The 57,138-nt window shown below is 66.3% G+C and carries 51 protein-coding genes and 1 tRNA gene (1 of these 52 only partly in view); 40 read left to right on the top strand and 12 right to left on the bottom strand.

The window, feature by feature from the left end:
* The 4 genes in view from ileS to ndk are tightly spaced (at most 40 nt apart) and all read left to right on the top strand, a layout consistent with a single transcriptional unit that may run on beyond the window.
* On the top strand, positions 1-3,080 hold the 3' portion of the coding sequence (ileS, locus tag ACT3S6_RS02875; RefSeq protein ID WP_444553660.1) for an isoleucine--tRNA ligase. The gene continues 178 nt to the left of window position 1, outside the view; the window shows 3,080 of its 3,258 coding nt (coding positions 179-3,258); its start codon lies beyond the left edge, outside the window; it ends in the stop codon at positions 3,078-3,080.
* On the top strand, positions 3,081-4,442 hold the full coding sequence (locus ACT3S6_RS02870) for a bifunctional folylpolyglutamate synthase/dihydrofolate synthase (protein WP_444553659.1): 1,362 nt from the start codon (positions 3,081-3,083) through the stop codon (positions 4,440-4,442).
* A gap of 7 nt (positions 4,443-4,449) precedes the next feature.
* A complete protein-coding gene (locus ACT3S6_RS02865) occupies positions 4,450-4,896 on the top strand; it encodes a DUF4233 domain-containing protein (RefSeq protein WP_444553658.1) in 447 nt (148 codons plus the stop codon).
* A 40-nt stretch (positions 4,897-4,936) separates the two neighbouring features.
* Positions 4,937-5,353, top strand: a complete 417-nt coding sequence (gene ndk / locus ACT3S6_RS02860) for a nucleoside-diphosphate kinase (protein ID WP_444553657.1) — start codon at positions 4,937-4,939, stop codon at positions 5,351-5,353.
* Between the two features lie 85 nt (positions 5,354-5,438).
* Here the strand turns inward: ndk and ACT3S6_RS02855 are convergent, their stop codons facing one another.
* Positions 5,439-6,086 carry a vitamin K epoxide reductase family protein gene (locus ACT3S6_RS02855; RefSeq protein ID WP_444553656.1) on the bottom strand — a complete coding sequence of 216 codons (648 nt, stop codon included), beginning with the start codon at positions 6,084-6,086 and terminating at the stop codon, positions 5,439-5,441.
* Between the two features lie 119 nt (positions 6,087-6,205).
* Here ACT3S6_RS02855 and ACT3S6_RS02850 point away from each other — a divergent pair, with 119 nt between their 5' ends.
* From ACT3S6_RS02850 to ACT3S6_RS02795, 12 genes are all read left to right on the top strand, one after another.
* Positions 6,206-7,816, top strand: a complete 1,611-nt coding sequence (locus tag ACT3S6_RS02850; protein ID WP_444553655.1) for a peptide chain release factor 3 — start codon at positions 6,206-6,208, stop codon at positions 7,814-7,816.
* A gap of 376 nt (positions 7,817-8,192) precedes the next feature.
* Positions 8,193-11,591, top strand: a complete 3,399-nt coding sequence (locus tag ACT3S6_RS02845; RefSeq protein WP_444553654.1) for an Rne/Rng family ribonuclease — start codon at positions 8,193-8,195, stop codon at positions 11,589-11,591.
* Between the two features lie 385 nt (positions 11,592-11,976).
* Positions 11,977-12,285, top strand: coding sequence for a 50S ribosomal protein L21 (gene rplU, locus ACT3S6_RS02840; RefSeq protein ID WP_444553653.1), 309 nt, complete (start codon positions 11,977-11,979; stop codon positions 12,283-12,285).
* Positions 12,286-12,331: 46 nt separating this feature from the next.
* Positions 12,332-12,586, top strand: a complete 255-nt coding sequence (rpmA, locus tag ACT3S6_RS02835) for a 50S ribosomal protein L27 (RefSeq protein ID WP_086996933.1) — start codon at positions 12,332-12,334, stop codon at positions 12,584-12,586.
* Positions 12,587-12,714: 128 nt separating this feature from the next.
* Positions 12,715-14,283 carry a GTPase ObgE gene (gene obgE, locus ACT3S6_RS02830; protein WP_444553652.1) on the top strand — a complete coding sequence of 523 codons (1,569 nt, stop codon included), beginning with the start codon at positions 12,715-12,717 and terminating at the stop codon, positions 14,281-14,283.
* On the top strand, positions 14,280-15,479 hold the full coding sequence (gene proB / locus ACT3S6_RS02825; RefSeq protein ID WP_444553651.1) for a glutamate 5-kinase: 1,200 nt from the start codon (positions 14,280-14,282) through the stop codon (positions 15,477-15,479). The genes obgE and proB overlap by 4 nt, the downstream gene beginning before the upstream one ends.
* 53 nt (positions 15,480-15,532) lie before the next feature.
* Positions 15,533-16,825, top strand: a complete 1,293-nt coding sequence (locus tag ACT3S6_RS02820; protein ID WP_444553650.1) for a glutamate-5-semialdehyde dehydrogenase — start codon at positions 15,533-15,535, stop codon at positions 16,823-16,825.
* Between the two features lie 101 nt (positions 16,826-16,926).
* A complete protein-coding gene (locus ACT3S6_RS02815; RefSeq protein WP_444553649.1) occupies positions 16,927-17,157 on the top strand; it encodes a hypothetical protein in 231 nt (76 codons plus the stop codon).
* The gene (gene nadD / locus ACT3S6_RS02810) at positions 17,096-17,773 is read left to right on the top strand and encodes a nicotinate-nucleotide adenylyltransferase (RefSeq protein WP_444553648.1); all 678 of its coding nucleotides are present in this window, start codon (positions 17,096-17,098) and stop codon (positions 17,771-17,773) included. The genes ACT3S6_RS02815 and nadD overlap by 62 nt, the downstream gene beginning before the upstream one ends.
* 24 nt (positions 17,774-17,797) lie before the next feature.
* Positions 17,798-18,934: a hypothetical protein gene (locus ACT3S6_RS02805; protein ID WP_444553647.1), complete on the top strand. Its 1,137-nt coding sequence runs from the start codon at positions 17,798-17,800 to the stop codon at positions 18,932-18,934.
* A gap of 39 nt (positions 18,935-18,973) precedes the next feature.
* Entirely contained in the window at positions 18,974-19,378 is a 405-nt protein-coding gene (gene rsfS, locus ACT3S6_RS02800) for a ribosome silencing factor (protein ID WP_301443556.1), read from the top strand.
* Between the two features lie 87 nt (positions 19,379-19,465).
* A tRNA-Ala gene (locus ACT3S6_RS02795) sits at positions 19,466-19,538 on the top strand.
* A gap of 89 nt (positions 19,539-19,627) precedes the next feature.
* Here the strand turns inward: ACT3S6_RS02795 and betT are convergent.
* Complete coding sequence (gene betT / locus ACT3S6_RS02790) at positions 19,628-21,781, bottom strand: choline BCCT transporter BetT (RefSeq protein ID WP_444553646.1); 2,154 nt, start codon at positions 21,779-21,781, stop codon at positions 19,628-19,630.
* A 704-nt stretch (positions 21,782-22,485) separates the two neighbouring features.
* On the bottom strand, positions 22,486-24,210 hold the full coding sequence (gene poxB / locus ACT3S6_RS02785; RefSeq protein ID WP_444553645.1) for a ubiquinone-dependent pyruvate dehydrogenase: 1,725 nt from the start codon (positions 24,208-24,210) through the stop codon (positions 22,486-22,488).
* A gap of 425 nt (positions 24,211-24,635) precedes the next feature.
* Between poxB and nrdH the strand changes: the two genes are divergently transcribed.
* The 4 genes from nrdH (at position 24,636) to nrdF (ending at position 28,657) form a co-directional block, all read left to right on the top strand.
* Positions 24,636-24,878, top strand: coding sequence for a glutaredoxin-like protein NrdH (gene nrdH / locus ACT3S6_RS02780; protein ID WP_444553644.1), 243 nt, complete (start codon positions 24,636-24,638; stop codon positions 24,876-24,878).
* 39 nt (positions 24,879-24,917) lie between these two features.
* Entirely contained in the window at positions 24,918-25,394 is a 477-nt protein-coding gene (nrdI, locus tag ACT3S6_RS02775; RefSeq protein WP_444553643.1) for a class Ib ribonucleoside-diphosphate reductase assembly flavoprotein NrdI, read from the top strand.
* Positions 25,391-27,532 carry a class 1b ribonucleoside-diphosphate reductase subunit alpha gene (nrdE, locus tag ACT3S6_RS02770; RefSeq protein ID WP_444553642.1) on the top strand — a complete coding sequence of 714 codons (2,142 nt, stop codon included), beginning with the start codon at positions 25,391-25,393 and terminating at the stop codon, positions 27,530-27,532. The genes nrdI and nrdE overlap by 4 nt, the downstream gene beginning before the upstream one ends.
* Before the next feature lie 150 nt (positions 27,533-27,682).
* Positions 27,683-28,657, top strand: a complete 975-nt coding sequence (gene nrdF, locus ACT3S6_RS02765; RefSeq protein ID WP_444553641.1) for a class 1b ribonucleoside-diphosphate reductase subunit beta — start codon at positions 27,683-27,685, stop codon at positions 28,655-28,657.
* Positions 28,658-28,749: 92 nt separating this feature from the next.
* Here the strand turns inward: nrdF and ACT3S6_RS02760 are convergent, their stop codons facing one another.
* Complete coding sequence (locus ACT3S6_RS02760; RefSeq protein ID WP_444553640.1) at positions 28,750-29,193, bottom strand: ribosomal maturation YjgA family protein; 444 nt, start codon at positions 29,191-29,193, stop codon at positions 28,750-28,752.
* A 42-nt stretch (positions 29,194-29,235) separates the two neighbouring features.
* On the opposite strand from ACT3S6_RS02760, the gene ACT3S6_RS02755 reads away from it, so the two are divergent.
* Both ACT3S6_RS02755 and ACT3S6_RS02750 read left to right on the top strand, forming a co-directional pair.
* On the top strand, positions 29,236-30,711 hold the full coding sequence (locus tag ACT3S6_RS02755) for a protein adenylyltransferase SelO (RefSeq protein WP_444553639.1): 1,476 nt from the start codon (positions 29,236-29,238) through the stop codon (positions 30,709-30,711).
* 167 nt (positions 30,712-30,878) lie between these two features.
* The gene (locus ACT3S6_RS02750) at positions 30,879-31,679 is read left to right on the top strand and encodes a thioesterase family protein (RefSeq protein WP_444553763.1); all 801 of its coding nucleotides are present in this window, start codon (positions 30,879-30,881) and stop codon (positions 31,677-31,679) included.
* Positions 31,680-31,692: 13 nt separating this feature from the next.
* On the opposite strand, the gene ACT3S6_RS02745 is transcribed toward ACT3S6_RS02750, so the two are convergent.
* Complete coding sequence (locus ACT3S6_RS02745; protein WP_444553638.1) at positions 31,693-32,298, bottom strand: uridine kinase; 606 nt, start codon at positions 32,296-32,298, stop codon at positions 31,693-31,695.
* A 36-nt stretch (positions 32,299-32,334) separates the two neighbouring features.
* Here ACT3S6_RS02745 and ACT3S6_RS02740 point away from each other — a divergent pair, with 36 nt between their 5' ends.
* Positions 32,335-33,090, top strand: a complete 756-nt coding sequence (locus ACT3S6_RS02740) for a lipoate--protein ligase family protein (RefSeq protein ID WP_444553637.1) — start codon at positions 32,335-32,337, stop codon at positions 33,088-33,090.
* A gap of 151 nt (positions 33,091-33,241) precedes the next feature.
* Complete coding sequence (locus tag ACT3S6_RS02735) at positions 33,242-33,733, top strand: hypothetical protein (RefSeq protein WP_444553636.1); 492 nt, start codon at positions 33,242-33,244, stop codon at positions 33,731-33,733.
* Positions 33,734-33,831: 98 nt separating this feature from the next.
* Here the strand turns inward: ACT3S6_RS02735 and ACT3S6_RS02730 are convergent, their stop codons facing one another.
* From ACT3S6_RS02730 to ACT3S6_RS02720, 3 genes are all read right to left on the bottom strand, one after another.
* Positions 33,832-34,464: an MBL fold metallo-hydrolase gene (locus ACT3S6_RS02730; protein WP_444553635.1), complete on the bottom strand. Its 633-nt coding sequence runs from the start codon at positions 34,462-34,464 to the stop codon at positions 33,832-33,834.
* Positions 34,464-35,549: an S-(hydroxymethyl)mycothiol dehydrogenase gene (locus tag ACT3S6_RS02725; protein ID WP_444553634.1), complete on the bottom strand. Its 1,086-nt coding sequence runs from the start codon at positions 35,547-35,549 to the stop codon at positions 34,464-34,466. The genes ACT3S6_RS02730 and ACT3S6_RS02725 overlap by 1 nt, the downstream gene beginning before the upstream one ends.
* 102 nt (positions 35,550-35,651) lie before the next feature.
* Positions 35,652-35,921, bottom strand: coding sequence for a glutaredoxin domain-containing protein (locus ACT3S6_RS02720; RefSeq protein WP_444553633.1), 270 nt, complete (start codon positions 35,919-35,921; stop codon positions 35,652-35,654).
* Positions 35,922-35,956: 35 nt separating this feature from the next.
* Between ACT3S6_RS02720 and ACT3S6_RS02715 the strand changes: the two genes are divergently transcribed.
* The 4 genes from ACT3S6_RS02715 to ACT3S6_RS02700 all read left to right on the top strand — a co-directional run bounded on the left by ACT3S6_RS02715 (position 35,957) and on the right by ACT3S6_RS02700 (position 41,673).
* On the top strand, positions 35,957-36,721 hold the full coding sequence (locus ACT3S6_RS02715) for an SOS response-associated peptidase (RefSeq protein WP_444553632.1): 765 nt from the start codon (positions 35,957-35,959) through the stop codon (positions 36,719-36,721).
* A 57-nt stretch (positions 36,722-36,778) separates the two neighbouring features.
* A complete protein-coding gene (locus tag ACT3S6_RS02710; RefSeq protein ID WP_444553631.1) occupies positions 36,779-37,366 on the top strand; it encodes a GNAT family N-acetyltransferase in 588 nt (195 codons plus the stop codon).
* A 369-nt stretch (positions 37,367-37,735) separates the two neighbouring features.
* Positions 37,736-38,047, top strand: a complete 312-nt coding sequence (locus tag ACT3S6_RS02705; RefSeq protein ID WP_444553630.1) for a DUF6504 family protein — start codon at positions 37,736-37,738, stop codon at positions 38,045-38,047.
* Complete coding sequence (locus tag ACT3S6_RS02700; protein ID WP_444553629.1) at positions 38,044-41,673, top strand: DNA polymerase III subunit alpha; 3,630 nt, start codon at positions 38,044-38,046, stop codon at positions 41,671-41,673. The genes ACT3S6_RS02705 and ACT3S6_RS02700 overlap by 4 nt, the downstream gene beginning before the upstream one ends.
* Before the next feature lie 58 nt (positions 41,674-41,731).
* Here the strand turns inward: ACT3S6_RS02700 and ACT3S6_RS02695 are convergent, their stop codons facing one another.
* On the bottom strand, positions 41,732-42,136 hold the full coding sequence (locus tag ACT3S6_RS02695) for a LuxR family transcriptional regulator (protein ID WP_444553628.1): 405 nt from the start codon (positions 42,134-42,136) through the stop codon (positions 41,732-41,734).
* Between ACT3S6_RS02695 and ACT3S6_RS02690 the strand changes: the two genes are divergently transcribed.
* Positions 42,121-42,669, top strand: coding sequence for a GNAT family N-acetyltransferase (locus ACT3S6_RS02690; RefSeq protein ID WP_444553627.1), 549 nt, complete (start codon positions 42,121-42,123; stop codon positions 42,667-42,669). The genes ACT3S6_RS02695 and ACT3S6_RS02690 overlap by 16 nt on opposite strands.
* A 72-nt stretch (positions 42,670-42,741) precedes the next feature.
* On the opposite strand, the gene ACT3S6_RS02685 is transcribed toward ACT3S6_RS02690, so the two are convergent.
* On the bottom strand, positions 42,742-43,611 hold the full coding sequence (locus tag ACT3S6_RS02685) for an EamA family transporter (RefSeq protein ID WP_444553626.1): 870 nt from the start codon (positions 43,609-43,611) through the stop codon (positions 42,742-42,744).
* A 294-nt stretch (positions 43,612-43,905) separates the two neighbouring features.
* Between ACT3S6_RS02685 and ACT3S6_RS02680 the strand changes: the two genes are divergently transcribed.
* The 4 genes from ACT3S6_RS02680 (at position 43,906) to pdxS (ending at position 48,483) form a co-directional block, all read left to right on the top strand.
* Entirely contained in the window at positions 43,906-44,667 is a 762-nt protein-coding gene (locus ACT3S6_RS02680) for an SDR family NAD(P)-dependent oxidoreductase (RefSeq protein ID WP_444553625.1), read from the top strand.
* Between the two features lie 197 nt (positions 44,668-44,864).
* A complete protein-coding gene (gene thrS, locus ACT3S6_RS02675; RefSeq protein ID WP_444553624.1) occupies positions 44,865-46,868 on the top strand; it encodes a threonine--tRNA ligase in 2,004 nt (667 codons plus the stop codon).
* 3 nt (positions 46,869-46,871) lie between these two features.
* A complete protein-coding gene (locus ACT3S6_RS02670) occupies positions 46,872-47,432 on the top strand; it encodes an HIT family protein (protein ID WP_444553623.1) in 561 nt (186 codons plus the stop codon).
* Positions 47,433-47,586: 154 nt separating this feature from the next.
* Complete coding sequence (gene pdxS / locus ACT3S6_RS02665) at positions 47,587-48,483, top strand: pyridoxal 5'-phosphate synthase lyase subunit PdxS (RefSeq protein WP_444553622.1); 897 nt, start codon at positions 47,587-47,589, stop codon at positions 48,481-48,483.
* 63 nt (positions 48,484-48,546) lie between these two features.
* Here the strand turns inward: pdxS and ACT3S6_RS02660 are convergent, their stop codons facing one another.
* Both ACT3S6_RS02660 and ACT3S6_RS02655 read right to left on the bottom strand, forming a co-directional pair.
* Positions 48,547-49,257: a GNAT family N-acetyltransferase gene (locus tag ACT3S6_RS02660; protein WP_444553621.1), complete on the bottom strand. Its 711-nt coding sequence runs from the start codon at positions 49,255-49,257 to the stop codon at positions 48,547-48,549.
* Positions 49,254-51,275 (bottom strand): M3 family metallopeptidase, encoded by a 2,022-nt coding sequence (locus ACT3S6_RS02655; protein WP_444553620.1) that lies wholly within the window; start codon positions 51,273-51,275, stop codon positions 49,254-49,256. The genes ACT3S6_RS02660 and ACT3S6_RS02655 overlap by 4 nt, the downstream gene beginning before the upstream one ends.
* 51 nt (positions 51,276-51,326) lie before the next feature.
* Here ACT3S6_RS02655 and ACT3S6_RS02650 point away from each other — a divergent pair, with 51 nt between their 5' ends.
* From ACT3S6_RS02650 to yajC, 7 genes are all read left to right on the top strand, one after another.
* A complete protein-coding gene (locus ACT3S6_RS02650; RefSeq protein ID WP_444553619.1) occupies positions 51,327-52,559 on the top strand; it encodes a CapA family protein in 1,233 nt (410 codons plus the stop codon).
* Between the two features lie 153 nt (positions 52,560-52,712).
* Entirely contained in the window at positions 52,713-53,390 is a 678-nt protein-coding gene (gene pdxT, locus ACT3S6_RS02645) for a pyridoxal 5'-phosphate synthase glutaminase subunit PdxT (RefSeq protein ID WP_444553618.1), read from the top strand.
* Between the two features lie 2 nt (positions 53,391-53,392).
* Positions 53,393-54,151 (top strand): YebC/PmpR family DNA-binding transcriptional regulator, encoded by a 759-nt coding sequence (locus ACT3S6_RS02640; RefSeq protein ID WP_444553617.1) that lies wholly within the window; start codon positions 53,393-53,395, stop codon positions 54,149-54,151.
* Positions 54,152-54,157: 6 nt separating this feature from the next.
* Positions 54,158-54,742 carry a crossover junction endodeoxyribonuclease RuvC gene (gene ruvC, locus ACT3S6_RS02635; RefSeq protein ID WP_444553616.1) on the top strand — a complete coding sequence of 195 codons (585 nt, stop codon included), beginning with the start codon at positions 54,158-54,160 and terminating at the stop codon, positions 54,740-54,742.
* Between the two features lie 110 nt (positions 54,743-54,852).
* Entirely contained in the window at positions 54,853-55,476 is a 624-nt protein-coding gene (gene ruvA / locus ACT3S6_RS02630) for a Holliday junction branch migration protein RuvA (protein WP_444553615.1), read from the top strand.
* Positions 55,477-55,485: 9 nt separating this feature from the next.
* Positions 55,486-56,562, top strand: a complete 1,077-nt coding sequence (gene ruvB / locus ACT3S6_RS02625) for a Holliday junction branch migration DNA helicase RuvB (RefSeq protein ID WP_444553614.1) — start codon at positions 55,486-55,488, stop codon at positions 56,560-56,562.
* Positions 56,563-56,693: 131 nt separating this feature from the next.
* Positions 56,694-57,110: a preprotein translocase subunit YajC gene (yajC, locus tag ACT3S6_RS02620; protein ID WP_444553613.1), complete on the top strand. Its 417-nt coding sequence runs from the start codon at positions 56,694-56,696 to the stop codon at positions 57,108-57,110.
* The last annotated feature ends 28 nt before the right edge of the window (positions 57,111-57,138 follow it).

The following is a 57,138-nucleotide window of genomic DNA, read 5'->3' as shown; positions in this document are numbered from 1 at the left end:
GTCCCCCCTTTGCCAACGGACTTCCGCACTACGGCCACCTGCTCACCGGCTATGTGAAGGACCTCGTTGCGCGCTACCAGACCCAGCGTGGCAAACGCGTGGAGCGCCGCTTCGGCTGGGATACCCACGGACTGCCCGCCGAACTGGAGGCGATGAAGCAGCTGGGCATGACCGATAAGCAGCAGATCGAGGCCATGGGCATCGACAAGTTCAACGACGCCTGCCGTTCCTCGGTCATGAAGTATGCCGGCGAATGGCAGGAATACGTCACCCGCCAGGCCCGCTGGGTGGACTTCGACAACGACTACAAGACGCTGAACGTCGACTACATGGAATCGGTCCTCTGGGCCTTCAAGCAGCTGCACACCCAGGGCCTGACCTATAACGGCTACCGGGTGCTGCCGTATTGCTGGAAGGACGAAACCCCGCTGTCCAACCACGAGCTGCGCATGGACGAGGACGTCTACAAGGACCGCCAGGACCAGACCGTCACGGTCACCTTCGGCATCTTGGCCGGAGAGAGCGAGATCTCCCGGCAGCTGGCGGGAACCCAGGCAATCGCCTGGACCACCACCCCCTGGACCCTGCCCACCAACCAGGCCCTCGCCGTGGGACCCGAGGTCTACTACGTCGTGGTGCCCGCAGGACCTGCCGGAACCAGTGCGGCGGGGGAGTCCTTCATGCTGGCCTCGGATCTGCTCGGGGCCTACGCCAAGGACCTGGGGTACGAGGACGCGGCGTCCGCCGCCGAAGCAGTCACCGCCACCTACCGCGGCTCCGAATTGGAGGGGCTGGAATACGAGCGGCTCTGGGATTACTTCGCCGACGACGAGACCTACGGCACCGCGAAGTCCTGGCGGATCCTGGTCGCCGACTACGTCACCACCACCGACGGCACCGGCATCGTCCACCAGGCTCCCGCCTACGGCGAGGAGGACCAGAAGATCTGCGAGGCCAACGGGATCCCCGTGGTCCTCTCGGTCGATGAGGGCGCCAAGTTCCTGCCGCTCTTCGCCGGAGGCCCGTTGGCCGATATCGCCGGCGTCCAGGTCTTCGACGCGAATAAGGCCATCATCGCTGACCTGAAGTCCTCGGCCCGGCTGGTCCGCCAGGCCAGCTACGTGCACTCCTACCCGCATTGCTGGCGCTGCCGCACCCCGCTGATCTACCGGGCCATCTCCTCCTGGTACGTCGAGGTGACCCAGTTCAAGGAGCGGATGAGCGAACTGAACCAGCAGATCAACTGGATCCCCTCCAACGTGAAGGACGGACAGTTCGGCAAGTGGCTGGAAAACGCCCGTGACTGGTCCATCTCCCGCAACCGCTACTGGGGCAGCCCGATCCCCGTCTGGGTCTCGGACAACCCCGATTACCCGCGCACCGACGTCTACGGTTCGCTGGCCGAAATGGAAGAGGCCTTCGGCCGGCTGCCGGTGAACCACGAGGGCGAGGTCGATCTGCACCGTCCGTTCATCGACGAACTGACCCGGCCCAACCCGGACGACCCCACCGGCGGATCCACCATGCGCCGGGTCGAGGACGTGCTGGACGTCTGGTTCGACTCCGGATCCATGCCCTACGGGCAGGTGCACTACCCGTTCGAGAACAAGGACTGGTTCTCCACCCACAGCCCGGCGGATTTCATCGTCGAATACATCGGACAGACGCGCGGCTGGTTCTACATGCTCCACGTGTTGTCCACGGCGTTGTTCGACCGCCCGGCCTTCCGCAACGTGATCAGCCACGGGATCGTGCTGGGCTCGGACGGACAGAAGATGTCCAAGTCACTGCATAACTTCCCCGACGTCAACGAGGTCCTGGACCGTGACGGCTCCGATGCGATGCGCTGGTTCCTGATGTCCAGCCCGATCCTGCGCGGCGGGAACCTGGTGGTCACCGAACAAGGGATCCGCGACGGGGTCCGCCAGGTCATCCTGCCGTTGTGGAACGTCTACAGCTTCTTCACCCTCTACACCAACTCCGCGAACTCCGGGGCCGGCTACGAGGCGAAGCTGCGGTATGACGGGTACACCGACACGCTGGACCAGTACCTGCTGGCCAACACGGGTCAGCTGGTGGCGGAGATCGGCGCCCATATGGACGCCTACGACGTCTCCGGGGCCTGCGACGGGCTGCGGCACTACCTGGACATGCTCACCAACTGGTACGTCAGGCGCAGCCGCGACCGCTTCTTCGCCGAGGACACCGATGCCTTCGACGCCCTGTACACGGCGCTGGAAGCCCTCTGCCGGGTCGCCGCACCGCTGCTGCCGCTGATCACCGAAGAGATCTGGCGTGGTCTGACCGGCGGGCGTTCGGTCCACCTGACCGACTGGCCCGAAACCGGCACCTTCGCCGCGGATCCGGAGCTGGTGGCCCGCATGGACAGGATCCGGCAGGTCTGCTCGACGGGCTCCAGCCTGCGCAAGGCCGCCAAGCTACGGGTGCGGTTGCCGCTGCAGGAGCTCACCGTCGTCGTTCCCGCCTCCTCCGAATTGGAATCCGGAACCGAGGTCATCGCCGATGAACTGAACCTGCGCCACGTCCGGCTGGTCGACGCCGCCGACGCCTCCCCGGAGGAATTCGGGATCGAGCAGAAGCTGGTCGTCAACGCCCGGGCCGCGGGACCCCGGCTGGGCAAGAACGTCCAGGTCGCCATCAAGGGCTCCAAAACGGGCCACTGGTCACTGACCGACGGGGTCGTCACCTCGGGCGGACTGGAGCTGCAAGACGGCGAATACACCCTGGAGACGGTGGTCGCCGACGGGGACGACAACGGGTCCACCGCCGTCTCGATGCTCCCCGGGGGAGGCTTCGTGGTCCTGAACACCGAGGTCACCGCCGAACTCGAGGCCGAAGGCACCGCCCGGGACATGGTCCGGTCGATCCAGCAGGCCCGCAAGGACGCCGATCTGCACGTCAGTGATCGGATCCTCACCACCATCAATGCCCCGCAGGACATCATCGACGCCCTGCACGCCAACGCCGAGCTGGTCAAGCACGAAACCCTGACCCTCGATCTGGAACTGATCCCCGGCGATGTCGACACCACCATCTCGGTAGAACGGACGGTTGCCTGAATGAGCCCCGACCACGACGAGTTCTCGGTCCAAAGCGTCTACGCCGAACTATTGGGCCGCGCGCCCGAGAACAAGATGGAGCCGCGCATGGCCCCGATGTTCCGGGCCATGGAGGTCCTCGGCGAGCCCAACAGGGCGATGCCGATCATCCATGTGACCGGAACCAACGGCAAGACCTCCACCGCACGGATCATCGAACAACTGGTCCTGGCCCACGACCTGCGGGTCGGCCGGTACACCAGCCCGCATCTGTCCAGCGTGACCGAACGCATCAGCATCGACGGGGAACCGGTCTCCGACGAGGACTTCGTGCGCAACTGGGATGAGATCCGGCCGTTCCTGGGAATCGTCGACGCCGAACTGGAGGAGGCCGGTCAGAACCCGCTGACCTACTTCGAGGCCCTGACGATCCTGTGCTTCGCGGTCTTCGCCGACGCCCCCGTGGACGTCGCCGTCATCGAGGTCGGCCTGGGCGGGATCACCGATGCCACCAACGTGGCCGACGGGCAGGTCTCGGTCATCACCCCGATCTCCCTGGACCACACCGACCTGCTCGGGGACACCGTGCACGAGATCGCCCTGGAAAAGGCGGGCATCATCAAGGCCGGAGGATTCCTGATCTCCTCGGCCCAGGAGCCCGAAGCGGCCCAGGTCCTCCTGGAGGCCGCCCGCGACACCGGGGTCCCCTTCCGCTTCGAAGGCGTGGAGTTCGGCGTGGAGTCCCGCCAGCTGGCCGTCGGCGGGCAGTCGCTGACGATCCAGGGCATTGCCGGACGCTATGAGGATCTGGCGCTGCCGTTGCACGGGGCCCACCAGGGGCAGAACGCCGCCGTCGCCGTGGCTGCGATGGAGGCCTTCCTCGGGGGCGGGGAGAAGGCACTGGAAGAGGATCTGGTCCAGCTGGCCTTCGGGAACGTCTCCAGCCCGGGACGGCTGGAACTGGTGCGTTCGGCCCCGACCGTCCTGGTCGACGCCGGACACAACCCCGCGGGCCTGGCCGTCTCGGCGCAGGCGGTGAAGGAGGCCTTCGACTTCAGCGCCCTGGTGCTGGTGGTGGGGATCCTGGCCGAAAAGGATGCCCCGGCGATGCTCGACGAGCTGTATCTGCAATACGGGGAACTCGTCCAGGACATCTGCCTGACCCAGTCCACCTCCCCCCGGTCCATCCCGGCCGAAGAACTGGGGGAGCTGGCCCTGAAGGCCGGGTTCAGCGATGCCGGCATCCACGTCACCGATCGTCTCGACGACGCCCTGGAATGGGCGATCGGGCGCTCCGAATCCAGCGAGGAACTCACCGGTGGCGTCCTGATCACCGGATCGATTACCGTCGTTGGCGAAGCACGCACCCTGTTAGGAAAGTAAGCACCCCATGGCACGCATGACCAAAGCCCAGCGCGAGTGGCGCCCCGGGATGAAGAAGAAGCGCCGCTCCACCCGGGTGCTCTTCGCCTCCACGGTCCTGGTGCTCGAAGCCGGTGTCGCGTTGTTCGCCACCTTGGCGGTCTTCGGGCTCTACCGGGACACGATCGACCCGCTGCTGATCTTCTTGACCGGCGGATGGATCATGGCCGTGTGCATCATCGCCTGCGCCTTCCTGACCAAACCCCTGGGCTACTGGATCGGCTGGATCGTCCAGATCCTGCTGATCCTGCTCGGATTCGTGGACACCTCGATGTTCGTCATCGGGGTCCTGTTCGCCTTGTGCTGGTGGTACGCCGTCACCAAGGGCCGGACCATCGATCTGGAGAACGCCGAACGGGACCGGCGCCAGGCCGAATGGGAAGCCGCGAACCCCGAGCCCGAAACCGACCACTAGACTGGTCACCGACCCCACGCAGCATAGAAGGAGCACCACCGTGTCCACAGAACGCACCCTTGTCCTGGTCAAGCCCGATGGCGTGAAGCGCCAGCTCACCGGCACCATCCTGTCCCGCGTCGAGGCCAAGGGCTACCGCCTGGTCGAACTCAAGCAGGTCCAGGCCACCCGCGGGATACTCGAGGCGCACTACGAGGAGCACGTCGGCAAGCCGTTCTACGAGCCGCTCGTGGAATTCATGCTCTCCGGTCCGGTCGTGGCCGCCATCTTCGAAGGCGAACGCGTCATCGAAGGCTTCCGCTCCCTGGCAGGGGCCACCGAGCCGACGGCTGCCGCCCCCGGCACCATCCGCGGTGACCTCGGCCGCGACTGGGGCGTGAAGGTCCAGCAGAACCTGGTGCACGGTTCCGACTCCGTCGAGTCGGCCGAACGCGAGATCGGGATCTGGTTCTCCTAGCACCTTCCACCCTCCCACGACGTCGGCCGCCGCACCCCTGCCGGGGGAGCGGCGGCCGACGTCGTCCGGCCAGGGCGGCGGCGCTCTATCCGAAGAACACCTTGGCGAACGTGACCAGGATCGACCCGGCACACAACAAGACGATCAACGCGGCGATCACCCAGTGCCATTCGGCCAGGAACCGGCGCAGCCCGGCGGGTGCGGGAACGACCCCGTGGCTGATGTTCCTGACGGTGGTGTAGGTGAACAGGACGATCATCATGGCCCAGACGACCATGCAGTACGGGCAGAGGATCCCGATGACGTAGAGGGCCTGGAACCACAGCCACCCGATCATCGCCATGGCCAGGGTGACCCCGACCTGCAGACCCACGTAATACCAGCGGGGCAGCCGGGCCCCGGCGATGAGCGTGATGCCGATCGTGGTGACCACCGCGAAGCCGGCGACGCCGATCAGCGGGTTGGGGAAGCCGAACAGTGCCGCCTGGGCCGTCCGCATGACGCTGCCGCAGGAGACGAAGGGATTCATGTCGCAGGAGGTGACGTAGTCCGGGTCCTTGTAGATCTCCAGCCGTTCGAGCGTCAGCGCCGAGGACGCGATCCAGGACACGAAACCGGTGATGGCCAGGATCCACCCGAACACCGGTTCCCGGGCGTAACCGGGAAGGGCCCCCTCGGCCGCGGGGCTCACGGCGGGGACCGGTTCGTTCCTGTTCGGGGCATGCTGGGCCACGCGGGGCTCCTCGGGTCGATCGGGGCGGCGGCGGTTGCCGCCATCCACTTCGATTCTAGGCCCGGGGCCCGGGGCATGGACGGTAGACTTGTCTGGTTCGCCAACGTGAGAGAAGTGTAGTGTCGCAGATTCCAACCCAGGCCGCCGATCCCCGGATCATCGACCAGTCCTCCCGCCGTCGTACCTTTGCGGTGATCTCGCACCCGGATGCGGGCAAATCCACGCTCACCGAAGCGTTGGCCCTCCACGCCCGGGTGATCGGGACCGCCGGGGCCACCAACGGCAAGTCCAACCGCAAGGACACCGTCTCGGACTGGATGCAGATGGAGAAGGACCGCGGGATCTCGATCAGCTCCACCGCCCTGCAGTTCGAGTACCGAGACACGGTGATCAACCTGGTCGACACCCCCGGCCACGCGGACTTCTCGGAGGACACCTACCGGGTGCTGGCCGCCGTGGACTGCGCGGTGATGCTCATCGATGCGGCCAAGGGCCTGGAAGTGCAGACCATGAAGCTCTTCGAGGTCTGCCGGCAACGGAATCTGCCGATCATCACCGTGATCAACAAATGGGACCGCCCCGGGCTGGAATCCCTGGAGCTGATGGACGAGATCACCGAACGCACCGGATTACGGCCCATGCCGTTGACCTGGGCGGTAGGCATCGCCGGGGAATTCCACGGCGTCGCAGACCTGCGCAAGAACGAATACGTCCGCTTCACCCGTAATTCCAGCGGGGCCTCCCTGGCCCTGGAGGAACATTTCACCCCCGAACAGGCCCTGGAGGCCGAAGGGCAACTGTGGTCCGACGCCCTGGATGAGGCGTCGCTGCTCGAAAGCCCGGGAGGGTTCGACCTGGAGAGCTTCCATGCCGGGACGGCGACCCCGGTGCTCTACTCCTCGGCGGCACAGAACTTCGGGGTCCGGCAGATCCTGGACACCCTGGTGGACCTGGCCCCCTCGGCCGCCCCGCGCGCCGACGCCGACGGGGAAGTCCGACCGGTCGATGCCCCCTTCTCCGGCTTCGTCTTCAAGGTCCAGGCCGGCATGAACCAGGCCCACCGCGACCATGTGGCCTTCATCCGTGTCTGCTCGGGGATCTTCGAACGCGGCATGGTGGTCACCCACGCCAATACCGGAAAGCCGTTCGCCACCAAGTATGCCCAGCATCTGTTCGGTCGGGACCGCGAAGTGATCGACCAGGCGTGGCCCGGGGACGTCGTGGGACTGGTCAACGCCTCGGCCCTGCGGGTCGGGGACAGCCTCTATGAGGACGCGCCGGTCACCTACCCGCCCATTCCCTACTTCAGCCCGGAGCACTTCCGGGTGGCCCACGCAAAGGATCCCAGCCGGTATAAGCAGTTCCGCCGGGGGATCGACCAGCTCGAGCACGAGGGCATCATCCAGGTGCTGCGTTCGGACCGGCGGGGCGATCAGGCGCCGGTGCTGGCGGCCGTGGGACCGATGCAGTTCGAGGTCGTCGAAGACAGGATGGCCCAGGACTTCAACGCCCCCATGCGGATGGAGGCCCTGGGGTACTCGTTGGCGCGATTGACCACCAAGGAGGCGGTGACGGCGCTGGCGCCGGTCCGGGGTGTCGAGGTGATCATCCGTTCCGACGGCGAGTACCTGGCGTTGTTCAACGACGTGTGGGCGCTGCGTCGGGTGACGAAGAACCACCCGGACCTGCCCTTGACCCGGATCGGTGTCGACCAGGACGCCGCCGTCTGAGCCCTTTGGGATGATCCGCCGGCGCCGGCCACCGACTCGGGATTCGACGCGTATGAGACAATGGCAGTGGTTGGTGGCGAATCCACAGTTTGTTTCCAACCCAACTACAGGATTCCGGGCCCTCACGCGATGGATCACCGTAGGCATCGACCCTGATGCCGGCGGATGAAAACCGCGGACGGTCGCCGCAACAGAAAGCGGCTCGCCCGGGGAACTGGGTTGGTTTCCCGGGCCGCCGTACCCGCCGACGTTGGTACACCTCGGGAAATATGAAAACTGACTTCCGGGGATCGGAAGGCCGACGAGGCCGCGGTTCCCGAACCGATCGCCGGCGTCCCGGCTGTGGAGGGTACTCCGGCTAGGAGCATGGCCTTTCATGGAAGCAACGAACGAAGAGCTGAATGGGCCGGCGCAGTCGTCCCTTCCGATGAATGACGACACCGCCGCCACCACCGAGACCGCCGAGGCCCCCCAGACGCCGGCACCGGCCAAACGCGCACCGCGCAAACGGGCCACCACCCGCAAACCGGCCACCGCCGCCGCCAGCGAGCCGGAGCCCGAAGCCGCCGCCACTGCGGAAGAGCCCGCCACCGCACCGGCCAAGAAGACCACCCGGGCACCCCGGACCCGCAAACCGGCCGCCACGGCAGCCAGCGAGGACGAGGCCACCCAGACGGCCGGACCGGACGCCGACGCCGAACTGCCCAAGAAACCAGCCAGGGCCCCCCGCACCCGCAAGACCGCCGCGTCCACCACCGCGGACGCCGAGCAGACCGTGGCCACCGAAACCGGCGGCGACGCTTCCGCCGACCCCGCCGCCGAGAGCCCGGAAGCAGCGAAGACCCCGGCAAAGAGCACCGGGGCGCGCAAGGCACCGGCGCGCAAATCCCGCGCCGCCGCGGCCAGCCCGAAGACCACCACGGCAGAGGAAACCGGCACCGCCGCACCTGCCGCGGAGGCTCCCGGTGAGCCGGCCGCCGAAACCAGCGACGAAACAGCCACTCCGGCGGATCCGTTCGCCGTCCCCGACTCGGCGATCTCCGTCCTCTTCCAGGCCCCCGATCTGGCCACCGCCGCCCCCGAGGCGCGGTCCGCGGAGGAGCCCGGCTCCGAGGAGAGCCACGACAGCGGTTCGGGCAACCGGACCAGCCGCCGCAACCGCTCCCGCTCCCGCGACGACGCACAGAACCGCGACGAGGGGCCCGAGGCGGGGGACTCGACCGAGGAGGCCGGCACCAGCTCACGGCGCCGCCGGCGTCGTCGGCGCGGGGACTCGGACCTGGAACTCAGTGGCGGCAACGACGACGACCCGCCCAACACGGTCACCCGGGTGCGTGGCCCCCGGGCCGCCGCAGATCCGGCACCGTCGAACAAGGTCACCAGCGTCAAGGGTTCCACCCGGCTCGAGGCCAAACGCCAGCGCCGTCGTGATTCCCGCGACTCCGGTCGTCGACGCCATGTCATCACCGAAGCCGAGTTCCTGGCCCGCCGCGAATCGGTGGACCGGCAGATGGTGGTCCGCCAGCGTGATGAGCGCATCCAGATCGGCGTCCTGGAAGACGGGGTCCTGGCCGAGCACTTCGTTTCCAAGACGCAGCAGGATTCGCTGATCGGCAACGTCTATGTGGGCAAGGTGCAGAACGTCCTGCCCTCCATGGAGGCCGCCTTCATCGACATCGGCCGTGGCCGCAACGCCGTGCTCTATGCCGGGGAGGTCAACTGGGATGTGGCCGGGCTCGAGGGACAGCCGCGGCGCATCGAGCATGCGCTGAAGTCGGGGGACCCGGTGCTGGTGCAGGTCACCAAGGACCCGGTCGGCCATAAGGGGGCCCGGCTGACCAGCCAGATCTCCCTGCCCGGACGCTACCTGGTCTATGTGCCCAGCGGGTCGATGACCGGCATCTCACGCAAGCTGCCCGACGTGGAACGCAACCGCCTGAAGAAGATCCTCAAGGACCACCTGCCGCAGAACGCCGGGGTCATCGTGCGCACCGCCGCCGAAGGGGCCAGCGAGCAGGAGTTGATGAACGACATCAACCGGCTGCGCGCCCAGTGGGAGGAGATCGAGGCGAAGTCCACCTCGACGAAGACCACCCCGCCCGAGCTGCTGTACGCGGAACCGGATCTGACCATCAAAGTCGTCCGCGACGTCTTCAACGAGGACTTCTCCAAGCTGATCGTCTCCGGCGAACACGCCTGGGACACCATCGAGGCCTACGTGACCTACGTGGCGCCGGACCTGTTGGACCGCCTGGAGAAGTGGACGAGCGACGAGGACATCTTCGCCGCCCGCCGGCTGGAGGAACAGATCCACAAGGCCCTGGACCGCAAGGTCTTCCTGCCCTCGGGCGGCTCACTGGTCATCGACCGGACCGAAGCCATGACCGTGGTGGACGTGAACACCGGCAAGTTCACCGGCAGTGGCGGCAACCTCGAGGAAACGGTGACCAAGAATAACCTCGAAGCCGCCGAGGAGATCGTCCGTCAGCTGCGGCTGCGCGATATCGGCGGGATCATCGTCATCGACTTCATCGACATGGTCCTCGAAGCCAACCGGGATCTGGTCCTGCGCCGGCTCGTCGAGTGCCTGGGCCGGGATCGGACCAAACACCAGGTCGCCGAAGTCACCTCGCTGGGCCTGGTGCAGATGACGCGCAAGCGCATGGGCACCGGACTGCTGGAGGTCTTCAGCGAAAACTGTGAAGCCTGCAACGGCCGCGGCGTGGTCACCCATGACGAACCGGTCGAACATCGCCGGGCGTCGAACCAGCAGCAAGACCAGAACAACCAGAAGCGCAACGAGCGCAAGCCACGCGGGAACCGCCACGGCAAGGGCGGGGGAGCAGGCACCGAGCAGACCCCCGAGCAGTCGGCACCGGAGCCGAAGAAGCACGACCCGGAGGCGGAGGCCAAGGCCGAAACCACCCGGGCCGCGTTGGCTTCCATCGCCGCCGCCACCCAGGCGTCCCACGAGCAGACCGGGGAGACGAAGCAGCGGGACGGGCACGACGCCGGGACCTCCGCCGCGTCCGGCCAGGGGGGCACCGACGGGCAGGATGGCTCCGACTCCGGTTCGCGCCGTCGTGGACGCGGGCGCTCACGCGGACGTGGTCGTGCCGGCTCGGCCGAAATGTCGCCCACCAGCGGGTCGGGGGAGCAGCCTGGGGACACCGCAGGCACCTCCACCGCCGCCTCCAGCCGCGAGCAGGGCCCCGGATCAACGCAGTCCGGTCAGGGCCCAGGCCATGACGCGACGGCGGAGGCCGGGACTGATGGGGAAGGTCCCGTGGTGAGCATCGCGGGAGAGGAAGTCCGTCTGCCGGGCGCCCGTCGCAGCCGCCGGGCCACGGCGCCCACGCAGACCCCCGATCTGACGCTGGAATCCTTGAGCGCCGCCTTCGGCGGCACCCCTGAGCCGTCCCGGGAAGCCGATCACGAACCGGCTCCCGCGGCCAAGCAGGAACCGGCTGCCGTGGCCAAGCAGGAACCGGCTGCAGTGGCGTCGGCACCGGCGCAGGAGCGTTCCTCCGCCGTGGCCGCAACGCCGCCGGCCACCAGCACCCCGGCACGCCGTCCACGGCGCAGCCGGGCGGCATCCAGCGCCCAGGGGAGCGCGAACACGCCGATCGAGCGGGTGGAGGCCACGGCGTCGACCCCTGCCGCAGGCACCAGCCACGTGGCCAAGCTCGAGCAGTCGGAACCGGAAGCGAAGAAGAAGGCCTCCGAGGACGCGCCGATGATGTTCGGCGTCGGGGTACCGGCCTCCGAGCTGTAACCGGATCGGACGAGGCTGCTCGTCGGCAGGAACCATGCGTGGGGCGGGACCCGGTCGATCGGGTCCCGCCCCCACGCGTTCCCGCGCCTGCCTTGCGGCGGAACCACTGCGGGGCCGGGACACAGGGGAAGGCCCGCCGTTCGCGGTCCGCGGGTCGGGAAGGTACCGTTAAAAGGTGCTTCACCCTCCCGGGGGTCTTGACGACCCGCCGTCGGAGGATGTATTTGCTCCTGCGGACCGAAATAGCGTAATCTAGATCCTCGGTGCATGCGCCGCTCATCGGATTTTCCGCTCGGCGTGACAGCACAGCGCTTATCCCCGATCGGTTGGTCCGGTGGAATGTGCGCAGTAAGAGTAATAGACGTCGAGAGAAGTGAGTTCCCAAGTGGTGTACGCGATTGTCCGCGCAGGCGGCCGGCAGGAAAAGGTTTCCGTAGGAGACTGGGTGACCCTTGACCGCGTCCCCGAGGCAGCTGGTGGAACCATTGAGCTCCCAGCACTGCTTCTGGTAGACGGCGACAAGGTCACCTCCGCTGCTGCCGACCTGGCGAAGATCACCGTGACTGCCGAGGTTCTCGAGAACCTCCGTGGCCCGAAGATCGTCATCCAGAAGTACAAGAACAAGACCGGCTACAAGAAGCGCCAGGGTTTCCGTTCCGCACTGACCAAGGTCAAGGTCACCTCCATCGCCTAAGGCGACGGAGACCAGATCACCCACGATTCAAAGGTAGGCACATTCAATGGCAAGTAAGAAGGGCGCGAGTTCCACTCGCAACGGCCGCGATTCCAACCCTCAGTTCCTGGGCGTCAAGCGCTTCGGAGGCCAGGTGGTTTCCGCCGGTGAAATCATCGTTCGCCAGCGCGGTACCCGTTTCCACCCCGGCGCGAACGTCGGCCGCGGTGGCGACGACACGCTGTTCGCACTGGCAGCCGGCTCGGTGGAGTTCGGCACCCGTCGCGGCCGTCGTGTCGTGAACATCGTGGATGCCGGCTAGTTTCGGCAGAACCGAATTTAGCTAGACTGGAGGGCGGGCCGCTTGGCCCGCCCTCCAGTTCTTTTTATCACCGGCCGTAGCACGGACCAGCAGGACCGTAACGGCCACCCAATAGAGGAGTCCCAGTAGTGGCAGCGTTCGTAGACCGCGTAGTCCTTCACGTTTCCGGCGGAAACGGAGGGCACGGTTGCGTGTCGATCCGTCGGGAGAAGTTCAAGCCTCTCGGCGGGCCCGATGGCGCCAGCGGTGGCAAGGGCGGCGACGTGATCATCCGCGTCGACCCCCAGACCACGACCCTGCTGTCCTACCACCATTCCCCCCACCGGCACGGTGGCAACGGCGAACCGGGCCGGGGAGACATGCAGCCCGGCCGCAACGGCGAGACCCTGATCCTGCCGGTGCCCGACGGCACCGTGGTCAAGGACCGTGAAGGAAACATCCTGGCCGACATGGTCGGCGCCGGCACCGAATACGTGGCCGCCGCCGGCGGCATGGGCGGACTGGGCAACGCGGGGCTTGCCTCACAGAAGCGCAAGGCCCCCGGGTTCGCCCTGCTGGGCGTCCCCGGCGGGGAACAGGACATCGTCCTGGAACTGAAGTCGGTAGCCGATATCGCGTTGGTGGGCTTTCCCTCGGCCGGCAAATCAAGCCTCATTGCCGCCATGTCCGCCGCCCGTCCCAAGGTCGCCGACTACCCGTTCACCACGTTGATCCCCAACCTGGGCGTCGTGCAAAGCGGGGACGTCAGATTCACCGTCGCCGACGTCCCCGGACTCATTCCGGGCGCCAGCCAGGGCAAGGGCCTCGGACACGAATTCCTCCGCCACGTCGAACGCTGTGCCGCGCTGGTGCACGTCCTGGACTGTGCCTCGCTGGAATCGGACCGCGATCCGCTCAGTGATCTGGAGGCCATCGAGGCGGAACTGGCCGCCTATGCGACCGACTCCAGCTATGCGGGCTCCGATGGCACCGTGATCCCGCTGAACGACCGCCCCCGCTTGATCGCCCTGAACAAGACCGACATGCCCGACGGCTCGGATATGGCCGAGTTCGTCCGCGCCGATCTGGAGTCCCGCGGCTACCGCGTCTTCGAGGTCTCCGCCCTGGCCCGGACCGGGCTGAAGGAACTGGGCTATGCCATGGCCGAGCTCGTCACCGAAGCACGCACCGCATCGGCCGAGGAGCCGGCCCAGGTGGAAGTCCCGGTGCTGCGCCCCCGGGGCGTGAACCGGGCCCCCTTCACCATCCACCGCGAAGAACGCAACCTCGAGCCGCTGTTCCGTGTCGAGGGTGAAAAGCCGGTCCGGTGGGTCAAGCAAACCGATTTCAGCAACGACGAGGCCGTGGGCTACCTGGCCGACCGACTGGCCAAGATCGGTGTGGAGGACAAGCTGTTCAAGGCCGGGGCGAAACCCGGGGACGCCGTGGTCATCGGCGACGATGACAACGGCGTGGTCTTCGATTGGGAGCCGACCATGGCCGCCGGCGCCGAACTGCTGGGATCACGTCGTGGACAAGACGACCGGTTCGACGACGGCAGCCGTCCCACCCGTGACCAGAAGCGTCAGGACCACCAGGATCGCAAGGATGCCCGGGCCGCGGCCCGCGCCGAACTGGAGAGCGAACGCAAGGCCGGCGTGTGGACCGAATCCGTGAACCCGAAGAAGCAGGGTTCACCCAAGGACAGCGGGAAGTGAACCGGCAGAACCGCCTTCCCTCCTCGATCCGCCACCGTTCGCAACTGACCGAGGCGACCCGGATCGTGGTCAAGGTCGGTTCCTCGTCACTGACCACCGTCAACGGGGGGATCTCCGAGGATGCCCTGAACCGGCTGGTCGTTGAACTCTCGGCGGTGCGCAACGGGGGGATCGAACTGATCCTGGTGTCCTCGGGCGCCATAGCCGCCGGCATCGCCCCGCTGGGACTGAGTCGCAGGCCCCGGGACCTGGCCACCCAGCAGGCGGCCGCCGGCGTCGGGCAGGGACTGCTGATGGCCAAATACACCCAGGCCTTCGGCGCGCACGGGATCACCGTCTCCCAGGTGTTGCTCACCGCCGATGACCTGATTCGCCGGCAACAGTATGCCAACGCCTTCCGGGCTCTAGGCCGGTTGCTGACCCTGGGGGTCGTCCCCGTGGTCAATGAGAACGACACCGTGGCCACCCACGAGATCCGCTTCGGGGACAATGACCGGCTCGCCGCACTGGTGGCCCACCTGGTCAAGGCCGATGCCCTGATCCTGCTCTCGGATGTCGACGCCGTCTATGACGGTCCACCGGCGAAGGGAGCCAGCCGCATCGCGGACGTCGTCAGTGCCGCGGACCTCGACGGGGTCAGCATCGGCACCACCGGGGGCTCCGGGGTGGGGACCGGCGGCATGGTCACCAAGGTCGAAGCGGCCACCATGGCCGCGGACTCCGGCATCCCCACGCTGATCACCTCGACGGATCAGGCCGGCCGCGGCCTGGCCGGCGAGGATGTCGGCACCTGGTTCTCCGCCCGGGGCGGACGCCGCCCGGCCCGGATGCTCTGGCTGGCCCAACTGGCGAACACCCAGGGCGGGCTGATGCTCGATGACGGGGCGGTCGCCGCGGTGGCCTCGGGGGCGCGCTCGCTGCTGCCGGCGGGCATCACCTCGGTCAGCGGGGATTTCGAAGCCGGAGACGCCGTGGAGATCACCGACGCGGAAGGCACGGTCGTCGCCCGCGGCCTGGTCAACTACGCCTCGGAGGAACTCCCGGACATGCTGGGACACGGCACCCGGGAACTGGCCAGGACCCTCGGGTCGCATTACGAGCGCGAAGTCGTCCACATCGATGACCTGGTGGTCCTGCGACCGCCCGTGCGCACCCGGAAAAAGCAGACCCCACCGGCCGCGGAGCCCCGGGCCTGACACTGTTGCTCAACAATCGCCACCGTCCCCCTGGAGCCGACTAGGCTTGGGTCATGAGCCAGAGCGTCACCGATTCCACCAGTACAGCCGAAGACATCGCCCATCAGGTTGGTCTACGCGCCGACCGAGCCCGCCAAGCCTCCCGCGTGTTGGCCCGGGCCACCCGTGATTGGAAGGACCGCGCCCTGCGGGCCATCGCCACCGCCCTGGATGAGCGGCGGGCCTCCGTGATCGCCGCCAACGCCGAGGACCTCGAACGCGGGCGGGCCGCCGGCACTAGCGAAGGCCTGCTCGATCGGTTGAAACTCGACGACGCCCGCGTCGACGGCCTCATCTCGGCCCTCGAGGAATTGGCCGGACTGCCGGACCCGGTGGGTACCGTCCAACGCGGGCAGACCCTGCCCAACGGGTTGCGGTTGCGGCAGGTCCACGTCCCGATGGGAGTGCTCGGGACCATCTACGAGGCGCGCCCGAACGTCACCGTCGATATTGCCGGGTTGGCACTGAAGAGCGGCAACGCGGTCCTGCTGCGCGGGGGTTCGGCCGCGGCCCGCTCCAACGAGGCGCTGCTGTACCTGATCCGTGATGCCCTCGAATCGGTGGGACTGCCCGCCGACGTGGTCCAAAGCGTGGATGACTTCGGCCGGGCCGGGGCCACGGCCCTGATGGGGGCCCGCGGCAAGGTCGACGTGCTGATCCCGCGGGGCGGACACGAACTGATCCAGACGGTGCTGCAGAACGCGCGGATCCCGGTCATCGAAACGGGGGAGGGCAACGTCCATATCTTCGTCGACGCCACGGCCACGGCCGAATCGGCCTCGGAGATCCTGCTCAACGCCAAGACGCAACGCCCCTCCGTGTGCAACACGGTGGAGACCCTGCTTCTGCACGCGCAGGCCCCTGCCGCCGGCGAAGTCCTGCGGGCCCTGTCGAAGGCAGGGGTCACCCTGCACGGCGACGAACGGGCGATGGCCCTCATGGAGGGGCTCCACGCGGTCCCGGCCACCGCAGAGGACTGGTCCCGCGAATACATGGACCTGGACCTTGCGGTGGCGGTGGTTGATGACCTGGACGGGGCCCTGGACCATATCCGCACCTGGACCACCGGGCACACCGAAGCCATCCTGACCAACGACCTGGCCAACGCCGAACGGTTCGTCGCGGAGATCGATTCGGCGGCCGTGATCGTCAACGCCTCCACCCGTTTCACCGACGGGGGACAGCTGGGACTGGGGGCCGAAGTGGGCATCTCGACCCAGAAGGTCCACGCCCGGGGCCCCATGGGTCTGCGGGAGCTGACGACCACGAAGTGGATTGTCCAAGGAGATGGCCACATCCGTTCGTAGAGTGCCTGCCGGGTAGGTAGGATGGTAAGCAGACATCAGACGATCGACGGATCGCATCGCCCGTTGGGGGCGCCGGTCGACGACGGGCACGAAGGAGAAAAATGCTCACGCAGGTCTTGGGTACGGTCATGGCAAGTGGCGCGGAGGCCGAGGTTGCCGGAAACGAGGGCATCTGGCCCTTTCTCATCGGTGGGGGAATCTTCGCGATCTTCCTCCTGATGCTCTTCGTCGTCGTCTCATTCACCAACGTCGGCAACCGCCACGAGGGACATGCCGAGATCCCCGACTCGCATAAGCAGTTCTCGAACAAGCACGGCCACGACGATCTCTAGGCGGGCTGGGGCGATCGGGTCCCGGCGCCCGGTCCGCCTCGGTGTCATGGGCGGGACGTTCGATCCCATCCACCACGGGCACCTGGTGGTCGCCAGCGAGGTGGCCGCGGAGTTCGACTTGGACGAGGTCGTGTTCGTTCCCACGGGTCAACCGTGGCAGAAGTCGGGAAAAGACGTCGCCGATTCCGAACACCGCTACCTGATGACGGTGGTGGCCACGGCCTCGAACCCACGCTTCACGGTCAGCCGGGTGGATATCGACCGGCCGGGACCCACCTACACCATCGACACCTTGCGCGATCTGCGTCGGCTTCGACCCAACGCCGAGTTGTTCTTCATCACCGGGGCCGATGCGCTGGAGCGGATCATGTCCTGGAAGGACATCGACGAGCTGTGGAGCCTGGCGCATTTCGTCGGGGTCACCCGCCCCGGGCACGAACTACCGGACCTGGGGCGTACGGACATCAGCCTGTTGGAGGTCCCGGCCATGGCGATCTCCTCGACGGCCTGCCGGGACCGGGTCAAGGCAAATAAGCCGGTCTGGTATCTGGTGCCCGATGGGGTGGTTCAGTACATTGCGAAATATGAGTTGTATCACTACGACGGCGACACCTGAGGGGGATTGCCTGGAATGGACAACATGAGCGACGATTTGGGGCTCCCGCCGACGCGGCGGTCCCTGCGTGAACAACGCCGTGCCAGCGAGACCGCTGACGGCCACCACGAGGGTGGGCACCTGTCGGGCGAAGACCCGGCTGAGCAGCCCGAGCCGCGCTCATCCGAGGACACCAACCAGCTCGACCGCATCGCTCAGGCCAACCGCAGCCGACGTGCCGCCGACGTCCCCTTCGACATGGTGCCCGACCGTGAGGAACACAGCGAAGCAGGCGAACGCAGCTCGTTGCAACGGGCCCGCGACCGGGAGGCACTGAAGAGCCGCCGGGAAGCCGAAGCGGCCCAGAAGCCCGCGCCGGCAGAGGTCCGCCCCGCTGGCGATGAGCCGGCCCCGCTGACCCGTCGGCAGCTCCGTCTCCAGGCCCTGGCTGCGGCCAGGGCTGCCGCCTCGACCGCGGAACCCGAGGCCGAGGTGGACTCCGGGTCCCCGTCGACCGAGAAGCCCGCGGCCGAGCGCACCGCACAGGGGCAGGAATCACTCAGCGTCGCGGAGGCCCTGGAAGCCCGCCGGCAAACCATCCCTGACCAGCCCGGGGACCCCGAGGCCGAAGCCGCTGCTGCCGAGGACCACGATGACCTGGAGGTCCTGGCCAAACAGCGCGAACTGGCCGCCCGTGCGGCCATCATCAGCCGACGGGTCGCAGAGCGGGAGCGCCTGAAACGGGCCCACTCCACCCGCAGTGCCGAAGACCAGGCAGGGGACCCGTTCACGGGGGCCATGGACCGGTTGCGCAGGGAAAAGGCCGAGAGGGATCTGGCCAACACCGGAATCAACGCTCCCGAAACCAGCGGCTTCCATCTCCAGATGCCCGCGACCGGCAAGGGGCCAGCCGTCGCTGCGCCGACGCCGGGAACGGGCCACGAGGACCCCGTGGGTGAACCCGCGGCCGCGGAACCTTCGGACCCGGCCTCCGAGGAGCCGGGCCGCGGGGCTGCCCGGCAACCGGTCAGCGCCAGTTCGGCCCAGGGCCTGGATCCCTTGGACTACCGCAGCAGCGGGGTCCGGCGGGCCAACGTCTGGGCGTGGGCGGTGCTCGGGGTACTCCTGGTGGGTGCCGCCGCCCTGACGGTCGGCATCATCATGATCACCACCAACGGCTAGTCGTCGACCGATGACCAGCACCACCACCCGAGGAGCCACATGGCTGCAACAGAATACTCACTGAGCGTCATCAACACCGCAGCATTGGCCGCGGCCGAGAAGTTCGCGGAGAACCAGATCGCCCTGGACGTCAGCGAACGCCTGGGCATCACCGATGCCTTCCTGATCGCTTCGGCAGAAAGCGAGCGGCAGGTCAACGCCATCGTCGACGGGATCGAAGAGGCGCTGATCGAAAAGCATGATCTGCGTCCCGTCCGTCGAGAGGGCAGGGGACTGGGCCGCTGGGTCCTACTGGACTACATCGACGTCGTCATCCACATCCAGCACCAGGAAGACCGCGTCTTCTATGCCCTGGACCGCCTGTGGAGCGACTGCGCCGCGATCGAACTGCCGGCTGCCGCCCGGAGCGTGGCCGTGGTTGAGGACCCGGAGACCTCCGCCTAGTAGGGGGAGGCGATTTGCGCGGGCTAAATTCCGTGCCCTATGATGGATGAGTTGTCCGGTCGGAAACGAAACCGGCGACTCCCTTTCGGGGGTATGGCGCAGTTGGTAGCGCGTCTGCATGGCATGCAGAAGGTCAGGGGTTCGAATCCCCTTACCTCCACCGAATTCAGGATCCATGAGAAGAAGCCCCGTCCACGGACGGGGCTTCTTCTGTGTCCGGGGCCGAAGTGCCGGCCCGCGGTCAGGGGACTACTGTTCGTCCTCTTCGAGAGGTTCGACGTCGTCCGCCGAATCGGGGATCCGGGGGATGGTTCCCGTCGTGGTCGGCATGACCGGGGTCAGGACCGAAGCGTAGTCATGTTCGGTGGAGTAGTGCAGGAACCCCAGGTGCGCTTCGTAGCGGTCGAGCACGTCGTTGATGATCTGCTGTTCGGTCAGGCCCATCAGGTCATAGCCCTCCGTTCCCGTTTGGGTGAAGACCTCCAGACGGTAGTAGATGTCGATCTGTCGCGACATGCTGCGTCCGCCGAACATCGGGGCCGGCGCCTCGACCGCCGCGACCTGGTAGTGGAAGTTCCGGTGGTCCTCCATGTTCACCAGCAGGGTGTGCTCGCTGATCCCGGTGTCGGCGTTGGGGGAGGAGGTCAGTTCGGCGTCGTAGCCCAGGCCGTTGAACTCCGTGACCACCTCCTGCAACGCCGGTTCCACCACCCTGTCCGCGAACTGGGCGACCGCCTTCTTCGAGGGGTAGGAGCGCAACTGAGCCAGACGCTGACGCCAGGTCTTTTCGGGGGTCTGACCGCCATGGACGGCCATGGAGCGGCGGCGCCGCACCTGCCCCTCGCGTTCGGCCCGCTCCATCCGCAGCACCTTGGAGAAGGAGGCCATGACCAGATAACTGATGATGGTCACCGGCAGCGCGAAGATCAGCGTCGCATGTTCCATGGTCGCCACCCCTCCGGCGACGATCATCGAAACCGTCAGGACCGCGGTGAGCACGGCCCAGAAGATCCGTAGCCATTTGGCCCCGTCCACCGAGGGATCGGGGATCGACGAGGAGAAGTTGGCCATCACCATGGCCCCGGAGTTGGCGCTGGTGAGATAGAACAGCATGCCCGACAGGGTGGCCAGACCGATCAGGAAGGGGGCGCCGGGGAACATCTCCAATAATGCATACCAGCCGTGCTCGGGACTATCCATGGCCAGTTCGGCGAAGTCCCTGTTGCCCTCCAACACCTGGCGCAGGGCACTGTTGCCGAAGATCGTGACGATGAAGAAATCGCACAGCACCGGGGCGGTGATCGCGGCGATCACGAATTCGCGCAACGTGCGCCCCCGGGAGATCCGGGCCAGGAACAGCCCGACGAAGGGACCCCACGCGAGCCAGAAGGCCCAGAAGAACAGGGTCCAACTTCCCATCCACTCACTGCCGCCATCGGTATAGGCGAAGGTCTTCAACGTGCGTTCGGGCAGCGTCAGGACGAATCTGCCGATGTTCTCCACCATCGCATTGAGCAGGAAGGCGGTCTTACCGGTGATCAGGATGTAGAGCATCATGGCCCCCGCGGCCCAGAGGTTGAGCTCCGAGATCAGCCTGATCCCCTTGTCCACCCCCGAGGCGCAGGCGGCCACCGTCATGATCACGGCCACCAGCACCAGGGCGATCTGCAGGGCCAGCCCCTCTTCGATTCCCAGCAGCCAGGCGAAACCGACGTTGAGCAGGACCACCCCGATGCCCATCGAGGTGGCCACGCCGAAGACGGTGCCCACGAGGGCGAAGATGTCGATCACGTCGCCGGTGGCCCCACGGACCCGTTTGCCCAGGAGCGGATACAGGACCGCCCGGATCGACAGGGGCATTCCCCAGCGGTAGGCGAAGTAGCCCATGGCCATGCCCAACAGGGCGTACATCGACCATCCGGCGATCCCGTAGTGGAACATGGTCCAGATGACCGAGTCATGGAGGGCCTCGGCGGATTCGGGGGTGGCCGAGGGCGGGGTGATGAATTGGGTGATCGGGCCGGTGACCGAATAGAAGAGCATGTCGATGCCGACCCCGGCGGCGAACAGCATGGCCACCCAGGTGAAGAGATTGTACTGCGGACGGGCATGATCCGGTCCCAACCTGACCCCGCCCTCCTTGGAGAGCGCCACCCAGAGGACGAAGAGGATGACCAGGGTGATCGTGAGGACGTAGAACCAGCCGAGATTGGTCGAAATCCAGGTCACGGCGGCCTGCATCGTCGCCGAGGCCTGATCCGGCAAGGCCATCGCCCAGCAGGAGAATCCCAGGATGATCGCCGAGGAGATGATGAAGACGCGCCAGTTCACCCGTGGGCCGCGGTGCTCGGAGAGTTCGACGGGCCCCTTGCTCATCTCGCTGCTGGAGATCGGGGGACGCATCGGGTCGGTATCGGGTCCCCTGCGGCGGCCGGTTATGCCGAAACGACTGCGATCAATCCGGGGGCGGGGTGCGTCGGTCGAACCCTTCGGGGGTTCTTCTGCGTCAGACAATCAGTACTCCTTCGCCTCGGGACCATGACTAGGTTCGTCCCTCGATGCAATGGATGTGTTCTCCCACGACGAGGAGACAGCGTGGTTACGGCCGGGTATCGACACACGGCGTCCCCATGCTAGCGCGATGCCAGCCGCCCCCGGTACTTGAACCGGCGAACGTGAGTAGGGCATGTTTTGCTGCAGGCCGGTCCCACAACGGTCTTCGAGCAGGTCGGGGCGGTGGCGTCCTAGGCCCTTCCGAGAGCGGAAGCGAGTTGGGCCGACCAGACGGCAACCACGTGGCCTCGACGATGCGAGTCATTGCGCGGCGTATCTGCCAGCCCCAAACCTCGTGCCATGTCAAGGGTGCCCTGGATGAGCCCGCGGATGGCGGGATCGCTGTCGTCGACGTCTAGCAGCCGTACGGCCATCCGGTGCATGTCGCGCCCGAGTATCCCTTCCAAGGGGAAGATCCGCACGAACGCGGTCAAGACCCATATTCGGTGAAGCAGCCGGTGGATGGGGTGCCCTGCTGCCGGAAGCCGTGGCGGACGGCATGACGAAAGGCCCGGAGCAGCAATGAACTGCTCCAGGCCTTCCATGGGATGGGCCTAGAAGAGCTGGCGCCAGTTCGTGGCAGCCAGGTCCAGCAGTTCGTCGCCCCGGCCGGACATGACCGTGCGCACGGCGTAGAGGGCGAATCCCTTGGCCTGCTCGGCCGTGACATTCGGTGGCATGGTCAGTTCCTGGCGCGCCGTGACGATATCGACGAGTGCTGGTCCGTCATGGGCGAGGGCCTTCTTCAGCGCCGCATCCAGATCCGCCGAGCTTTCGACCCGGATCCCCAGGATCCCGACGGCGTTGGCCACGTCGGCGAAGTTCGGGTTCTCCAGATCCGTGGCGTAATTCACGAATCCGGCTGCCTTCATCTCCAGCTCCACGAAGTTCAACGAGGAGTTGTTGAAGACCACCATCTTCACCGGCAACCTGGACTGCACCACCGTGAGCAGCTCGCCCATGAGCATCGACAACCCGCCGTCACCACACATGGCAACGATCTGCCGGTCCGGGGCTGCGGCCTGGGCTCCGATGGCCTGGGGGAGCGCGTTGGCCATGGACCCGTGGGCGAAGGAGCCGAACAGGCGCCGACGCCCGTTCATCGTCAGGTAGCGGGAGGCCCACATGACCGGGGAGCCGACATCGGGGATGAACACGGCGTCGTCGGAGGCGTGCCGATCCAGGGAGCGGGCCACGAACTGCGGGTGCAGCGGTTTGCCTTTACGCGTCTTCGTGGCCAGGTCGTCGAGCTTCTCGCGGGTCTTGCGGTAATGCTTCTGCGCGTCCTTGAGGTGGGACCTGCGGGACTTGCGTTTGAGCATCGGCAGCAGGGCCGTAGCGGTATCGGCCACCGACCCCACCAATCCGAGGTCCACCGGGGTGCGGCGACCGAGCTGCTCGCCCCGGATATCGACCTGGATGATGCGGGCCTTGGAGGGGAAGAACTGCTGGTAGGGGAAATCGGTGCCCAGCATCAGCAGGGTGTCGGCGTCCTCCATGGCCCGGTAGCCCGAGGCGAAACCGAGCAGCCCGGTCATGCCGACGTCGAATTCATTGTCGTATTCGATGTGTTCCTTGCCACCCAGGGCGTGGACGATGGGCGCGCCCAGGGTGTCCGCCAGACCCACCACCGCGTCGTGGGCTCCTGCCACGCCCGCGCCGGCGAGGATGGTGACCTTGGACCCGGCGTTGAGGACCCCTGCGGCCTCGTCGAGTTCCTCCCTCGAGGGCACCACCACGGGGTTGGCGCGGCGAATGTGGGTGATGCGTTCGTTGGTCGCCGGCGCCAGGGCCACGTCACCGGGAATGACCAGCACGGCCACACCACGCTTTTCGATCGCCGTCCGCATGGCGATTTCCATCAAACGGGGCATCTGGTCGGGGGTGGAGACCATTTCGGTGAAGACCGAGCACTCGCTGAACAGGTCCTGGGGGTGGGTTTCCTGGAAGTAGTTGCTGCCGATCTCCGCGCTGGGGATGTGGGCGGCGATGGCGAGCACCGGCACGCGGGACCTGTTGGCCTCGTAGAGCCCGTTGATCAGGTGCAGGTTGCCCGGCCCGCAGCTGCCGGCGCAGACGCCCAGGCGCCCGGTCATGGTTGCCTCGGCCCCGGCGGCAAAGGCAGCGGCCTCTTCGTGGCGGACGGTGGACCAGATAATGTTCCCGTCCTTGCGCAGGGCATCGGTGATCCCGTTGAGCGAATCTCCCGGGACGCCGTGGATTCGTTGGACGCCGTTGGCCCGGAGGGTGGCGATCATGTGTTCTGAGACCGTGGTCATGTCAGGTGGGTTCCTTCCGCTGAGGTTGAATCCAGCCTACCGCCGAGCCTTCGACCGCGGCCTTCCAGAAAGGGTGGCGACACGCCGTCGCCGAACGACACACCAGCTGTTTGGTTGTGGGCATCTTCCATGCACAGGCTGTGGACGGATGGGCCCGAACCCCGGATTCGTGCGGCAATTAGGGATGCGTTTCTCCACACCCGCTGTGGACTAAGGGACTGGGGAATGACATACTTGTAAGACAACATATAGGGGTTGCTTGCTGTTCCTTGTACTACATGTAGTATTGAAATCTCAGGAAGCGCCCCACGGGGCGGGAACGGTTTCCACTCCCGCCAACGCTCGGATGGCCCGCTTTCGGACCCCCGGGAATCCGGGACAGACAACGAAGATGACCACACATTTTGTACGAGGGGATCAACGCCATGACCGTCACGGTTTATACCAAGCCAGCATGCGTGCAGTGCAACGCCACCTACCGGGCGCTGGACAAGAAGGGCATTGCCTACCAGAAGGTCGATATCTCCCAGGACGCGGAGGCCCTCGAACGTGTTCGGGCCCTCGGCTACATGCAGGCCCCCGTGGTCATGACCGAAGCCGACCACTGGTCAGGCTTCCGCCCGGACAAGATCGAGGAACTGGCCGTGGCCGCCTCGAGCGTTGCCTGAGGCGACACCACCCATCACCAGCAGTTGGAGGCCGGTCTCATGTCTGGCGACATCGCGGTGGATGAGCGGACCACGAGTCCGGCCACCGCAAACACCACGAACAGTTCCCTGATCTACTTCTCCTCCGTTTCCGGATACACGAAACGGTTCATGGAGAAACTGGGACTCGATGCGGCGAAGATTCCCCTCTATGCCAGCGAACCAGAGCTGCTGGCCACCGAACCGTATGTCCTGGTTCTGCCCACCTACGGTGGGGAGAAGGGAGAGCGGTCGATTCTGCCGCAGGTGATCCGGTTCCTGAACAACGAGGGGAACCGGCAGCTGCTACGCGGCGTCATCGGCGCCGGCAACACAAACTTTGGAACCACCTACTGCTTGGCGGCGGACAAGATCTCCGCCAAGTGCTCGGTTCCCGTGCTATATCGTTTCGAACTCATGGGGACGTCGGAGGACGTCACCCGTGTACGCCAAGGATTGGAAGAGTTTTGGACACCACAGTCGCAGAGCCAACCGTGAAGACAGATACCAAGGAGGTCCCCGAGGCCTTCCAGGGGTTGGGCTACCACGAGCTCAACGCCATGCTGAACCTCTATGACAAGGACGGGAAGATCCAGTTCGCCGCGGATCGTGCGGCGGCGCGGCAGTACTTCCTGCAGCACGTGAACAACAACACGGTCTTCTTCCACGACCTGGACGAGAAGCTCGAGTACCTCGTGAAGCACGAGTACTACGAGCGCGAGACCATCGACCAGTACACGATGAACTTCGTGCGTGGTCTCTACGCGCATGCCTATAAGAAGAAGTTCCGCTTCGAGACCTTCCTGGGCGCCTTCAAGTTCTATACCTCCTACACGCTGAAGACGTTCGACGGGAACCGTTTCCTGGAGCGTTACGAGGACCGCGTGTGCATGGTCGCCCTGCACCTGGCCCGCGGCAACGAACAGCTCGCCACCCAGCTGGTCGACGAGATCATGGATGGCCGCTTCCAGCCGGCCACCCCCACCTTCCTGAACGCTGGCAAGGCCCAGCGCGGCGAGCTGGTTTCCTGCTTCCTGCTGCGCGTCGAAGACAACATGGAGTCCATTGCCCGTGGCATCAACTCCTCGCTCCAGCTCTCCAAGCGCGGGGGCGGGGTGGCCCTGTCGCTGACGAACATCCGCGAGCACGGTGCCCCGATCAAGCAGATCGAGAACCAGTCCTCCGGCGTCATTCCGGTGATGAAGCTCCTTGAAGACAGCTTCTCCTACGCGAACCAGCTCGGGGCCCGCCAGGGGGCAGGCGCCGTCTACCTGCACGCCCACCACCCGGACATCTACCGCTTCCTCGACACCAAGCGGGAGAACGCCGATGAGAAGGTCCGCATCAAGACCCTCTCGCTGGGCGTGGTCGTCCCGGACATCACCTTCCAGCTGGCCCAGACGAACGAGGACATGTACCTCTTCTCGCCCTACGACGTCGAGCGCGTCTACGGCATCCCCTTCTCCGACGTCTCCGTCACGGAGAAGTACTACGAGATGGTCGACGATTCCCGGATCAAGAAGACCAAGATCAACGCCCGCGAGTTCTTCCAGACCCTCGCGGAGATCCAGTTCGAATCGGGCTACCCGTACGTGATGTTCGAAGACACGGTGAACCGGGCCAACCCGATCAAGGGCAAGGTCATCATGAGCAACCTCTGCTCGGAGATCCTGCAGGTTTCCTCGCCGTCGGTGTACAAGGAGGACCTCGGCTACGAGGAGATCGGCAAGGACATCTCCTGCAACCTGGGCTCGTTGAACATCGCCAAGGCGATGGATTCCCCCGACTTGGGTGCCACGGTGGAGACCGCCATCCGCGCGTTGTCCGCCGTATCGGATATGTCCTACATCGGTTCGGTTCCTTCGATCGCCGAGGGGAACAAGGCCTCGCACGCCATCGGCCTGGGTCAGATGAACCTGCACGGCTACCTGGCACGGGAGCACGTCCACTACGGCTCCGAAGAGGGCTTGGACTTCACCAACATCTACTTCTACACGGTGCTCTTCCACGCGTTGAGCTCCTCGAATAAGTTGGCCATGGAAACGGGTGAGACCTTCGGTGGGTTCGAGGATTCGAAGTACGCCTCGGGCGAGTTCTTCGATAAGTACACCCAGGCCGAATGGGTTCCGCAGACCGAAAAGGTCCGCGAGCTCTTCGCCAACGTGCACATCCCGACCCAGCAGGACTGGGAGCAGCTGAAGGCCTCGGTCATGGAGCACGGTATCTACAACCAGAACCTGCAGGCCGTCCCGCCGACGGGCTCGATCTCCTACATCAACAACTCGACCTCCTCGATCCACCCGGTGGCCGCGAAGATCGAGATCCGCAAGGAAGGCAAGCTGGGCCGTGTCTACTACCCGGCTCCGTACCTGACCAACGAGAACCTGGACTACTACCAGGATGCCTACGAAATCGGTTACGAAAAGATCGTCGACACGTACGCGGCCGCGACCCAGCACGTCGACCAGGGCTTGTCGCTGACGCTGTTCTTCAAGGACACCGCCACGACCCGCGACATCAACCGGGCGCAGATCTACGCCTGGCGCAAGGGCATCAAGACGCTCTACTACATCCGTCTTCGCCAGCTCGCGCTGGAAGGCACGGAGGTTGAGGGCTGCGTGTCCTGCGCCCTGTAGCAGCAGGCGCTGAATCACCCTCGTCCCACCATCGGGATGCCGGAGGCCGGCATCCGGGACACACCGGACCGGGACGACGGCGGGGAAACCCAGCCGTCGTCCCGGCCACCGATCACATAGGCAACCCGCATCAGAAAGTCAGGGGATGAAATGACCGACCAGGTCAAGCTGCAGCATCACGTCGAGGCCATCAACTGGAACCGCATCCAGGACGAGAAGGACGTCGAGGTGTGGAACCGCCTCGTGAACAACTTCTGGCTGCCGGAGAAGATCCCGCTGTCCAACGACGTCCAGTCCTGGAACACGCTCACCGAGGACGAGAAGCTGCTCACCATGCGCGTCTTCACGGGGCTGACCCTGCTGGACACGCTGCAGGGCACGGTCGGGGCCGTCTCGCTGATCCCGGATGCGCTCACGCCGCACGAGGAAGCCGTCTACACGAACATCGCGTTCATGGAGTCGGTCCACGCCAAGAGCTACTCCTCGATCTTCTCCACACTGGCCTCGACCAAGGAGATCGACGAGGCGTTCCGCTGGTCCCTCGAGAACGTGAACCTGCAGAAGAAGGCCTCGATCATCGAGGCCTACTACTACGGTGAGGATCCGCTTAAGCGCAAGATCGCCTCGACGCTCTTGGAGTCCTTCCTGTTCTACTCGGGCTTCTACCTGCCGATGTACTGGTCCTCACGGGCCAAGCTGACCAACACGGCCGACCTGATCCGTCTGATCATCCGTGACGAAGCCGTCCACGGCTACTACATCGGCTATAAGTTCCAGAAGAACCTGGAAGGCCTGAGTGAAGAGCGCAAGACCGAGTTGAAGGACTACACCTTCGAGCTGCTCTACGAACTGTATGAAAACGAGGTGCAGTACACCCACGATCTGTACGACAGCGTGGGCCTGAGCGAGGACGTCAAGAAGTTCCTGCACTACAACGCCAACAAGGCGCTGATGAACCTGGGTTACGAAGCGATGTTCCCGTCCTCGGTGACGGACGTGAACCCGGCCATCCTCTCGGCCTTGAGCCCCAACGCGGACGAGAACCACGACTTCTTCTCCGGCTCGGGATCCTCCTACGTGATCGGCAAGGCCGTGAACACCGAAGACGAGGACTGGGACTTCTAACCACATCGGCAGATGCTGCACGCACTGTTCGAAGGGCTCCGGCGCCACTGCGCCGGAGCCCTTCGACGTTACCGATCCGATCCGGGCGGGGCTCATCGGCTCCGGGCGGGGATATCGTGCCGGGATGGCCGAGGGGGCCGCGTCCCACACCGTAGGAGGCAATCCACGGCAAGGGCCAGCAGCGCACCCACCACATAGGCGGGTGGATCGGTCAGTGAGAAGGTCGTCCCCAACACCAGACGCATCGGTGGGACGATGGCGGAGAGGGCCCCGGGAAGCCCGGTCAACTGGAGCAGCTCAACGGCGCAGCTGATGGCTAAGGCGATGGCCGCCAGGCGGACAGGACGCCAGCCGGGCCGCAGGAGGCCCACCAACAGGTAGACCAGGACCGTGTACAAGACGCCGCCGGCGGCGTCGGCGAATCCTCCGTGGAGCAGGAAACGGGCCGCCAGACCGGCCGCGATGACGCAGGCCGCGGCCACGCCCAGGGTCAGGCGGCGTGGCCCGAAGGTCGGAGCAGGACCGGGCGAAGGCATGGAGGAAGTCTATCTCCGGGCCGGCGACGGTAGGCTCGAAGCATGAGTACAGCACTGCAGCGATCCGTTGTTCTCGAGAACGGGTTCGCCCGGAATTTCCCCGAGCTCTCCATCCCCTGGACAGCGGAGGAACCCCCGGCGCCGGAACTACTGGTCCTGAATGAACGCCTGGCCCGGGAGCTCGGGCTGGACCCCGAATACCTACGCAGCGCCGAGGGGATCTCCGTGTTGACCGGGGCCCATCCACCCGAGGGGGCGACACCTGTCGCCCAGGGATACGCAGGACACCAGTTCGGTTCCTACTCCCCGCGCCTTGGAGACGGCCGGGCCCTGTTGCTGGGCGAATTGCGTGACGCCGAGGGGAACCTCCGTGATCTGCACCTGAAGGGCTCGGGCCGGACCCCCTTCTCCCGGGGTGGTGACGGCTTCGGGGCCGTGGGGCCCATGCTGCGCGAATACATCCTCAGCGAGTCCCTGCACGCGTTGGGGATCCCCACCACGCTCTCACTTGCGGTCACCGCCACCGGTCATGACGTGCTGCGCGAGAGCCGGCTGCCCGGCGCCGTGCTGACCCGCGTCGCCTCCAGCCATCTGAGGGTCGGCTCCTTCCAATATGCCAGGGCCTTGGGGGACCCGGATCTGCTGCACCGGCTGGCCGAAGTTGCCATGGCCCGCCACCATCCGGAGGCGGCCGACGCCGAGCGGCCCCATCTGGCCTTGTTCGACGCGGTCGTTGCCGACCAGGCCGCGTTGATCGCGCAATGGATGCTGGTGGGCTTCGTCCACGGGGTGATGAACAGCGACAACATGACCATCTCGGGGGAAACCATCGACTATGGCCCCTGCGCGTTCATCGATGCCTTCGATCCCGCCGCGGTCTTCAGCTCCATCGACGGGCAGGGGCGCTATGCGTACCGCAACCAACCGGTCATGGCCGAATGGAACCTGGCGCGCCTGGCCGAGGCCATGCTGCCGCTCTTCGATGACGACGAGGACCAGGCCGTTGAACTGGCCATGGAATCGTTGCGCACCTTCAGGACCCGCTACAGCGAGGCCTGGTCGGCGGGCATGTTCGAAAAGCTCGGCCTGCCCCCGGCCACCGGGGTGGAGCGCGAGGACCAGCCGGCCCACGACGTCGTACACGCCACGACCGAACTACTCACGACCAGCGGAGCCGACTACACCTTGTTCTTTCGCGCGTTGGCGGGGGTGGCCCGGGGCGACCGGGAACCCGCTCGGGCCTTGTTCACCGACCCGGCACCCTTTGATGCCTGGGCCGAGACCTGGCTGGCCTTGGGGCCCGATGCGACGGGAATGGACCTGATCAACCCCGCCTACATCCCGCGCAACCATCTGGTGGAAGAAGCGCTCGACGCCGCCACCGACGGGGACCTGGGGCCGCTGAACAGGCTTCTGGAAGCCGTATCGGCCCCTTATGAGGTGCGTCCGGGCCTGGAACGTCTTGCCGTCGGTGCCCCCACGGACTCCGGGCCGTACGTCACCTTCTGCGGTACCTGAGACCCACGGCTGAGGGGCCGCCGGTGCCGGTACGGCGTCGCGAGGGTCGACCGATAGGGTGGAACGGTGAGCGCTGACCTCCGAGGCGCTGAAAGGATCCCTTCATGACTGCTTCGACCATCGGCCACCAGGACCGCCCGGATGCTTCCGGAACCCATCTGCTCGAAATGCCGGACGGTTCCCGGCCTTCCAGCTTCTATGTTCCGCTGGGCCAGGGCCGCTACCGTTCCACCATCCACACCCAGGGTGCCTGGAACGAACATGAGCAGCATATGGCCCCGGCCACCGGCCTCCTGGTGCGTGAACTCGAACTATTCCAGCCCCGCGAGGACATGCGCATGGCCCGCGTCAGCCTGGATATCCTAGGGATCATCCATGGTGGAGACGTGGAGATCACCACCACCATGATCAGGCCCGGCAAGACCATCGAACTGGTCGAGGCGCAAATGGTCTGCCAAGGCAGGACCGCCATCGTGGCCCGGGGCTGGAGGCTGAAGACCCACGATTCGACTCAGGTCGCCGGCGTGGAGGATCCCGAGGTCTCCCATCCCGAGGAACTGCCCGTCTGGGACGGAATGGCCATGTGGCCCGGCGGCTACATCGAGCAGTTGGAGCTGCGGGTCGAACCCGGACACCGGTTGGGCAAGGGGGTCGTCTGGCTGCGGAACCCGCAACAGATGGTCGACGGCTTCGAGACCCCCGATATGGTGCGGTTGCTGGGCATGGTCGATACGGCCAACGGGGTCGCACCGAGGGTGGCCCCGGGACCGGAATCGTGGATGTTCCCCAACGTGGACCTGCAGATCCACATGTATCGCCGTCCGGTGGGTCAATGGCTGGGCATCCAGTCGCAGCAGACCTACGGTGCCGACGGCATCGGCCTGACGTCGGCGGTGCTGCACGATGTCGAGGGGCCCTTCGGCCGCAGCGAGCAGATCCTGACCGTACGCCCGATGCCCAGCCGCTGATCCGGGGGGCAGCTCAGGCGGCAGCAAGCATCGAACGGATCCTGGGTTTGGGGGTCGGAATGAATCCGGCCTCCAGATAGCGACGGCGTATCCAGCCCTCGGCCCGGTACAACGCCCAGCCCCGACGCAGCAGGAACGGCACTGGCTTACGACGTTCCCGGACATCGCGCACCAACCGGCGTACCGCCGTCGTGATCGGGGAGACGTCGATGTAGTAGGCCCGGACGTCCACCCCATGGTCGATCAGCGGGGCACGGATCTCATCGACGAAGATCCCTTCGGCCACGACGGGACCGCCGGCCATGGTCACGGTGGAATAGCCGGAGTAGCTGGATGTGGAAATCGAATAATGCGGGACTTCCATGCTGCCGGTGCGTAGCAGACGCAGGACGGAATCGACCGCGGCGTCGCAGTTCCAGGTTCCGGGATGGTCCCAGTCGACCTCGCCGTAGGCGGTGTGGGGCAGCGGGCTGTGCGGGGAATCCTCGGCCAGCTCACGGTAGAAGTTATCCAACTCGATATGCGGGCGGCCATAGCGCTCGGCGAGGTAGGACTTCCCGGATCCGGAGGAGCCGCCCAGGAGGATCAATGTCAGGGTTGGTTCAGGCACGACCCCCATTATTCATGCGGACCGCCCACAACTAGAATCGACACCATGACTTCCTGGAATCCCACCGCGCATCAGCCCCTGACCGTGTGGCGTTCCGAGGCGGTCGGGGACCCCGAATCCGACCTGCTCGAAGGAATCCGGCTTCTTGAACGGGTCCGTGACGGGGAGAGCGGGCCGACCCTGCGTCTCTACCGACCCGAACCCACCGTGGCCTTCGGCCAACGGGACATCAGGCTTCCCGGATATGGGCAGGCCACCGCTTCGGCTCGTCGTCTGGGCTTCGCCCCCGTGGTACGCAAGGCGGGCGGCCGGGCCGCGGCCTACCACCAGGGCACGTTGATCGTCGATCATGTGGAACCCGCGGGGGAAGCGATGCTCGGTCATCAGGACCGTTTCAGGATCCTGGGGGAGCTCTACGCCCGGGCACTGGGGGACCTGGGCATCGAGGCCGAGGTGGGGGAGATCCCCGGGGAATACTGTCCCGGGGAATTCAGCGTCCATGGCCGGCCGGGCCCCGGCTCCCGGACGACCTCCCCGGTCAAACTCGTGGGCACCGCCCAACGCGTGGTCTCCGGTGCCTGGTTGTTCGCCAGTGTGTTCGTCGTCGAGGACTCCGCCCCGCTGCGCGCCGTCCTGGAGTCCGTCTACGCGGATATGGGATTGGATTTCGACCCGACGACGGCTGGAGCCGCTGAGGACCTGGTTCCTGGAACCACGGTGGAAGCCGTTGAACAGGCGCTGCTGCAGGCCTACGCCCGGCACACCACCGTGGTTGATCCGCAGCAGCCACTGGTCGGTTAGGCCTTCCCCCCGACTCGGCCCCCACAAGCGCGCCCCGGCCTCCGTTGTACACAACAGGGCACGACGCTTCCGCGGACCGGGACCGCTCCTTCGATGCTGGTGTCCAGGCACCGGTGCTCCGACGGGGAGACCGGTGTCGCAAGGAGGCATCATGTGCAGGAGCTGCAGCATTACGGCCAGGGGGCTCGACGGAACCGGGGCGCCTCGGCCGGGGGACTGGTTCATTGAACACGCCATCGGACGCCGCGGGGTCCCGGTGGCCTACACGGTGGGGTTGACCGGGATCCAGCAACCGGAGCTGATCATCCGCGAGATGGGATTTTCGCTCGGACACCGGATCCTGCATGAACTGATCGCCACCGTCCTGGCCGGTTCCCTCCGACTGGAACCGGGGTCGACGAGCTTGGGCGAAGGCCAGGGCCTGCTGCTGCGCCGCTATGCCCACAGCATCGAACTGACCGAAGCCATCCTGCGATACGAGGGAATCATCAACGTGCTCCAGGTCGTGCCGGTCCCGTTCAGGGCCTCCTCCGCCCGATCGATGCGTCCGGCTTCGGCGGCTGCCGGGCCGGAAGGGGAAGTGGTTCCGCTGGGGAGCGTGGCCCGCCGACACCGGTTACTGCGGCGTCAAACAGGAGCCTAGGACCAGGGCGACCGGTGAAAAAGCGCGTGGCGGGAACCCCTGGGGATTCCCGCCACGCGCTGTCTTCGTCGGCGGGCCTGCCGGCCTGCCGTTGTTGGTTATTCCTCGATCTGGTCCAGCCACTCCTGCAACTGCGGGGCTTCGGCGGCGACGCTGGTGGCGTCGCCGTGCCCGGTGTTCACGATGGTGTTCGGCGGCAGCACCAGCAGCCGGTCGCGGATGGATTCCACGATCGTCTTGTAACTGGAATAGCTGCGACCGGTGGCCCCGGGCCCGCCGCTGAACAGCGTGTCCCCGGAGAAGAGCGTGTCCAGCTCCTCGGCGTAGAAGCAGGTGGAACCGGGGGAGTGGCCGGGGGTATGGATGGCCCGCAACGTGGTGCCGGCGATGTCGAAGGTATCGCCATCGGCAATGCGTTCATCCGGCGTCGTCCCCGGGAACACGTCTTCCCAGAGCATCTGGTCCTCGGGATTCATGTAGATCGGGGCGTTGACCATTTCGGCGAAATCGCGGGCATAGCGGATGTGGTCGTCGTGCCCATGGGTGAGCAGCACGGCGGTGACCTTGCGGCCACCGACTGCTTCAACGATCGCTGCCGGCTTATGCGCCGGATCGATCACGAGGACTTCGGCTTCATCACCGATGATCCATACGTTGTTGTCCACATCCCAGGTCCCGCCGTCGAGGCTGAACGTTCCGGAGGTCACCAGGTTTTCGATCTGTGCCGGCATTAGAGCTCCACCACCGAACGCAGCACGGTGCCGTCATGCATCTTCTCGAAGGCAGCCTCGATGTCCCCCAGACCGATGCGTTCGGTGACGAACGCATCCAGATCCAGTCGTCCGAGCTTGTATTGTTCGACCAACATGGGGAAGTCGCGGGAGGGCAGGCAATCGCCGTACCAGGAGGACTTCAGTGAACCGCCACCGCCGAAGACATCGGCCAGCGGCAACTCGAGTTTCATCTCCGGCGTCGGAACGCCGACCAGAACCACGCGGCCGGCCAGGTCACGGGCGTAGAAGGCCTGCCGATAGGTTTCCGGACGCCCGACGGCCTCGATGACGAGATCGGCGCCGAAGCCACCGGTCAGTGCCTTGATGGCTTCTACCGGGTCCTTCTCCTTGGAGTTGATCCCGTGCGTGGCTCCGAGCTCGACGGCCATGTCGACCTTGGACTGATCGATGTCCACGGCGATGATCGTGGTGGCACCGGCCAGCTTCGCGCCGGCGATGGCGGCGATGCCGACCCCTCCGCACCCGATGACCGCGACGGATTCGCCGCGCTTGACCTCCCCGGTGTTGATCGCCGCACCAATACCGGCCATGATGCCGCAGCCCAGCAGGCCCACGGCAGCTGGATCGACGTCGTCATCGACCTTGGTGCATTGGCCGGCGGCAACCAGGGTCTTCTCCGCGAAGGCCCCGATGCCCAGCGCGGGGGAGAGCTCCGTGCCATCTTCGAGGGTCATCGGCTGATCGGCGTTGGCTGTATCGAAGCAGTACTGCGGCTGGCCCTTGGCGCAGGCCCGGCATTCGCCGCAGACGGCCCGCCAGTTCAAGACGACGCGATCGCCGACCTCGACGTTGGTCACGCCTTCCCCGAGCTGGCTCACGACGCCTGTGGCCTCGTGTCCGAGCAGGTACGGATACTCGTCGCCGATGCCGCCGAGCTTATAGTGCAGGTCGGTGTGACAGACCCCGCAGGTGAGGATGTCCACGACCGCTTCGCCGGGACCGGGATCCGGAACGACGATCGTCTCGATTTCCACCGGTGCGTCCTTGGCCTTGACGACTACAGCCTTGACCTTTTGTGCCATGGTTTCCATCCTCTCGGCCGTGTCCAGCACGGCCCATCCAATTCAGAAAAAAGGTGCCCACGCGGAAAAACCGCGGGCACCTTTCATCCTGTCATAGAGCCGCTAGAGACGCTCGCGCACCTGTTCAATTCGGGGGTTCGTGACGGCCGAACCATCGGAGAAGATCAAGGTGGGGACCGTCTGGTTACCGCCGTTGAACTCCTCGACGATCTCGGCGGTTCCCGCGACGTCCTCGATGTTGACCTCCCGGTAGGAGATGCCATCGGCGTCCATGGCCTTCTTCAGGTTCCTGCAGTATCCGCACCAGGAGGTGGTGAACATGGTGACGGCCCCGGCTTCGGGGATGTATTCCTCGGTCTTCAAATCAGTCATATCCAGCACAACCGGCACTATGAGATCCTTATTCCATGTGCGGACGATACGTAATGGCCCGGGCCATCGGCGATCTGGTGGCCGAAGCCGAAGCGGAAGCAGATGACGCGCTGCAACTGCGCAAATCATGGAACGTCGCCCCGACCACCGATGTGCCGATCGTCTTGGAGCGACTCCTGGACGATGAAGTCGTCCGGCAGGTGCATGTGGCTAAATGGGGTCTGGTCCCCAGCTGGGCCAAGGACCCCTCGGTGGGGGTCAGGGCCTTCAACGCCCGCAGCGAAACGGTCCTGGAGAAACCCACCTTCCGCGCCGCCATCAAGGCCCGCCGCTGTGCCGTCCCCGTCGAGGGATACTACGAGTGGAAGAAGTCCGGGACGGGCAAGACCGCTTCCAAGCGTCCGTATTTCGTGCACCGGGAAGACGACTCGCTGATCTTCTTCGCCGGCATCTACGAATGGTGGAAGGATCCCACGAAGGCGGAGGACGATCCGGAACGTTGGCTGCTCAGCTGCAGCATCCTCACGATGGCCTCACCCGAGGAAACGGGCGAATCCGAAGTACTCGACGAGCTGCACGGCCTGCACGACCGGCTGCCCATTCCCCTGGACCGGGCGGCGATGTCCGAATGGTTGAACCCCGGCGACCGGGAAGCCGGCCCACTGGTCGAACAGGTCAGGGACGAAGCCCATGAGGTCGCCGGTGGCTGGTCCCTCCGTGAAGTCGGCTCCGCCGTGGGCAACGTGCGGAACAACGGCCCCGAACTCATCGAGCCGGTCGAGGATCTTTTCGCGGAGTAATCCGGGGTGGGAACGGACCAACCATCAGTGGCCGATTGCTCAAAAGCGGGGTCCCCTATGATGTTCACCATGACTTTGGCGTGGAACGAAACACCCCCGATCCTGAGGGGCTCGACGGACGGCGGGGAAGGGATCATCTTGCGTCCCTGGAGCCGCGGGGATACGGAATCGATTCACCGGGCGTGCCAGGACCCCGAAATCATCCGCTGGACGACCGTGCCGCATCCATACACGCAGGAGCACGCGGCCTCATTTGCGGATCACTCCGCAATGACCTGGAACGAACGGACCGGAGCACCTTTTGCCGTGGTCGATGAAACGACGGATGCCGTACTCGCCTCTTGTGGACTGGTTGATGTCGATCCGGCCAACTCCACGGTGGAAGTGGGGTATTGGGTGGCCCCATGGGCGCGCGGTCGCGGGGTGGCCACTGCCGCAGCCAGGGCAGTGACCCGGTGGGCAATAGAAGAGCTGGGCGCCCAACGGGTGAGCCTCGAGGCCGCATCGGCAAACATCGGCTCCCAAAAGGTGGCACTCAATGCCGGGTTCACCCGCGAAGGGCTCCAACGCTCCAAAACGGCACGATCCGGCGAACGCCATGACATGGTGCTGTTCTCGCTCCTGCCTGGAGAAGGAAGGCCCTGACGCGGCTGCCTGCCTGGTGAACAGCAGGTTCCTCCCGAATCATCTGGACGACGTTGCTGTGCCCTTTTTCGGGGGCCTGTTGCCTGCTGCGCGCACTAGCTTCGGCATGCAGGAGGTTCCCGGACCGGTTCGAGACGGCCCTGCGAGTGGGCTTGAACCTCGGGGGCAGCAGCCTTCGATCAGCACCACCAACGGATACCTCCACCCACGAGACCCAAAGTGTCGTACATACTTTCTAGTCTGATCTTGCTTAGAACAAAGATTCGAATAGAATGAGGTGGTCGTCGTGCACAGGCAGTTTCGCGGCCCCTCCCATCGTGTAGGGCTCCGGGACCAATGCCGTCGTCCGGGGCGATTTGGAGGTATCAGATGGGGCTTTTCACCCAGTCAGTCGACGTGGAATGCAGTACCGCGGGGCTACCCTTGCGGATGCGGTGGCAGGGGCGGGAATACCGTGTTGCCGCCGACCCCGTGCGCTGGTTTGAACGCCGTCGCTGGTGGGCCGAAGAGGTCCGCGCCGAACGCGGTCGCGGCCCGGGACTCGTGGACCACGAGATCTGGCGGCTCCAGGTCAGACTCGCCGGCAAGGGGCCGCTACTGACCTTCGAGGTCTCCCGTGACGTGGAGAGCGGGCGCTGGCGGCTCATCCGGATCCACGATGCCCTGCTGGAGAGCGCATGACTTTTACCCATCTGAACGTGGCTTCTGCGTTCAGTGCCCATTACGGGGTCTCCTGGCCGCAGGACCTGGCCCTGAGGGCTGCCTCCGAGGGGGCCGACGCGCTGGCCACCACCGAACGCGATGGCCTGTATGGGGCCGTCAAACACCTCAAGGCCTGTCGGGACACCGGGCTGGATCCGATCCTCGGGGTGAACCTTGCCGTGCTGGGCCCCGCGGCCGATGACCCCCGTCCTCCTCCGGGGCATGCCGCCCGGGGGCGTCCGGGGCCCCAGGTGCAGGGGCGGATCGTCGTGCTGGCCAAAGGACACTGCGACGGGGCCGGGTACCGTGCCCTCTGCCGACTGGTCTCCCTGGCCCATGAGGGAACCTCGGCGCACCGGGGCGTCAGCGGACGCAAACCGGTCGGGGTGACCCACGCGGAGCTGGCCGCCTGCGCCACCGACCCGGAGGCCGGCACGGTGCTGAAGGTCCTGCTGGGACCGGATTCCGACGTCGGACAGGCGGCCCTGCGTCGTGAACTCCCGCGCGCCAGGACCGCGCTGGCCGGATGGCTGCAGGCGGTGGGCCGGGACGTGGTGTGCCTGGAGCTGGTCACCCATATGAACACCCCCGGTGAGCGGCTCAGCACGGCGCATTCCATCCGGATGCTGCGTACGGCCCAGGCCCTGCACGTCCCCGCCCTGCTCACCAACGCCGTGCGCTACGCGGTCCCCGACGGGGCCGCCACTGCCGACGTCCTGGACTCCGCCCGCGCCCTGAGCTCGCTGGAAACCCTCAGGGACCTGCAACCAAACGGTCAGGGGTGGCTCAAAAGCCCCGGGAGGATGCACGCCTTGGCCCGGGAAATCGCCCGGGAGGCGGGGGAGGGGAAAGTCGCCGGGGAACTGCTGGGCAACACCGCGGCGATGGCCGACTGGGCACGGATGGACCCGGTGGACGACGCCGGCTGGGGAATCCCCGTGGTCCCCGAAGCCAGCGTGATCGGCATCAGCGGCCACCCCGACGCGGAGCTGGCGGCACGCTGCGAAGCAGGCATCACCCGCCTGATTCCGCAGGACGCCGCTTCCCGTACGCTGCGCGATCGACTCGCCATGGAACTGGAAACCATCTCGGACCTGGGGTTCAGCACCTACTTCCTCACCGTGGCCGAGGTCAGCTCGATGATCACCACCCTGGGCGTGCGCAATGCCGCCCGGGGGTCCGGGGCCTCCTCGCTGGTGAACTTCCTCCTGGGCATCAGCCATGTGAACCCGCTGGCGCACGACCTGCTCTTCGAGCGCTTCCTGTCCCGGGAACGGACGACCCTTCCCGATATCGACATCGACGTCGAATCCGCCGAGCGTCATCGGGTCTATGAGCACATCTTCGAGCGGTTCGGCTCCGGGAGGGTGACCCTGATGAGCATGCAGAACGGGTACCGGGCCCGGGGTGCCGTCCGGGACGCGGGGCAGGCGCTGGGCATGGGGGACGGGGATCTGGACGTCATCGCCAAACAGTTGTGGCGTTTCTCGGCCAGCAACTTCCGCGAGGCCCTGGAGGAGAAGCCGGAGCTGCGCCCCTTTGCCGAACGGATGGGGGCCGAGAAGCAACTGGACCTGCTGGTGGACCTGACCGAACGGCTGGACCGGCTGCCCCGCCACATCTCCATGCATCCCTGCGGGGTGATCCTGGGGGACAACACCCTGCTGGACCGGACCCCGGTCCAGCCCAGCGGACTCGGGTTGGCGATGAGCCAATTCGACAAGCACGACATGGATCCCATGGGCATGCTCAAACTCGACGTGTTGGGGGTGCGCATGCAATCGGCGATGGCCCATGCGGTCTCCGAAGTCGTCAGGATCCATGGGGACGGGGAGGCGGTCGCGCGCGCCGGGGCCCACCCGAGAACACCCGACGGGGAGCTTCCGGAGTATCTGGATAGCGACGGGACCATCGACCTGCAGCGGGTCCCGCTGGATGACGAACCGACCTTCGAGCTCATTTGCACCACCGACACCCTGGGTTGCTTCCAGCTCGAATCCCCCGGGCAGCGTGAACTGATCGGCAAGCTGGCGCCACGCCGATTCAACGACATCATCATCGACATCTCGTTGTTCCGGCCCGGGCCCATGCAATCGAACATGGTCAAGCCGTATCTGGAGAACCGGCACGGATTCGCGGTCGAAAGCTATCCGCACCCCGATCTCAAACCTGCCCTGGCCGAGACCCACGGGGTCACGGTCTTCCACGAACAGGTGCTGCGGATCTTCGACGTGATGACCGGGTGCGGGCTGGCCAAGGCCGATGTGTATCGGCGGCTGCTGGGCAACGAGCAGGCCGAACCGCGGGTGGAGGAACTCTACCGTTCCCGCGCCCTGGCGAGGGGCTATCCGTTGGCCGTGATCGACGAGGTCTGGACGACGTTGAAGGCCTTCGGCTCCTTCGGCTTCTGCAAGGCCCATGGCGCGGCCTTCGCCGTACCGACCTACCAGTCGGCCTGGCTGAAGGCCCACCACCCCGAGGCGTTCCTGGCCGGCATCTGGGAACACGACCCCGGGATGTATCCCAAACGGTTGCTGGTGGCCGAGGCACGGCGGATGGGCATCCCCATCCTGCCCTTGGACATCAACAACTCCGATGCCTCCTACCGGGTCGAACGCATGAAGGGACTGCTCCCCCCGGCCACGGTGCCCCCCGTCTACCGGGCCCCGGGGACGATGCCTGCCGGACGGTTGGGCATCCGGCTGTCCTTGAGCGGGATCCACGGGGTCTCAGGGACCGAGGTGAAGCGGGTCGTGGCCGGTCGGCCCTACGACTCACTGGCCGATGTACGTGACCGGTCGGGGCTGAGCCGGTCCTCGTTGCGCACCTTTGCCGCGCTGGGGGCGTTCGATTCCCTGCAAAAAGCGGCTGGACGCGGCAACCGCGCGGATCTGATGCTCCACCTGACCGCCCGGACCGCCAAGACGCTGCCCCCACGGCACCGGCCCATCCCGGGACAGCTGTCCTTGCCGATGGGTGATGTGGAACTGGGCGGGTTGGCCGTGGGGGAGGCCGAACAGAGCATGGAGGAGACCGTCCGCACCGAATTGGATCTGATGTCGGTGGACGTCAGCGGCCACCTGATGTCCTCGCACGCCCAGATACTGGGGAAGCTGGGGGCGACCCATGCCGAGGACCTGCTGGGACTGCGCAACGGAACGGAGGTGCTGGTGGCCGGTGTACGGGTCGCCACGCAGACACCGCCGATGCGTGGCGGTCGACGGGTTGTGTTCATCTCCCTGGACGACGGGACCGGTTGCGTGGACTGCACCTTCTTCCACGAAGCCCAGCAGAACTCCGGGCCGCTGCTGTTCTCCACCCGGCTCCTGCTGGTGCACGGGATCACCCGTCGGACGGGTCCACGCGGCATCAGCCTGCAGGCCCTGCAAGCCTGGGATCTTGCCGACCAGGCCACCCTGCCGGGGCCGGGGCACCTGAATGACCCGAACCGAGTCAGCGATAAGCGTCCACCTGCCACGGCGAAGACCGCCACCAGTGGCGAGGACACCTCGTTGCTGGCCATCCGGATGCAGGACGAAGGCCTGGACAACCGGCTGCCCGGTGAACTTCCGGAGGGTTGGCCGGAATTCGACGTCGGATCATGATCCGGTCAGCCCAGCACGACCAGGGCACCATCCCGTCTCGCCGTGCGAATGAATGGAACTACTCCTCACCCACAGTGCTCTCCGCCAACTCGTGGATTGACTCAGCAGGAACAAGGTCGGGCCGTGAAGGCATGCTCTTCGCCACGGTGAGCAGGATCGCGGAGTTCTCGACGGCTTCCAGCGAGTGGGCCGCGGCGGGAATGACCAGCAGGTCACCGACCCAGCCGAAGGACTTCCGTCCACCGGAGTGCAGGACGACCCGACCGGAAAGCACGTGCACACTGGCCTCACCCGGGCTTTCGCCCACGTCCAAGGATTCCCCGGCCCGCATCCCGATGACCGTTTGGCGCAGCATCCTGTCGTGCCCACCGAGCACCGTAGCCGCACTACGACCGCTCGTGCCCGTCATTGCGTGTTCCAACTCATGACGTGCCAACGCCGTCAACGATGTTTTCCGTCTCATGCCAACCTCCGCGCTCAACCGGGTTCACCTGCTTTGACCGTCTCACAAGGCTAACCCGGAACCAGTTGCAAGAGCAGGGGGTAGATCGTCATCGCCGTAATGTCCGCCCCAGCACGTCGGGTGGGCCCCGAGGGCGGGGCGCTGGTGGGTGTCCTGTTTCGGGGTCTCCACGCCCGGGAAGCCGGGACCATGCCTCCCTTGGCGATCACCGACGAATCCGGCGCCCTGGTGGGCAGGATCAATATCAATGGCATCACCCGCGGCACGCTGGAATCGGCAAGCCGGGGGTTCTGGGTCGGACAGGAACACCAGGGGCCGGCTTGGCCACCCGGGCGGTCGCCGAAGCCCGGGCCCACTCCTTCGATGGGCTGGGCCTGCACCGTCTCCAGGCGGAAACACTGGTGCACAACCATGCCTACCAGCGCGTCCTGACCCGTAACGGCTTCACCCGGCATGGGAGGGCCTCCGGATACCTGAAGATCGCCGGGCGGTGGCAGGACCACCTGATGTATCAGGTGCTGTGCACGGTTTGATCGCAGGAAATCGGCGGTCGCTGATCCGACCTCCTGGTGTTTGCTGCCGGGAACATCCTCCACGAGCCCTCTTCAGAACAATGCCACCAGCACGACACCGAGCAGGACGGTCCCGGCTCCTGCGAGCCGTCGGGCAGGCTTGGGCTCCCTGAAGATCAGCCAGCCAGCGACGGTCACCAGCACCACGCTCAGCTCCCGGCCCGGTGCCACCAATGACACCGGTGCCAGCCGCATGGCCCACAAGACCAGAATGTAGGCCAGCGGAGACAACACCCCCACGGCCAGGACCTTGAGCCAGTTCCCCAGCAGGATGGACCGCAGGCGGGAAACGTCCCGGAGTGCGACGGGGGTCAGCAACGCCACCTGGGTCACCAAGGAGCCCCAGTACAGGAGCACCGGGGTGATGGCCAGTGCCGTGACCGCATGGGCGTCCCACACGGTGTACGCGGCGATCATCACCCCGGTCATCACCCCGAAGAGGACCCCGTTTCCCCGGCTGGCACCGCCGGGACGGCTGGACGAGGATCCGGTCAATCCGATCACCACGATGCCCGAGACCACCAGTGCCGCTCCCACGAGGCCCAGCGCGCCGGGTCGTTCGGCGAACAGGATCATGGCAAAGACCACCGCCAGCAACGGGCCGGTCCCGCGTGCCAGTGGATAGACCACTGACACGTCCCCCACGGCATACCCCCGTTGCAACAGCACGAAATAGGCGGTGTGGATGATTCCGCTGACCAACGCCGCCGACCACCACGTGCCCATCGATACGTCGGCCCCGGCGAGCACGAGCACGGCGAAAGGGAGGTAGAGGACGGTGGAGGCCACGCTGTATAGCCACACGAACGCGGCCCCGGCGGAGCCGGCGCTCTTGGCCGCAATGTTCCAGGTCGCATGGGCCAGGGCAGCCAGCAGAATCAGCCCCAGCGCCGTGGTGCTCATCGTGGCATCGGCGGGTCGGAGCAGTGGGGATCAGTATGGTGATCGGGCTTCGGGGTCGTCATCGGCCGCCATGCACCGAATTTCCCTGTCCCCGGTAGGTCCACCTGCCTGCTTTCAGACACCAGCCTTCCTCCTCCCGGCGGGTTTCCCGGCCCGGCTCGGATCGCACCACGCCACGGGCCCTCAATTTAGCAAGGGCGTGGGCCGCAGGCAGCCTTCGCGGGGGCGGTGGGCTGACAAAGCAACAATCGAACGAGTATACTGTCTTCAGGACATCAAATCAGAGGAGCAGCCATGGACAACCAACCAGTACGCAATCTCGAGGACAAGGTCACCATCGTCACCGGTGGCGCGGCGGGCATCGGCGGGGCCGTGACGCGCGCCTTCGTCGCCAGGGGCGCAAAGGTGGTGGCGGTCGACCTCAATGAGGAAGCCGGAGCAGCCATCGTGGAGGAATTCGGCCAGGCCGTGGAATTCGTCGCCGGCGATGTCTCCGATCCCGAGGTGGCGAAGGCGGCCGTGGCCCGCGCCGTGGACCGCTTCGGGCGTTTGGATGCCCTGGTCAACAATGCCCACGCCTCCAAACAAGGTTCCTTTCTGGAACACACCGATGCCATGTGGGACCTGTCCTTCAACACCGGGTTCTTCGCCACCCGGAACTTCATGCTGGCCGCCTACCAGGAACTGAAGAAGACCGGCGGCGCCGTGGTCAACTACGGATCCGGGGCCGGACTCGAAGGACAGCCGACCCAGGCTGCCTACGCGGCCGCCAAGGAGGCCATCCGCGGACTCAGCCGGGTCGTGGCGAACGAATGGGCCCCCGAGGGCATCCGGGTCAACGTCGTGTGCCCGATGGCCATGACCGAAGGCGTGGAGAACTGGAAGAAGAACTACCCGGAGATGTTCGCCGCCTCCGAGAAGAAGGTGCCGCTGGGACGCTTCGGTGACCCGGAGACCGACGTGGCCCCCATCGTCGCGTTCCTGTGCTCCGATGACTCCCGCTACATGACCGGACAGACCGTCATGGCCGACGGCGGGTCCATCAAGCTGCGCTGAATCCGTCGCGGTGTCGTGCTCCAGGACCTCCAGGGAGCACGAGGCGGGTGCACGACGGACGCGACCGGATTCCTGCGACGCCGCGGGAACCCGGTCGATTGGTTCGGCTGCGAACGAGTCGGTTAAGCTGGACCCGGCTGGCTGTGGTCACCGTATGCCACAAGTCATGAAGCCCCACCACGAATCAGGAGACCAACGTGTCAGAGCAGATCACCCTAAATGTCGACGGCGAACAGCGTGAGGTGACTGCTGGCACGACAGGGGCCGAGCTGTACTTCGAAGAGCGCAACGTCGTGGTCATGCATGTGGACGGCGTCCTCTGCGACCTGTCCCATGAACTCGAAGCCGGTACCACCGTCGAGCGGGCGACCATCGACTCCCCGGCAGGACTCGAAGTCCTGCGCCACTCCACCGCGCACGTGATGGCCCAGGCCGTGCAGCAATTGCGGCCCGAAGCGAAGCTGGGCATCGGCCCGTACATCACCGACGGCTTCTACTTCGACTTCGACGTCGAGGAACCCTTCACCCCCGAGGATCTGAAGACCCTCGAGAAGATGATGCTCAAGATCGTCAACCAGAACCAGAAATTCGCCCGCCGCGTGGTGACCGAGGACCAGGCCCGCGAAGCCATGGCCGCCGAACCCTATAAATTGGAGATCCTGGGCAAGTCCAGTGACGCCGACGCGGTCGGCGAGGGGGCCAACATCGAGGTCGGCGCCGGCGAGATCACCATCTACGACAACGTCGACCGCAAGAGCGGGGAGACCATCTGGTGCGATCTGTGCCGCGGCCCGCATCTGCCCAACACCAAGCTGATCTCCAATGCCTTCGCCCTGACCCGTTCCGCCGCCGCCTACTGGTTGGGCAACGAGAAGAACAAGCAGCTCCAGCGCATCTACGGCACCGCCTGGCCGACGAAGGCGGACCTGAAGGCCTACCAGGAGCGTCTGGCCGAGGCCGAACGCCGGGACCACCGCAAGCTCGGGGCCGAACTTGACCTGTTCTCCTTCCCCGATGAACTCGGTTCGGGCCTGCCGGTCTTCCATCCCAAGGGCGGCATCATCCGCCGTGCAATGGAGGACTACTCACGTAAGCGCCACGAAGAGGCCGGATACGAGTTCGTCTACACCCCGCATATCACCAAGGGCCACCTCTACGAGATCTCGGGGCACCTGGACTGGTACCGGGACGGCATGTTCCCCCCGATGCACGTCGACGAGGAACTGAACGAGGACGGGTCGGTGCGCAAGCCCGGCCAGGACTACTACCTCAAGCCGATGAACTGCCCCATGCACAACCTGATCTTCGCCTCGCGGGGACGTTCCTACCGCGAACTGCCGTTGCGGATGTTCGAATTCGGGTCGGTCTACCGCTACGAGAAATCCGGCGTCGTCCACGGGCTGACCCGCGTGCGGGGGATGACACAGGACGACGCCCACATCTACTGCACCCGCGAGCAGATGAAGGGCGAGCTGACCACCGCGCTGGAATTCGTCCTGGACCTGCTCAAGGACTACGGGCTGGACGACTTCTACCTGGAGATCTCCGATAAGGACCCGGAGAAGTACGTCGGCAGCGACGAAGCCTGGGAGGAAGCGACCCGCACCCTCGAGGAGGTGGCGACCGCATCGGGCCTCGAGCTGGTCCCCGACCCGGGCGGAGCCGCCTTCTACGGGCCGAAGATCTCCGTGCAGGCCCGCGACGCCATCGGGCGCACCTGGCAGATGTCCACCATCCAGCTGGACTTCAACCTGCCCGAGCGTTTCGACCTCGAATTCCAGGCGGCGGACGGCTCCCGTCAACGCCCCGTGATGATCCACCGGGCCCTCTTCGGCTCGGTGGAACGGTTCATGGGCGTGCTGATCGAGCACTATGCCGGGGCCTTCCCGGCCTGGCTCGCCCCGGTGCAGGTGCTCGGCGTCCCGGTGGCCGAGGCGTTCAACGACTACGTCCAGGACATCGTCGCCCAGCTCAAGGCCCGCGGCATCCGTGCCGAAGCCGATCTGGGGACCGAACGGTTCCCGAAGAAGATCCGCAACGCGTCCAAGGACAAGATCCCCTTCACCCTGATCGCCGGGGGAGAGGACGCCGAGGCAGGCGCCGTCTCCTTCAGGTTCCGTGACGGGAGCCAGGACAACGGGGTGCCGGTGGCCGAGGCCATCGAGCGCATCGTTTCCGCCGTGCAGAACCGGGAGGCGTAGTTGATGGGGACCCCGGAACACGACGAGGACATCACCGACGACTTCGAACTGGCCGGGGTCCCGGATTCCTTCCAACGCCTGTGGACGCCCTATCGAATGGCCTACATCAAACAGGGCCAGGGGCAGGTTAAGAACGAAGAGGACTGCCCTTTCTGCACCGGGCCCCAGCGCAGCGACGAGGAATCGTTGATCGTGCACCGGGGCAAGACGATGTTCGTGGTGCTCAACCTCTTCCCCTACAACTCCGGGCACCTGCTGGTGTGCCCCTACCGCCACGTCCCGGACTACACGGATCTGACCGTGGAGGAAACCGCCGAAATGGGGGCGGCAGCCCAACAGGCGATGCGTGTGCTGCGGGCGGTGGCGAACCCGTCGGGCTTCAACCTGGGCATGAACCAGGGGGTGGCCGGCGGGGCGGGCATCGCCGCGCACCTGCATCAGCATGTGGTCCCGCGGTGGAGCGGGGACGGGAACTTCTTCCCGATCATCGCCCGGACCAAAGCCATCCCAGCGGTCCTGGGGGACATCCGTCAGGACATCGCCGACGCATGGGACCAGGGCTGAGCTCGACCGCGAGCACCAGTGGTGCTACATCATCGGCGCCGCGGTGGCGCCGAAGCACGCCCATCGCTGACCGGTGGCGTCATCGGGGGCGGTGATCACCGGCACACTGGCTTAGGATGGAGCGTACTTTCCCCCCGTTTTGAAAGGACCATACGTGTCCAGCACTGAGAACACCACCGGCAGTCCCCGGGTCAAGCGTGGCATGGCCGATATGCTCAAGGGCGGCGTCATCATGGATGTCGTCACCGCAGAGCAGGCCCGAATCGCTGAGGATTCCGGCGCCGTCGCCGTCATGGCCCTGGAACGGGTTCCCGCCGACATCCGCGCCCAGGGCGGGGTCTCGCGCATGTCCGACCCCGATATGATCGACAGCATCATCGACGCCGTATCGGTTCCGGTCATGGCCAAGGCCCGTATCGGCCACTTCGTGGAAGCCCGGGTCCTGCAGTCCCTCGGGGTCGACTACATCGACGAATCGGAAGTCCTGACACCGGCCGACTACGTCAACCACATCGACAAGACGGACTTCACGGTCCCCTTCATCTGTGGTGCCACCAACCTGGGGGAGGCCCTACGCCGCATCAACGAGGGTGCTGCCATGATCCGTTCCAAGGGTGAAGCCGGCACGGGGGACGTCTCCAACGCCACGGGGCACATGCGCAAGATCCGCGCCGAGATCGCGAAGCTGTCCTCGATGCCCACGGACGAGCTCTACGTGGCCGCCAAGGAGCTGCAGGCACCCTACGAACTGGTCAAGGAAGTCGCCGAGGCGGGCAAGCTGCCCGTCGTGCTCTTCACCGCCGGCGGCATCGCCACCCCGTCGGATGCCGCGATGATGATGCAGCTTGGCGCCGACGGCGTGTTCGTCGGCTCAGGCATCTTCAAGTCAGGCAACCCGGCCCAGCGGGCCGCAGCCATCGTGAAGGCCACCACCTTCCACGACGACCCCTCCGTCATTGCCCAGGCCTCCCGCGGGCTGGGCGAGGCCATGGTCGGCATCAACGTGGAGGAGCTGCCCGAACCGCACCGCCTCTCCGAGCGCGGCTGGTAAACCCTCCTGAGCTGAAACGGACGGCTGGCCACTCATCCCGAGTGGCCGGCCGTTCGTGTCTTCCTACTGCACCAGATGGCGTCCCTTGCCCAGCAGCTCGAGGCCGTTGGTGCGGAAGAAGGCCGACGCCCCGGGGGTCGAAGCCGCCAGGACCTGGCCCGAACCTTCCTCGGAGTCGAGCCGTTCGACCAGGGCCCCCAGCAGGGCCGTTCCGGCCCGCTGACGCCGCCAGGAGCGGCCGACCGCCAGGGACTGGATCGACAGGTCCCCGCCGTCATGCAATTGACCGAACCCCCGTCCCGCCAGCGTTACGTCGGCGCCCCGGGCCACGGCCTGCTCGATCCGGCGCCCCGGTTGCAGGACCGCCAGTTCTTCCCGGTCGGCCCCGGTGGCCTCGGGCAGGGTGGAGGATAGTTCGACGCTGCCCTCCCACGGTTGGCCATCGCGGCCGGCTGCCGCCACATCTGCCGCGGACCCACCGTGCCAGAAGAGCGGGGGCGCGTCTCGGAAGCCCAGCTCGGTCAGGGCCTCGTCGCGGGCCGCGGCATTGAGGAAGACGTGGACTTCGCGGGCCCCCAGACGGGTTCCCTCCGCCAGTCCGGGGCGCAGCCCGGAGGCTTCGGGACGGGTGGGGAAGAGCAGGACCAACCGGGCCCGGGTCGGCTGATAGAGCCATTGGCAGCCGTGGGTGGAGAACTCCCGGCCACCGGTGGCCGCAGCCAGGGTCCGGTGCCAGTCGGCGAAGGCGCGCTGTGCGCCGGCTACGGTGCTCATTGGGCGGCCGCGTCCAGTCCGCGGCGCACCAGCAACGGCTGGAGCCGGGCTTCACGCCCGCGGAAGATCCCATAGGAGGCCAAAGGGTCCCGGGTATTGCCCCGGGCCAGGAGTTCATGGCGGAACCGGTCGCCGTTGGCCCGGGTCCCACCACCATTTTCGGTGAACCACTCCACCGTGTCGGCGTCGAGGACTTCACTCCAGATATAGGAGTAGTAGCCGGCGGAATAGCCGCCATCGAAGATGTGCTTGAAGTAGCCGGTGCGGTAGCGCGGGACGATGACCTCGGGGGAGAAGCCCGCCTCGCGCAGCACCCGGTCCTCGAACTCCAACGGATCCCCCGGATCCTCCCCGGCGGCCAGGGAATGCCATTCAAGATCCAACAGGGCCGCAGCCAGATATTCGGTGGTGGAGAAGCCCGCACCCCAGAGGCCCGCATCCTGGATCTTCTCCACGGCGCCGGCGGGCAGCGGTTCGCCCGTCTCGACGTGGAGGGCATATTTGGTGACGAGCTCGGCGTCGAACTGCCACATCTCGTTGACCTGCGAGGGATATTCGACGAAGTCGCGCGGCACCGAGGTCCCGGCGAGGGAAGGGTAGATCCCGTGGGCGAACAGCCCATGCAGGGCATGGCCGAATTCGTGGAACAGGGTCCGGCATTCATCGAGGGTCACCAGCGCGGGTTGGCCTTCGGCCGGGGCCGGGATGTTCAGGTTGTTGGTGACCACGGGCAGTTCGCCGAAGAGGGAGGCCCCGTCGCGGATGCTGTTCATCCAGGCACCGCCGGCCTTGGTGGGCCGGGCGAAGTAGTCGCCCAGGAACAGCCCCAACGTGCTGCCATCGGCGTCGGTGACCTCCCAGACCCTGACCTCGGGATGGTACACGGGCAGGTCGTGACGTTCGGTGAACTCCACCCCGTAGAGCCGCGTGGCTGCGGCGAAGACCCCCGCGTGGATGACCCGGTCCAGTACGAACCAGGGCTTCAACGCCGCGGCGTCCACGGCGTACTTCTCCCGCTGGACCCGGGCCGAATAGTAGGCGCGGTCCCAAGGGGCGAGTGGCCGTCCGGCCAGCTCGGCCATGGTCGCGGCCTCGGTGGCGGCATTGGCCAGGGCACCGGGGATGAGGCCGGCCAGACGTTCACGCACCGCCCCCACCGAGGGAGCGGTCTGGCCTTCGAGGACGTAGGCCGCGTGATGGTCATAGCCCAACAGGGCGGCCCGTTCGGCGCGCAACCGCGCCATGGAAGCGCCCAGCTCCAGGGTCCGGTTCGGTCCCTCCTGGCCACGTCGGGTGGAGGCCTCGAACAGCCGCCTGCGTGAGTCCTCCCGTTCCAACCGGGCCAGGGCCGGCTGCTGGGTCGGCAGGACCAGGGTCAACAAATAGCCGTGAAGATGTCCGGCCTCCGTGGCGGCACGGGCGGCCGAGGCGATCTCGGCGTCGGAGAGGCCCTCGAGTGCCTCGGCGGAATCGAAGAGCACCGCGGCGTCGTTCATCCCGGCCAACAACCGGGTCCCGTACCGGGTGGAGAGGGCGGAGATCTCCGCGTTCAGGGCCCGGAGGCGCTCCTTGCCCGCTTCATCGAGCCCGGCTCCCGCCTGGCTGAACCGGCGCAGCGTCTCGGAACTGAGGCGCTGGCGTTCGCCGTCGAGCCCACCGGCGGCTTCCACGGCGGACAGCCGGGCGTGGAGCTGCGCGTCGAGGTGCACGGCATCCTCGTGTTCGGTCAGCAGTGCCTGGATGTCGGCATCGACCTCCACGAGGTCGTCGGTGCCGTGGGAAGGCCTGACATTGGAGAAGGCCATGACCGCCCGGCGCAGGGTTTCCCCGCTGGTTTCGAAGGCTTCGGTGGTGTTGGGGAAGGTGGGCTCCTCGGTGGAGGAGGTGATGGCGGCGATGGCGGCCAGCTGCTCGGCGATGCCGTGTTTGACCGCTTCGACATAATCCTGCGCCGTCAGGAGATCGAACGCGGGCATTTCGAAGGGCAGCACGCTTTTGCTGAGCAGGGGATTCGTCATGAAGTCAGTTTTTCACACCTGCGGACCGGACGCGACGCCTACCATCGGAGGATGAGCCACAGATCGTTGCCGACCCGCCGGCGGGCCGCCGTCCGAGTAGCCGCCCTGGTGGCCTCGCTGATCCTGCTCTCGGGCTGTTCCGGCGCCGATACCTCCCAGCCGGCCGGGACGGGAACGACGCCGGCGAATGCGTCGGCCCCGGCGACGGCGGGCAGCGCCACGGCGACGACGACGGACGCGGAGGCCACCGGGCCGGACCCGACGCGCTCGTCCCGCGAGGAGGTCTCGGTGGTGGTGACCGGTGACGTGTTGCTCCACCCACCCCTGTGGGAACAGGCCAAGGAGGACGGTTCGGCCGCCACCCCCGACTTCGCCCCGCTGCTATCGGGTCTGGCGCCCTATCTTGCCGACGCCGATCTGGCGATCTGTTCGTTGGAGACCCCGGTCGGGACCGACAAGGGGCCCTATCGCGGGTACCCGTCCTTCGTGGTGCCCCCGCAGATCCTTCCGGCCCTGGTCTCCACCGGCTATGACGCCTGCACCACCGCCACGAACCATGCCGTCGACGACGGGACTTCCGGGGTCGAACGCACCCTGGACGCCCTGGATGAGGCAGGGCTGGAACATACCGGGACCTATCGCAGTGCCGCGGAGGCCAGGAAGCCGCTGATCCTGGAGACCGGGGGAATCCGGGTCGGCGTCGTGGCAGCCACCTACGGGCTCAACGGGTTGAGCGCCGACACCGACTGGAGGGTCGATCTCATCGACACCGACCAGATGATCGCCCGGGCCAGACAAGCCCGCAAGGCAGGCGCCGACGTCGTGCTGGCCGGGTTCCATGCCGGCGAGGAGTACTCGACACGCCCGACCACCGAACAAACCCATATCGCCCACACCCTGGCGGACAGCGGGGAATTCGATGCGGTCTATTCGCACCACACGCATTCGGTGCTGCCGTTGGAAAAGCGCGACGGGGTGTGGATCGCCTACGGGTTGGGCAACTCGGTGTCCGCCCATGCCACCGATCTGGCGGTGAACCGGGAAGGGGTGAGCCTGAAGCTGGACTTCGTGAAGGAGGGGGACCGGTGGACGACCTCGGCCCCGCGTTGGGTCGGACACATCATGGCCCAGGACCCGGTGCGCTGGTGTGCCCTGCCGGCGAAGACCCCGTGCACGACGGCGGGCGGTGATGCCGCTTCGCTCAAACGCACACGCTCGACCTTGAACGTCCTGGGCGCCGACGGGGACGGGGCCCGGCCCTGGCGCCCCGCAGCCTCCCCGTGACCAGCCCCGCAGCCTCCTCGTGACCAGGCCCGGGGCTGACGGTGCCTACCCGGTGGGCGGTCGGCCGGTGCGGGAACTATGCTGAAGCGTCCCATTTCCTCCGCCGCGGTGACGCGGTGCGACCCCGGCCCCACCCGGGAAAGGCGGTTCCACATGCTCAACGTCGGTGTCCTGGCCCTCCAGGGTGATGTCCGCGAACATGTGGCAGCATTGGAATCCGCAGGCGCCCGCGCCGTTGAAGTCCGCCGGGCCGAGGAACTGGCGGGGCTGGACGGGATGGTCCTGCCCGGAGGCGAATCGACCACCATCGACAAGCTCTCCCGCATGTTCGGGCTCTCCGCCCCGTTGAAGGAACGCATCGCCGACGGGTTCCCGGTCTTCGGTTCCTGCGCCGGGCTGATCCTGTTGGCCGATCGGATCCTGGACCCCTCCACCGACCGCCAAGGCGTGTCGCAGCAGAGCTTCGGTGGCATCGACATGAGCGTCAGGCGCAATGCGTTCGGCCGTCAGGTCGAGTCCTTCGAAACGGATCTGGCGTTCAAGGGACTGCCCGATCCACCCCGGGATGCCCGGTCTTCCGCCAGCGGACCCGCGGCGGCGGTGCGGGCGGTGTTCATCCGCGCCCCCTGGGTCGAATCGGTGGGCGAAGGGGTCGAGGTATTGGCCACGGTCCGGGTCCCGGCGGGCGGATCGGGCCCGGAGGCGGGAACGGACAGTAGAATCGTTGCAGTACGTTCGGGATCGCTGTTGGCGACGTCCTTTCATCCGGAAGTCACGGGGGAGCGCCGGATCCACGAACTGTTCATCCAGCTGATCAAGGGAGAAGCGTAAGCATGTCAGGCCACTCCAAATGGGCAACCACCAAGCATAAGAAGGCGGCCATCGACGCCAAGCGCGCGAAGTCGTTTGCCAAGCTCATCAAGAACATCGAGGTCGCAGCCCGTGCCGGCGGCGCCGATATGGCGGGCAACCCCGGCTTGGAAGTCGCCGTTGCCAAGGCGAAGAAGACCTCGGTCCCCAATGACAACATCGACCGGGCCGTCAAGCGCGGTGCCGGGCTGACCGGTGAGGTCATCGACTACGCCGAGATCATCTACGAAGCCCGCGGGCCGCAGGGTTCGGCACTGCTCATCGAATGCCTGACCGATAACAAGAACCGGGCCGCTTCCGAGGTGCGCCTGGCCATCAACCGCAGCGGCGGGACCGTCGCGGACCCGGGCTCGGTGGCCTACATGTTCACCCGCAAGGGCGTGGTCTCGGTGCCGAAGAACGATCTGACCGAGGACGATCTGCTCATGGCCGTGCTCGACGCCGGGGCCGAAGAAGTCAAGGAATCCCGCGACGGCTTCGAGGTGCATTGCGAGCCCACCGACCTGCAGGAAGTGGTCAAGGCGCTGGAGGAGGCAGGCATCGACTACGAATCCGATGAAGCCGAGTTCGTTCCCTCCATGCAGGTCCAGATCGATGCCGACGCCGCGCGCAAGTTCCTCAAGCTGGCCGATGCCCTGGAGGAACTCGACGACGTGCAGAACGTGTATTCGAATGCCGATCTCACCGATGAGGTCATGGCCGAGCTCGAAGCGGACGACTAGCACCCCATGGCGTTGCGTGTGGTCGGGGTCGACCCGGGGCTGACCCGCTGCGGTCTGGCCGTGGTCGACGTCGAACCCAACCGGCGGGCGTCCCTGGTCGACGTGAAGGTAGTCGGGACGACGCCGGACACCTCGTTGGACCAGCGCCTGCTGGCCATCGCCGAAGGCATCGATGCCTGGTTGGACCGGCATCGCCCCGACGTGCTGGCCGTGGAACGGGTCTTCAGCCAACTCAATGTCAGTACGGTCATGGGTACCGCGCAGGCCTCGGGGATCGTGATCGTCGCCGCGGCCCGGCGGGGCATCCCGGTGGCTCTGCATACCCCGACCGAGGTGAAGGCGGCCGTGACCGGAAGCGGTCAGGCGAGCAAGGCCGCCGTAGGCAAGATGGTGGCCAAGATCCTCCGCCTGGACGAACCACCCCGCCCGGCCGATGCCGCCGATGCCGCCGCCCTGGCCATCACCCATGGCTGGCGCGGGGCGGCCCCCGGTTCGCAGGCCTCCAGCGGGGTCACCGCCGGCTCCAGCGGGTTGACCCCCGCGCAACGCGCCTGGGCCGCCGCCGAAGCAGCGGCCCGCAAGCCACGCTGACCGGGTCGGTGGGCCCGGATCCGCGGCCCGACGGGTAAGGTATTCGTAGATATGTTCGGATGCCGCCCAGCGGTCACCGATCACAGGACGACGCCGGAGGAAGGCTTTTCATGATCAGTTCGCTCAACGGTGTGGTGAGCCATGTGGCCCTGAACAGTGCCGTCATCGAGGTCTCCGGATTCGGGATGCTCGTCCAGGCAACCCCGCAGACCCTCTCGGGTCTGCATGTGGGCCGCGAGGCCGTGGTGCATACCTCGATGGTGGTCCGCGAGGACTCCATGACGCTCTTCGGTTTCGCCGAGCCGGGGGAGCGGGAGGTGTTCGAGGTGCTGCTCTCCGTGGCAGGGATCGGTCCGCGGCTCGCCCTGGCCGTCCTGGCGGTCCATACCCCCGAAGACGTCAGGGTGGCCTCCGCCGAGGGGGACACGAAGGCCTTCTCCCGGGTTCCGGGCATCGGCCCCAAGGGCGCCCAGCGGATCGTGCTGGAACTGGCCGGCAAGCTCGCCCCCACCGGGGAGGCCACCACCACGGCCCAGGCCGCCACCGTACCGGCGTGGAAGGAACAGGTGCTCGAGGCCCTGACCGGATTGGGGTGGTCCGATAAGGACGCCGAAAAGGCTGTGGCGGCCACCGCCAAGGCCGAGCCCGAACTCGTGGCCACCGCCCAGGTGGGCAACATCCTCAAATCAGTTCTGCGCGACCTGGGCCGTGGCGCCTCGGCCGGCGGACGATAGGCTGGAACCATGACCGAGAACCAGCAGATCACCGCCTCCTCCTCGGAGCCGGAGGAGCGGGCGCTCGAGTCGGCACTGCGCCCGAAGAACCTGCATGACTTCGTCGGTCAACCCCGGGTCCGCCAGCAGCTCTCGCTGGTCCTGGAAGCCTCACGGATCCGCGAACGCTCCGCGGACCATGTCCTGCTGTCGGGCCCTCCGGGGCTGGGCAAGACGACCCTGGCGATGATCATCGCGGCCGAAATGAACGCCCCGCTGCGCATCAGTTCCGGCCCCGCGATCCAGCATGCCGGGGATCTGGCCGCCATTCTTTCCTCGCTGACCGAAGGCGAAGTCCTGTTCCTGGACGAGATCCATCGCATGAGCCGTCCCGCCGAGGAGATGCTCTACATGGCCATGGAGGACTTCCGCGTCGACATCGTCGTGGGCAAGGGGGCCGGAGCCACGGCCATCCCCCTGGAGATCCCGCCGTTCACCCTGGTCGGGGCCACGACCCGTGCCGGTCTGTTGCCCGGGCCGCTGCGTGACCGGTTCGGCTTCACCGGGCACCTGGAGTTCTATGCCACCGAGGAACTCGAGCTGGTCCTGCGCCGTTCGGCCATGCTCATGGACATGTCGGTGAACTCCGCGGCCTTCGCCGAGATCGCCCTGCGTTCGCGCGGTACCCCCAGGATCTCCAACCGTCTGCTCCGCCGGGTCCGGGACTGGGCCCTGGTCCACGGGATCGAACAGATCGATGCCCGGGCCGCCTCCGCGGCCCTGGACATGTATGAGGTCGACTCCAAGGGCCTGGACCGGATGGACCGCAACGTCCTCGAGGCCCTGTGCACCAAATTCGCCGGAGGACCGGTGGGCCTGTCGACCCTGGCCATCGCCGTCGGACAGGAGACCGAGACGGTGGAAACCGTCGCCGAACCGTATCTGGTCCGTGAGGGCCTGCTCGGGCGGACGCCACGCGGGCGGATCGCCATGCCCGCCGCCTGGGAACATCTCGGATTGGCCATGCCCGCCCATGCGGTCCACTACGATGGCGCGGCCGGTCAATTCGGTCGCCAGGACCCCTCCGGGAACCCCGCCGGCAGCTGAGCCGGAGGGCGGGAATCGGCTCCGCGGTCACCCAACGTCCAGACTGGACCTATACAATAGTGACTTGCCCTCCGTGGGCGTTGTCGAAAACGCCCTCCGGAAGTCCCCGGAACAGAAACAGGTAGTAACTCTTGACCTCCACCGTAATTGCCCAGGCGGACCAGCCGTCGGGCTTCGACCCGATGACCCTGATCCTCATCCTGGCCTTCGCCTTCCTGATCTTCATGATGTTCCGCGGACGCAAGAAGGCACAGAAGAAGCAACAGGAGCTCCGGTCGCAGCTGGCCGTCGGATCCGAGGTCATGACCAACTTCGGACTGTTCGGAACGGTCGCGGCGATCGACACCGATGACAACAAGGTCATCCTGGAGATCTCCCCCGGAACCACCGCCACGGTCCACGCCCAGGCCATCGCCAAGGTCATCCCCGTCGCGGAGCCCGGCAACGATGCCGAGCTGTCGACCGATGAGGCCCAGTCGACCGCAGGGGAAACCCCCGAGGAGACCCTGCGTCGCCTCGATGGCGAAGGCAAGAACGAGAACGACTAGATGCACCGCGGCGGGGGGGGGGGGGGGG

The organism is Arthrobacter sp. AOP36-C1-22 (genome assembly GCF_052377515.1).
Classification (GTDB): domain Bacteria; phylum Actinomycetota; class Actinomycetes; order Actinomycetales; family Micrococcaceae; genus Arthrobacter_H.
The sequence above is the reverse complement of the archived record's forward strand: the minus strand, read 5'-3'. Positions and strand labels throughout refer to the sequence as shown.

Excerpts from the sequence above, each read along its gene's own strand:
- ACT3S6_RS02710 (WP_444553631.1), top strand. The coding sequence starts at position 36,779 with ATGATGTTCACCATGACTTTGGCGTGGAACGAAACACCCCCGATCCTG.
- ACT3S6_RS02730 (WP_444553635.1), bottom strand. The coding sequence starts at position 34,464 with ATGCCGGCACAGATCGAAAACCTGGTGACCTCCGGAACGTTCAGCCTC.
- ACT3S6_RS02655 (WP_444553620.1), bottom strand. The coding sequence starts at position 51,275 with ATGACGAATCCCCTGCTCAGCAAAAGCGTGCTGCCCTTCGAAATGCCC.
- ACT3S6_RS02650 (WP_444553619.1), top strand. The coding sequence starts at position 51,327 with ATGAGCCACAGATCGTTGCCGACCCGCCGGCGGGCCGCCGTCCGAGTA.
- ACT3S6_RS02700 (WP_444553629.1), top strand. The coding sequence starts at position 38,044 with ATGACTTTTACCCATCTGAACGTGGCTTCTGCGTTCAGTGCCCATTAC.
- ACT3S6_RS02715 (WP_444553632.1), top strand. The coding sequence starts at position 35,957 with ATGTGCGGACGATACGTAATGGCCCGGGCCATCGGCGATCTGGTGGCC.
- ACT3S6_RS02805 (WP_444553647.1), top strand. The coding sequence starts at position 17,798 with ATGAGCGACGATTTGGGGCTCCCGCCGACGCGGCGGTCCCTGCGTGAA.
- ACT3S6_RS02695 (WP_444553628.1), bottom strand. The coding sequence starts at position 42,136 with ATGAGACGGAAAACATCGTTGACGGCGTTGGCACGTCATGAGTTGGAA.
- ACT3S6_RS02725 (WP_444553634.1), bottom strand. The coding sequence starts at position 35,549 with ATGGCACAAAAGGTCAAGGCTGTAGTCGTCAAGGCCAAGGACGCACCG.
- ACT3S6_RS02870 (WP_444553659.1), top strand. The coding sequence starts at position 3,081 with ATGAGCCCCGACCACGACGAGTTCTCGGTCCAAAGCGTCTACGCCGAA.
- ACT3S6_RS02750 (WP_444553763.1), top strand. The coding sequence starts at position 30,879 with ATGCCGGACGGTTCCCGGCCTTCCAGCTTCTATGTTCCGCTGGGCCAG.
- poxB (WP_444553645.1), bottom strand. The coding sequence starts at position 24,210 with ATGACCACGGTCTCAGAACACATGATCGCCACCCTCCGGGCCAACGGC.
- ACT3S6_RS02820 (WP_444553650.1), top strand. The coding sequence starts at position 15,533 with ATGAGCCAGAGCGTCACCGATTCCACCAGTACAGCCGAAGACATCGCC.
- ACT3S6_RS02760 (WP_444553640.1), bottom strand. The coding sequence starts at position 29,193 with ATGCCTTCGCCCGGTCCTGCTCCGACCTTCGGGCCACGCCGCCTGACC.
- ruvA (WP_444553615.1), top strand. The coding sequence starts at position 54,853 with ATGATCAGTTCGCTCAACGGTGTGGTGAGCCATGTGGCCCTGAACAGT.
- pdxT (WP_444553618.1), top strand. The coding sequence starts at position 52,713 with ATGCTCAACGTCGGTGTCCTGGCCCTCCAGGGTGATGTCCGCGAACAT.
- ACT3S6_RS02845 (WP_444553654.1), top strand. The coding sequence starts at position 8,193 with ATGGAAGCAACGAACGAAGAGCTGAATGGGCCGGCGCAGTCGTCCCTT.
- ACT3S6_RS02745 (WP_444553638.1), bottom strand. The coding sequence starts at position 32,298 with ATGGGGGTCGTGCCTGAACCAACCCTGACATTGATCCTCCTGGGCGGC.
- ACT3S6_RS02670 (WP_444553623.1), top strand. The coding sequence starts at position 46,872 with ATGGGGACCCCGGAACACGACGAGGACATCACCGACGACTTCGAACTG.
- ACT3S6_RS02755 (WP_444553639.1), top strand. The coding sequence starts at position 29,236 with ATGAGTACAGCACTGCAGCGATCCGTTGTTCTCGAGAACGGGTTCGCC.
- rpmA (WP_086996933.1), top strand. The coding sequence starts at position 12,332 with ATGGCAAGTAAGAAGGGCGCGAGTTCCACTCGCAACGGCCGCGATTCC.
- ACT3S6_RS02690 (WP_444553627.1), top strand. The coding sequence starts at position 42,121 with ATGTTTTCCGTCTCATGCCAACCTCCGCGCTCAACCGGGTTCACCTGC.
- ACT3S6_RS02705 (WP_444553630.1), top strand. The coding sequence starts at position 37,736 with ATGGGGCTTTTCACCCAGTCAGTCGACGTGGAATGCAGTACCGCGGGG.
- betT (WP_444553646.1), bottom strand. The coding sequence starts at position 21,781 with ATGCGTCCCCCGATCTCCAGCAGCGAGATGAGCAAGGGGCCCGTCGAA.
- nrdH (WP_444553644.1), top strand. The coding sequence starts at position 24,636 with ATGACCGTCACGGTTTATACCAAGCCAGCATGCGTGCAGTGCAACGCC.
- nrdI (WP_444553643.1), top strand. The coding sequence starts at position 24,918 with ATGTCTGGCGACATCGCGGTGGATGAGCGGACCACGAGTCCGGCCACC.
- ACT3S6_RS02740 (WP_444553637.1), top strand. The coding sequence starts at position 32,335 with ATGACTTCCTGGAATCCCACCGCGCATCAGCCCCTGACCGTGTGGCGT.
- ACT3S6_RS02735 (WP_444553636.1), top strand. The coding sequence starts at position 33,242 with ATGTGCAGGAGCTGCAGCATTACGGCCAGGGGGCTCGACGGAACCGGG.
- ruvC (WP_444553616.1), top strand. The coding sequence starts at position 54,158 with ATGGCGTTGCGTGTGGTCGGGGTCGACCCGGGGCTGACCCGCTGCGGT.
- rsfS (WP_301443556.1), top strand. The coding sequence starts at position 18,974 with ATGGCTGCAACAGAATACTCACTGAGCGTCATCAACACCGCAGCATTG.
- nrdF (WP_444553641.1), top strand. The coding sequence starts at position 27,683 with ATGACCGACCAGGTCAAGCTGCAGCATCACGTCGAGGCCATCAACTGG.
- ruvB (WP_444553614.1), top strand. The coding sequence starts at position 55,486 with ATGACCGAGAACCAGCAGATCACCGCCTCCTCCTCGGAGCCGGAGGAG.
- nadD (WP_444553648.1), top strand. The coding sequence starts at position 17,096 with ATGCCGAGATCCCCGACTCGCATAAGCAGTTCTCGAACAAGCACGGCC.
- ACT3S6_RS02815 (WP_444553649.1), top strand. The coding sequence starts at position 16,927 with ATGCTCACGCAGGTCTTGGGTACGGTCATGGCAAGTGGCGCGGAGGCC.
- ACT3S6_RS02680 (WP_444553625.1), top strand. The coding sequence starts at position 43,906 with ATGGACAACCAACCAGTACGCAATCTCGAGGACAAGGTCACCATCGTC.
- ACT3S6_RS02640 (WP_444553617.1), top strand. The coding sequence starts at position 53,393 with ATGTCAGGCCACTCCAAATGGGCAACCACCAAGCATAAGAAGGCGGCC.
- ACT3S6_RS02660 (WP_444553621.1), bottom strand. The coding sequence starts at position 49,257 with ATGAGCACCGTAGCCGGCGCACAGCGCGCCTTCGCCGACTGGCACCGG.
- ACT3S6_RS02685 (WP_444553626.1), bottom strand. The coding sequence starts at position 43,611 with ATGAGCACCACGGCGCTGGGGCTGATTCTGCTGGCTGCCCTGGCCCAT.
- ACT3S6_RS02865 (WP_444553658.1), top strand. The coding sequence starts at position 4,450 with ATGGCACGCATGACCAAAGCCCAGCGCGAGTGGCGCCCCGGGATGAAG.
- ACT3S6_RS02720 (WP_444553633.1), bottom strand. The coding sequence starts at position 35,921 with ATGACTGATTTGAAGACCGAGGAATACATCCCCGAAGCCGGGGCCGTC.